Origin of the sequence: Candidatus Thiodiazotropha endolucinida (genome assembly GCF_001715975.1) — a bacterium.
Classification (GTDB): domain Bacteria; phylum Pseudomonadota; class Gammaproteobacteria; order Chromatiales; family Chromatiaceae; genus Thiodiazotropha; species Thiodiazotropha endolucinida.
In genome coordinates, this window is sequence record NZ_MARB01000026.1 from 1 (window position 1) to 57,671 (window position 57,671).

The 57,671-nt window shown below is 49.8% G+C and carries 43 protein-coding genes (1 of these 43 running past the window's edge); 19 read left to right on the forward strand and 24 right to left on the reverse strand.

The features are described from left to right. Positions 1-322 precede the first annotated feature (322 nt). Positions 323-823 carry a transcription elongation factor GreB gene (gene greB, locus CODIS_RS17365; RefSeq protein WP_069127407.1) on the forward strand — a complete coding sequence of 167 codons (501 nt, stop codon included), beginning with the start codon at positions 323-325 and terminating at the stop codon, positions 821-823. Positions 824-881: 58 nt separating this feature from the next. Here greB and CODIS_RS17370 read toward each other — a convergent pair whose 3' ends face one another. Next, a complete protein-coding gene (locus CODIS_RS17370; protein ID WP_069127410.1) occupies positions 882-1,874 on the reverse strand; it encodes a serine/threonine protein kinase in 993 nt (330 codons plus the stop codon). A gap of 203 nt (positions 1,875-2,077) precedes the next feature. Here CODIS_RS17370 and CODIS_RS17375 point away from each other — a divergent pair, with 203 nt between their 5' ends. After that, the gene (locus CODIS_RS17375; protein WP_069127413.1) at positions 2,078-2,755 is read left to right on the forward strand and encodes a thiopurine S-methyltransferase; all 678 of its coding nucleotides are present in this window, start codon (positions 2,078-2,080) and stop codon (positions 2,753-2,755) included. 7 nt (positions 2,756-2,762) lie between these two features. Here the strand turns inward: CODIS_RS17375 and CODIS_RS17380 are convergent, their stop codons facing one another. The 3 genes from CODIS_RS17380 to arfB all read right to left on the reverse strand — a co-directional run bounded on the left by CODIS_RS17380 (position 2,763) and on the right by arfB (position 5,270). Continuing rightward, a complete protein-coding gene (locus CODIS_RS17380) occupies positions 2,763-3,302 on the reverse strand; it encodes a YaeQ family protein (protein WP_069127415.1) in 540 nt (179 codons plus the stop codon). 40 nt (positions 3,303-3,342) lie between these two features. Beyond that, complete coding sequence (locus tag CODIS_RS17385) at positions 3,343-4,641, reverse strand: citrate synthase (protein ID WP_069127417.1); 1,299 nt, start codon at positions 4,639-4,641, stop codon at positions 3,343-3,345. Between the two features lie 212 nt (positions 4,642-4,853). Beyond that, a complete protein-coding gene (gene arfB / locus CODIS_RS17390; RefSeq protein WP_069127420.1) occupies positions 4,854-5,270 on the reverse strand; it encodes an alternative ribosome rescue aminoacyl-tRNA hydrolase ArfB in 417 nt (138 codons plus the stop codon). A gap of 262 nt (positions 5,271-5,532) precedes the next feature. Here arfB and CODIS_RS17395 point away from each other — a divergent pair, with 262 nt between their 5' ends. Together CODIS_RS17395 and CODIS_RS17400 are read left to right on the forward strand one after the other, a co-directional pair. Then, positions 5,533-6,663: a PQQ-dependent sugar dehydrogenase gene (locus tag CODIS_RS17395; RefSeq protein WP_069127529.1), complete on the forward strand. Its 1,131-nt coding sequence runs from the start codon at positions 5,533-5,535 to the stop codon at positions 6,661-6,663. A gap of 462 nt (positions 6,664-7,125) precedes the next feature. Then, the gene (locus tag CODIS_RS17400) at positions 7,126-8,994 is read left to right on the forward strand and encodes an ATP-binding protein (RefSeq protein WP_162420274.1); all 1,869 of its coding nucleotides are present in this window, start codon (positions 7,126-7,128) and stop codon (positions 8,992-8,994) included. A 219-nt stretch (positions 8,995-9,213) separates the two neighbouring features. On the opposite strand, the gene CODIS_RS17405 is transcribed toward CODIS_RS17400, so the two are convergent. The 3 genes from CODIS_RS17405 to CODIS_RS17415 all read right to left on the reverse strand — a co-directional run bounded on the left by CODIS_RS17405 (position 9,214) and on the right by CODIS_RS17415 (position 12,821). Then, positions 9,214-9,687 (reverse strand): GNAT family N-acetyltransferase, encoded by a 474-nt coding sequence (locus tag CODIS_RS17405; protein ID WP_069127426.1) that lies wholly within the window; start codon positions 9,685-9,687, stop codon positions 9,214-9,216. Between the two features lie 302 nt (positions 9,688-9,989). Continuing rightward, positions 9,990-10,622: a YdbL family probable chaperone protein gene (locus tag CODIS_RS17410; protein WP_069127429.1), complete on the reverse strand. Its 633-nt coding sequence runs from the start codon at positions 10,620-10,622 to the stop codon at positions 9,990-9,992. 111 nt (positions 10,623-10,733) lie between these two features. Next, a complete protein-coding gene (locus tag CODIS_RS17415; protein WP_069127432.1) occupies positions 10,734-12,821 on the reverse strand; it encodes a translocation/assembly module TamB domain-containing protein in 2,088 nt (695 codons plus the stop codon). A 60-nt stretch (positions 12,822-12,881) separates the two neighbouring features. On the opposite strand from CODIS_RS17415, the gene CODIS_RS17420 reads away from it, so the two are divergent. The 3 genes from CODIS_RS17420 (at position 12,882) to CODIS_RS17430 (ending at position 15,531) form a co-directional block, all read left to right on the forward strand. Beyond that, entirely contained in the window at positions 12,882-13,076 is a 195-nt protein-coding gene (locus CODIS_RS17420; RefSeq protein ID WP_069127435.1) for a hypothetical protein, read from the forward strand. A 260-nt stretch (positions 13,077-13,336) separates the two neighbouring features. Beyond that, the gene (locus CODIS_RS17425; RefSeq protein WP_069127438.1) at positions 13,337-14,878 is read left to right on the forward strand and encodes an SPOR domain-containing protein; all 1,542 of its coding nucleotides are present in this window, start codon (positions 13,337-13,339) and stop codon (positions 14,876-14,878) included. Between the two features lie 230 nt (positions 14,879-15,108). After that, positions 15,109-15,531: a hypothetical protein gene (locus CODIS_RS17430; protein ID WP_083220872.1), complete on the forward strand. Its 423-nt coding sequence runs from the start codon at positions 15,109-15,111 to the stop codon at positions 15,529-15,531. An 83-nt stretch (positions 15,532-15,614) separates the two neighbouring features. Here CODIS_RS17430 and CODIS_RS17435 read toward each other — a convergent pair whose 3' ends face one another. Next, entirely contained in the window at positions 15,615-16,052 is a 438-nt protein-coding gene (locus CODIS_RS17435; protein ID WP_069127440.1) for a group II truncated hemoglobin, read from the reverse strand. 210 nt (positions 16,053-16,262) lie between these two features. On the opposite strand from CODIS_RS17435, the gene CODIS_RS17440 reads away from it, so the two are divergent. After that, on the forward strand, positions 16,263-17,231 hold the full coding sequence (locus CODIS_RS17440; RefSeq protein ID WP_069127443.1) for a YbgA family protein: 969 nt from the start codon (positions 16,263-16,265) through the stop codon (positions 17,229-17,231). A gap of 145 nt (positions 17,232-17,376) precedes the next feature. Here the strand turns inward: CODIS_RS17440 and CODIS_RS17445 are convergent, their stop codons facing one another. Continuing rightward, positions 17,377-17,847 carry a Crp/Fnr family transcriptional regulator gene (locus CODIS_RS17445; RefSeq protein WP_069127446.1) on the reverse strand — a complete coding sequence of 157 codons (471 nt, stop codon included), beginning with the start codon at positions 17,845-17,847 and terminating at the stop codon, positions 17,377-17,379. Positions 17,848-18,116: 269 nt separating this feature from the next. Between CODIS_RS17445 and CODIS_RS17450 the strand changes: the two genes are divergently transcribed. Beyond that, a complete protein-coding gene (locus tag CODIS_RS17450) occupies positions 18,117-18,845 on the forward strand; it encodes a competence/damage-inducible protein A (RefSeq protein ID WP_069127449.1) in 729 nt (242 codons plus the stop codon). Between the two features lie 31 nt (positions 18,846-18,876). Here the strand turns inward: CODIS_RS17450 and CODIS_RS17455 are convergent, their stop codons facing one another. After that, on the reverse strand, positions 18,877-19,395 hold the full coding sequence (locus CODIS_RS17455) for a peroxiredoxin (RefSeq protein WP_069127452.1): 519 nt from the start codon (positions 19,393-19,395) through the stop codon (positions 18,877-18,879). Positions 19,396-19,898: 503 nt separating this feature from the next. On the opposite strand from CODIS_RS17455, the gene CODIS_RS17465 reads away from it, so the two are divergent. After that, positions 19,899-20,837 carry an NAD(P)H-binding protein gene (locus CODIS_RS17465; RefSeq protein WP_069127458.1) on the forward strand — a complete coding sequence of 313 codons (939 nt, stop codon included), beginning with the start codon at positions 19,899-19,901 and terminating at the stop codon, positions 20,835-20,837. A gap of 26 nt (positions 20,838-20,863) precedes the next feature. Here CODIS_RS17465 and nhaA read toward each other — a convergent pair whose 3' ends face one another. From nhaA to phaE, 3 genes are all read right to left on the reverse strand, one after another. Then, complete coding sequence (gene nhaA, locus CODIS_RS17470) at positions 20,864-22,081, reverse strand: Na+/H+ antiporter NhaA (RefSeq protein ID WP_069127461.1); 1,218 nt, start codon at positions 22,079-22,081, stop codon at positions 20,864-20,866. A 596-nt stretch (positions 22,082-22,677) separates the two neighbouring features. After that, on the reverse strand, positions 22,678-23,745 hold the full coding sequence (locus CODIS_RS17475) for a class III poly(R)-hydroxyalkanoic acid synthase subunit PhaC (protein WP_069127463.1): 1,068 nt from the start codon (positions 23,743-23,745) through the stop codon (positions 22,678-22,680). A 107-nt stretch (positions 23,746-23,852) separates the two neighbouring features. Next, positions 23,853-24,923: a class III poly(R)-hydroxyalkanoic acid synthase subunit PhaE gene (gene phaE / locus CODIS_RS17480; RefSeq protein WP_069127466.1), complete on the reverse strand. Its 1,071-nt coding sequence runs from the start codon at positions 24,921-24,923 to the stop codon at positions 23,853-23,855. A 299-nt stretch (positions 24,924-25,222) separates the two neighbouring features. Between phaE and CODIS_RS17485 the strand changes: the two genes are divergently transcribed. Continuing rightward, positions 25,223-26,407: an acetyl-CoA C-acetyltransferase gene (locus tag CODIS_RS17485; protein ID WP_069127469.1), complete on the forward strand. Its 1,185-nt coding sequence runs from the start codon at positions 25,223-25,225 to the stop codon at positions 26,405-26,407. A gap of 20 nt (positions 26,408-26,427) precedes the next feature. On the opposite strand, the gene CODIS_RS17490 is transcribed toward CODIS_RS17485, so the two are convergent. Next, positions 26,428-26,643: a hypothetical protein gene (locus CODIS_RS17490; protein WP_069127476.1), complete on the reverse strand. Its 216-nt coding sequence runs from the start codon at positions 26,641-26,643 to the stop codon at positions 26,428-26,430. On the opposite strand from CODIS_RS17490, the gene phaR reads away from it, so the two are divergent. The 4 genes from phaR (at position 26,642) to CODIS_RS17515 (ending at position 29,532) form a co-directional block, all read left to right on the forward strand. Beyond that, positions 26,642-27,097, forward strand: coding sequence for a polyhydroxyalkanoate synthesis repressor PhaR (gene phaR, locus CODIS_RS17495; protein WP_069127480.1), 456 nt, complete (start codon positions 26,642-26,644; stop codon positions 27,095-27,097). The two genes, CODIS_RS17490 and phaR, sit on opposite strands and share 2 nt — an antisense overlap. A gap of 194 nt (positions 27,098-27,291) precedes the next feature. Next, complete coding sequence (locus tag CODIS_RS17500; RefSeq protein WP_069127482.1) at positions 27,292-27,663, forward strand: phasin family protein; 372 nt, start codon at positions 27,292-27,294, stop codon at positions 27,661-27,663. Positions 27,664-27,911: 248 nt separating this feature from the next. Beyond that, the gene (gene phbB, locus CODIS_RS17510) at positions 27,912-28,661 is read left to right on the forward strand and encodes an acetoacetyl-CoA reductase (RefSeq protein ID WP_069127487.1); all 750 of its coding nucleotides are present in this window, start codon (positions 27,912-27,914) and stop codon (positions 28,659-28,661) included. A gap of 670 nt (positions 28,662-29,331) precedes the next feature. Further along, on the forward strand, positions 29,332-29,532 hold the full coding sequence (locus tag CODIS_RS17515) for a DUF2905 domain-containing protein (protein WP_069127490.1): 201 nt from the start codon (positions 29,332-29,334) through the stop codon (positions 29,530-29,532). A 42-nt stretch (positions 29,533-29,574) separates the two neighbouring features. On the opposite strand, the gene CODIS_RS17520 is transcribed toward CODIS_RS17515, so the two are convergent. The 7 genes from CODIS_RS17520 to CODIS_RS17550 form a co-directional block, all read right to left on the reverse strand. After that, positions 29,575-30,273, reverse strand: coding sequence for a hypothetical protein (locus CODIS_RS17520; RefSeq protein WP_235615271.1), 699 nt, complete (start codon positions 30,271-30,273; stop codon positions 29,575-29,577). A gap of 86 nt (positions 30,274-30,359) precedes the next feature. Then, positions 30,360-32,495: a dihydrolipoyl dehydrogenase gene (gene lpdA / locus CODIS_RS17525; RefSeq protein WP_069127495.1), complete on the reverse strand. Its 2,136-nt coding sequence runs from the start codon at positions 32,493-32,495 to the stop codon at positions 30,360-30,362. 393 nt (positions 32,496-32,888) lie between these two features. Then, positions 32,889-34,238: a TolC family outer membrane protein gene (locus CODIS_RS17530; protein WP_162420276.1), complete on the reverse strand. Its 1,350-nt coding sequence runs from the start codon at positions 34,236-34,238 to the stop codon at positions 32,889-32,891. Between the two features lie 465 nt (positions 34,239-34,703). Then, complete coding sequence (locus CODIS_RS17535; protein ID WP_069127500.1) at positions 34,704-42,530, reverse strand: retention module-containing protein; 7,827 nt, start codon at positions 42,528-42,530, stop codon at positions 34,704-34,706. A gap of 175 nt (positions 42,531-42,705) precedes the next feature. Continuing rightward, a complete protein-coding gene (locus CODIS_RS17540) occupies positions 42,706-43,464 on the reverse strand; it encodes a response regulator transcription factor (protein ID WP_154723190.1) in 759 nt (252 codons plus the stop codon). A gap of 4 nt (positions 43,465-43,468) precedes the next feature. After that, positions 43,469-44,761 (reverse strand): HlyD family type I secretion periplasmic adaptor subunit, encoded by a 1,293-nt coding sequence (locus tag CODIS_RS17545; protein WP_069127536.1) that lies wholly within the window; start codon positions 44,759-44,761, stop codon positions 43,469-43,471. 132 nt (positions 44,762-44,893) lie between these two features. Then, a complete protein-coding gene (locus CODIS_RS17550) occupies positions 44,894-47,104 on the reverse strand; it encodes a type I secretion system permease/ATPase (protein ID WP_083220873.1) in 2,211 nt (736 codons plus the stop codon). Positions 47,105-47,177: 73 nt separating this feature from the next. On the opposite strand from CODIS_RS17550, the gene CODIS_RS17555 reads away from it, so the two are divergent. Further along, positions 47,178-47,516 (forward strand): hypothetical protein, encoded by a 339-nt coding sequence (locus tag CODIS_RS17555; RefSeq protein WP_069127504.1) that lies wholly within the window; start codon positions 47,178-47,180, stop codon positions 47,514-47,516. Between the two features lie 79 nt (positions 47,517-47,595). Here the strand turns inward: CODIS_RS17555 and CODIS_RS17560 are convergent, their stop codons facing one another. From CODIS_RS17560 to ppdK, 3 genes are all read right to left on the reverse strand, one after another. Continuing rightward, the gene (locus tag CODIS_RS17560) at positions 47,596-49,554 is read right to left on the reverse strand and encodes an EAL domain-containing protein (protein ID WP_069127507.1); all 1,959 of its coding nucleotides are present in this window, start codon (positions 49,552-49,554) and stop codon (positions 47,596-47,598) included. A 104-nt stretch (positions 49,555-49,658) separates the two neighbouring features. After that, positions 49,659-50,435 (reverse strand): transglutaminase-like cysteine peptidase, encoded by a 777-nt coding sequence (locus CODIS_RS21445; protein WP_235615272.1) that lies wholly within the window; start codon positions 50,433-50,435, stop codon positions 49,659-49,661. Between the two features lie 212 nt (positions 50,436-50,647). After that, on the reverse strand, positions 50,648-53,413 hold the full coding sequence (gene ppdK / locus CODIS_RS17570; RefSeq protein ID WP_069127509.1) for a pyruvate, phosphate dikinase: 2,766 nt from the start codon (positions 53,411-53,413) through the stop codon (positions 50,648-50,650). 165 nt (positions 53,414-53,578) lie between these two features. On the opposite strand from ppdK, the gene CODIS_RS17575 reads away from it, so the two are divergent. From CODIS_RS17575 to CODIS_RS17585, 3 genes are all read left to right on the forward strand, one after another. After that, entirely contained in the window at positions 53,579-56,443 is a 2,865-nt protein-coding gene (locus CODIS_RS17575) for a valine--tRNA ligase (RefSeq protein WP_069127512.1), read from the forward strand. Between the two features lie 285 nt (positions 56,444-56,728). Beyond that, a complete protein-coding gene (locus CODIS_RS17580; RefSeq protein ID WP_069127515.1) occupies positions 56,729-57,127 on the forward strand; it encodes a tautomerase family protein in 399 nt (132 codons plus the stop codon). A 52-nt stretch (positions 57,128-57,179) separates the two neighbouring features. Beyond that, positions 57,180-57,671, forward strand: partial view of an acyl-CoA dehydrogenase family protein gene (locus CODIS_RS17585; RefSeq protein WP_069127543.1) — the start only. 1,161 nt of this gene lie beyond the right edge of the window; the window shows 492 of its 1,653 coding nt (coding positions 1-492); its start codon is at positions 57,180-57,182; its stop codon lies off the right edge, out of view.

Here is a 57,671-nt window from a genome sequence, read left to right on the forward strand (position 1 = left end):
CGAGGTGTAGTTATGCTACATGAGCGAATGATAACGCCGCTGGGCGCAAAAACAGCCCCAGCCCTTCGGGTTGCGCCCCGAAGGAAGTGCCCTTGGGGTGCGCCTTGATTGGCGCTTTTTCAGGCACAACAGGGCGTATTGGATTAGTGTTAACAGGCCCTAAGCACCCGCATGACTGCTATTGTTATGTCTGAGAAGAGATAATCGGGCTAGTGCCCGATCACTGGCACTAGTGTTAACCGACCCTGGTGGCTATGCTGATATAGGACTTTGACCTAACATCACACACAAGTTTCAAATCACACCCTGGCCGGGTTGAAAGATGGGACGATACAGACCACCTGCTCCAGCAAAATCCCCCTACATTACACAAACCGGGTATGACCTTCTTAAACAGGAAGAACAGGCCCTATGGATTCGTCGACGCAAAGTCACCCAGGCACTGGCGGCAGCGGCTGCGGAGGGGGACCGTTCCGAAAATGCGGAATATATCTACCGCAAAAAGGAGTTGCGAGAGATTGATTGGCGTATCCGATACTTGCAGAAAAGAGTGCCTGTTCTGAAAGTCGTCAATCAGCTGCCAGGCGATCAACGACAGGTCTTTTTTTCCGCCCGGGTGCGTTTGCAATGCAAAGACGGAAACGAACAGAGTTATCGGATTGTTGGGCCCGATGAGATCGGTATACAAGCCGATTACATCAGCCTGGACTCACCCCTTGCACAGGCCCTGATGGGACGAAGCCTGGACGACCAGGTCACAGTCGAAACACCGAACGGTACGAAACAGTACTGGATTGTCGAAATCCGCTACGATGAGAATTGAACTTCAAATGGCGAAAACACGGCGACAGGCACATACAAATTCACGCCGTTGGCCGGGCTCACCAGGCAATAGGTGGCTCATCCATTTTTGCCAGCTGCTCACGCAGCGTCAAAATATGCTCCTCCCAGAACGCCATGCTATCGAACCAGGGAAAGGCTTTGGGAAAAGCGGGATCGTACCAGCGCCTGGCCAGCCATCCTGCGTAGTGGACCAGCCTCATGGTGCGTAATGCCTCCATCAAATGGAGCTCTGCGGGATTGAAATCGTAAAACTGGCTGTACCCTTCCAGCAGATCAGCCGCCCGCTCGCTCATATAGGCGCGATCGCCGGACAGAAACATCCATAGATCCTGTATCGCGGGCCCCATTCTGGCATCATCGAAATCGACAATTTGCGGCCCCTCATCACGCCACAGGATATTACCGGGATGGCAATCGCCATGTAATCGTATGGTTTGGAAGGACCCGGCCCTGGCATAACAACCCTCTATCCGCTCGATCAGGTCGGCAAGCAGGGTTTCATAGGCGGTCACCAGATGGCCGGGGATAAAATCGTGTTCCAGCAGAAACGCACTCGGCCGGTGCATAAAGCTATCCAAATCGATATTCGGCCGATGTTCAAAGCCACGGGTTGAGCCCAGCAGATGTATCCTGGCTATAAACCGGCCCAGCTGCACCAGATGGTTGGGATCATCCAGTTCCGGTGCACGTCCACCTTTACAGGGATAGAGAGCAAAACGGTTACCCTGATGATGCAGGAGGGTGTTCCCGTCATTATCAATAATGGGTGCGATGACCGGAATCTCCTGCTCTGCCAGTTCAAGGGTAAACCGGTGCTCCTCCAGGATTGCCTGATCGCTCCAACGATTTGGACGATAAAACTTGGCCACCAACGACGACCCTTCTTCCAGGCCGACTTGATAAACCCTGTTCTCATAACTGTTGAGCGCAAGCATCTGACCGCTGCAACTGACGCCTGTCGATTCTACGGCATCGAGTAACACATCGGGTGTCAGTTTGGCAAACGCTTGCTCTTGTGAATCCACTTTCATTTTCTGATCGATACTCTTTTTGACTCTCCACCGTTATGATTGACAGCTGATCGACTGGTTTTGTCGCATTTCCTGTTGATATTTATCGATCTATCGACGCTTGCTCCCTGCAAAGCCAGGTTCATATGAACCATCGAGCGTAGTAATATCTTTGCCTACCGCCGATCGGATTAGTGTTAACAGGGCCTAAGACAGGCAGCATCATGAATTCAACTGACGACAGCTTCAAGACGCCAAACGACAACTGGCTGCAGCGCTGGCAGGATAATAACATCGGTTGGCATCATACCGAGTTTAATCAGCATTTGCTCAACCATTGGCATGCGCTCTATCTACCCCAAGGATCGCTGGTCCTGGCCCCTTTATGCGGCAAAAGCAGGGATATGGCCTGGTTGGCCAGCCAGGGATACCGGATACGCGGGATCGAGTTGAGCCCACTGGCGGTTGAGGCATTCTTCGAAGAGCAAGCGCTAGATCCCAGCATTGAAACCAGAGGCAGCTTTGAATGCTGGTGTGATGGACCCTACGAAATATATTGTGGTGACATTTTCGACCTGGAACAACTGGACAACAGCGATGTGGATGCTGTTTATGACCGAGCCTCCCTGGTCGCCCTGAATCCGCAGCAGCGTACCCGGTATGCCCGAATGTTGCTGCATATGCTGCCGATGCAGTCAAAGGTCTTGCTGATTACCATGGAGTACCCCCAGGGGGAGATGGAAGGCCCTCCGTTCAGTGTTTCCGATGATGAAGTAAGCACGTTATTTTCAGAGCGCTTCTCCATCCAGCATCTGCACAGCCTGAATATTCTGCAAGACACCGAACGTTACCTGGACCGGGGTGTCAGCCATATGTTGGAGCATGTCTATCTCCTGAAATAACCGGATCTCAGGGGAACCACTCCTGAACATCGATGGTTACAGTCCGCTGATCGTCTGACAGCCAAACCTGGTTGTCCTGTACCGTGGCATGCAGGGACATATTGCGTTGAGCAAGCGATTCCAACCGTGTATCACCGACAACGGCCAGCATGGCTATTCGTAAATTGGAGAATCGGCGCACCATATCCTGCTGCTGCGACCACCAAACATTGGCGCTTTTTTCTGCATACAGATAGACAATCACCTGCTTCGCCAAACCACATGCACGCCGCAGGCGCTTTTCATCCAACTGCCCCAGTTCAATCCAAGACTCAATCTCATCGCTCAGACTCTTGCGCCAGAGATCAGGTTCGTCATCGGTAGACAACCCTTTAGTGAAACAGAGTGCGGCATCGGCATTCAACGTAAATGCAAGCAAGCGAACCATCAACCGCTCATCCGTTTCCGATGGATGCCTTGCCAGCGTCAGGTTATAGGTCTGATAGTGTCCCCGCTCCATATCGGACACCTGAACCTCCACTTTAAACACAGTTGCCTTCAGTGCCAATATATACAGCCTTTGTTCTGCCTGTTCATTTTTCGGACTACTATGATCGCCTGTTGAGAGAAACGAAATCTCGACGGGGCGGCCCCGTATAGACCTGGCGAGGACGGCCTATTCTTTGCAATGGATCGCTCATCATCTCCATCCAGTGAGACACCCAACCAACCGTCCGTGCGATTGCGAACATCACAGTAAACATATTGTTGGGAATATTCAATGCACGATAGATAATCCCGGAATAGAAATCCACGTTGGGATAGAGCTTGCGTTTCACGAAGTATTCATCTTCCAGGGCAATCTCCTCCAGCTTAAGCGCCAATTCAAACAGGGGGTTGTTATTGTCTGCCAGTTCAGTGAGCACCTTTTTACACATTTCCCTCAGGATGTTGGCGCGTGGGTCGTAGTTTTTATAAACCCGATGGCCAAACCCCATCAAGCGAAACGGATCGTTTTTGTCTTTTGCCTTGGCAATATATTTGTCGATATTGGAGACATCACCTATTTCTGTCAGCATTTCCAGCACCGCTTCGTTGGCACCGCCGTGAGCAGGCCCCCATAGTGACGCGATGCCTGCAGCAATACAGGCAAATGGATTGGCCAGAGAACTACCGGCCAGGCGAACTGTTGAAGTACTGGCATTCTGTTCATGATCGGCATGCAGAATGAACAGAAGATTCATTGCCTCTACGGCAATTGGATTGGGATGGTAGGGTTCACAGGGTGTTGCAAACATCATATGCAGCAGATTACCGCAATATGAGAGTTCATTATCCGGGTAGACAATCGGCTCACCCACGTTGTGCTTATAGCTGGCGGCGGCAATTGTCGGTATCTTTGCAATCAGTCGATGAGCGGATATTTCACGATGTCGGGGGCTGTTGATATCCAGGGAGTCGTGGTAAAAAGCCGAAAGCGATCCTACAACTCCGACCATGATAGCCATGGGATGGGCATCATAGTGAAAACCGCCGAAAAATTCCTTCAGCCGTTCGTTCAGCATTGTATGGTGTGTGATGATATCATCGAACTCATGGAGCTGGGTCCGGTTCGGCAACTCGCCATACAGCAGAAGAAAGACCACTTCCAGGTAGTCGGCCTCTTTCGCCAACTGTTCGATGGGATAACCGCGATATTCCAGCACCCCGGCTTCTCCATCGATATAGGTGATACTGCTTTGGCAACTGGCCGTTGACATAAACCCCGGATCATAAGTCAACAGTCCCTGGTCCCGATAGAGCCTTGTCACATCGACGGCCGGCGGACCGACGACCGGTTGTATCACATCAAGGTCTATACCTTCTTGCTCCCTATCCTTTTGTATTAATTGATATTTAGCTGTCATTGTTATTCTCCCGATTTGTTACGGGCATTACCTTGCCTATCTCAGCAATGCACAACATATAGCATGGCAAAGGATCTCATTATTAGACAGGTGGGATTTGTTGATGTTCTGTGACAGGCAGGTACGAATGATTTCTACCCGGTTACCTTTTACTCCAGGCAATTGCATAAACAACTGTCTGAAGGTATGAGTGGATAGGTAGATGGGATAATCTAATCTTCCACCTTGCGTCGCAGTGCCTTCTGCCTGCCGCGCCTGGTTTTACTATCCAGTCTACGCCTGTTGGATGCCTTTGTCGGTTTTGTCGGAATGCGCTTTTTGGGTTTCGTCAAAACCCTTGCGATCAACCGTTGCAGTCGATCCAGGGCATCCTGGCGATTCCTCTCCTGATCCCGATACCGCTGTGCTTTGATGATGACAACCCCATCCTTATTGATACGCTTGTCACTGAGCTTCAACAACCTTTCACGATAACGCTCAGGTAAGGAGGAGGCAGTTATATCAAATCGCAAATGGATGGCGGATGCGACTTTATTGACATTTTGTCCACCTGAACCTTGTGAACGAACAGCGCTAATTTCAATCTCACTGTCAGGAATCGTAACGTTTCTGGATATTGCAAGTGTCATGGGATCAGTCGGATAAATGTATAACTTATTTACATATTATTATTGTCGCCTGATTACCGAGCCAGAATCTATTCGGGTTATCCTGCTAATATCGATAGGGTCTGACTATCAGGCCCCGCATGAAATTACACCTATGACATCCATGTTTTTTTCAATCTATACTCGTGTGATACTCACCTGAGTCAATTATCGGATATCGTTTACATCAGAAGACCAGGATCAATCTCTTTATCAAATGGCCTTGGGAAAACTGAGGATCTCAATGAAAGACTATCACAAATATATAATTTTACTGGCGGCACTGCTTGTACAATTATCGACTGCAGCACCGGCTGAAACCATCGCCACTGAGAAGCATCGCCTTGGTTACGAAACAGTCGTCGAGGGTCTTTCCAATCCTTGGTCGCTCGCTTTTCTACCTGACGGCAGCATGCTGATCAGCGAACGCAACGGAACCCTGCGCATCGTCAACACGCTAGGTAAACTTGAGACAAAGCCCATTGAGGGGCTCCCCGATATCAACCAACATGGACAGGGTGGCCTCCTTGATGTCGTGCTGCATCCAAAATTCAAGGACAACCGTTGGGTCTACTTCTCCTATGCCGAGCGGGATGGAAAATCCTACGGAACCACGGTAGCCCGTGGCAGACTGGAAGGCCGTCGCCTTCAACAACTAGAAACCATATTTCGTATGGCACGTAAAACCACTTCCCGCCACCATTTCGGATCGCGCCTGGTATTTGACCCGCAGGGTTATTTATATATCACCCTGGGTGACCGGGGAGATCGCGAACGGGCACAGGATCTGAACGATCATGCTGGCTCTGTCATACGACTCAATGACGACGGGAGCATTCCGCATCAGAATCCATTCATTGAAAACGACAGTGGCTTACCGGAAATCTACAGCTATGGTCATAGAAACATCCAGGGTGCGGCGTTGCACCCGATGAATGGCAGGCTGTGGACCCACGAACACGGGCCACAAGGCGGGGACGAGATAAACATACCCGATCCTGGAGCCAATCACGGCTGGCCTGTCATCACCTATGGGGTAAATTATGTCACTGGGACTAAGATCGGCGAAGGTACAGCAAAGGCCGGCATGGTTCAGCCGATCCACTACTGGGTTCCATCCATCGCCCCATCCGGAATGGCCTTTTACACCGGCGACATCTTCAAAAACTGGAAGGGAAACCTGTTCGTCGGCTCACTAAAATTTCAGCAACTGGTGAGACTTGAACTCGATGGCGAGAAGGTGATCCATGAGGAGCGTCTACTCACCGGAAATTTGGGTAGGATTCGCGATATACGACAGGGACCGGATGGGCTTATCTATCTGTTGACTGATTCACATGATGGAAAACTGATTCGATTATTTCCCACACCTTAGACCACACCAAGACTTACTGTTTTTACCTGGTTATTAACTATATATAGCTGTTCTCAAAGGTAAAACAGTGAATTTAACTGGTACATTTAATACCCAAGATGCCTGATCCTGCATTCATGTAACATCTCCTCTCAAGCTGGATAGAAGTGAGGAGATAGTGTATGTTCCTTTTTTACTATAGTCCTCCTGCCATCCCACTTCTTGCACTCACACTAGATCGTAATGCTCGGATCAAGTCACGATTCTGAATATAGCCCCAATACAAGGCAGGAACTCCATCAAGGCGTTGTCAGGCTGATCTTCATCACCCTTTTTACAACCTATATATTTATCCTGAAATCAACACTGGTTCCTGACAACGTTGGAAATCCCCAACTGTATGCATCAGCCGGTTACACCCTCTTTTCCATCGTCATCCTGCTCAGTTTTATTCCATGGCCATCTCCCTCAAGGCTGAGGCGGTTGTATACCCTGTTCGGCGACAATGCCATCGTCTTTTATGGTCTCTACACCATGGGTGAATACGGTACGCCTCTGTTCGCCATCATGTTGCTTATCACTGTAGGCTACGGTGTCAGATTTGGGCTGCCCTACCTGTATGCAGCTACAGCACTCTCTAACATCGGCTTTTTCATAGCCATTAGAACCGCCGAATTTTGGCTGAATCTGAAGTTCCTCAGTTACAGCCTGCTGGCAACCAATATCATTATCCCCGTATTCGTTGCCTATCTCTTGAGAAATCTCCTGGTCGCGAAAAAGCAGGCGCAGGCTGCCAATGAGGCTAAATCGCAATTTATCGCAAACATGAGCCATGAAATCCGCACCCCTTTGACAGGCATCATAGGAGTCAGCGAATTGATGCTCCGCCAGCCTCAGTCCAAGGGTACCAAGAAAAACATCTCGATTATTGAAAGTGCATCCAAACACCTTTTGTCGATCCTGAATGATATTTTGGATTTCTCGAAGATTGAAGCAGGTCATTTAAGGATTAACAATATACCGTTTGACCTGCATGCATTGATCATCTTCGTACGTAACAGTTATTTGGCAAGCGCTCATGGGAAATCATTGAAATTCAACATGGAAGTTTCAGCCGACATCCCGAGACATGTCATCGGAGACCAGACCAGATTGCGGCAAGTTCTGATGAATCTGATAAGCAATGCAATCAGGTTCACAAACACGGGGGAGATCACTCTTAAAATCAGTGAAATATCCGGACAGGACAATAATCACCTGATTCATTTCGAAGTCTCTGATACGGGAGTGGGTATCAGTCAAGATCAACTCAAAGTAATTTTTGACAGATTCACACAACTCGATAATTCGGATGCAAGGGCGACTGGCGGCACCGGGCTCGGAATGGCGATAGCCTATGACCTGGTTGATCTGATGGGCAGTAAATTGTCGGTCGAGAGCCAACCAGGTATAGGTAGCCGTTTTTTCTTTGATCTGGCTTTGCAGGAGGTTAATGAAGAAGAGTTCGAAGTAAAAGAAAAAGTTACTGCAACCATTATTACCAACAGCGTAGAATTTTCAGAAATTGCAGGTCAGCACCTCTCTGATAAGCAGATAGATTTCAGCTTGATGCATGAGCATTCTGAGATCGTTGAGTTTATCACCGATCACCAGAGCAAGACGCCATTGCCGGTAGTCATATTCGATGAGTCCTGTTTACTGCACGATACTACGGGGGATTTCTATCAGCTGCTTGTCAATCCTGTTATAAGTCATTCAACAATCCTTGTTCGTGACGATCGCAAATCCATGGGTGAGCTCTTCAAGATACACAACGCCGCCATTATTGTTGATGACATCAACCACTCCAGGCAATTGCATAACGCAATCAACTATGTAAATTGCCTGAAAGCGGATAGCGTCTCAAGTTTCGCATCGATTGGCAACGTGATGCCTGCCAACAGAAATTTACGGCTGCTGATAGCAGAAGACAGCTCCATCAACCGCTACCTCATTGATGAAACATTGAAACGTGCAGGCTATGACGTGTATATGCATGAAAGTGGTGAAAGTGCACTGGATCAGCTGTTAAAAGACCCCGTAGATATGGCCATCCTTGATATGCAAATGCCTGTTGTCACTGGCATTGATATCGTAAAACAAGTACGAAAAAGCAAAACTGTCAATCGAACCGTGCCAATCATCATACTAACCGCCAACAAGACTCGCGAGGCACGCAAAAAATCCATCGATGCGGGCGCGAATGCCTTCCTTACCAAACCGATAGATACAAGCCAGTTCATGCGGACCATTCAAGACCTGCTGCACGAGACCAGCAGACATGATGAAGTATCTTCTATTCAATCCAGCTGACGATCGAAATACTTACTGATCACCGCGAGACTCCTGGATCCGGCTGCTGAAGAAATCCGTGATGCTGAGGAGGCTCCGCCAATCCCTGAGGCTGATCGATTACTCACAGAGTTTTTGGGAAAGCAATGTCACTTGAGCAATCCGGGAATGTCAATGGCGCCACAGAAAAACTCAAAGAATTTCTGTTGTTTGAATCATCACTTCGTCATCAGGACATTGCTAAACAATCATCCTTTTCAAACCCCTTGCCATGACAACCCCAGTCTCGACACCGCTGTAATAACGTGTATCTGTTTCAATCACTGAGTAACCCAGCGCCTCATAGAACTGTATAGCACCTTTGTTTTGCTCTCTTACCTGAACAAACACATTAAACGCACCGGAGGTTAAAGCCACCTTCTCCAGCCAGCGCACAATATCGCTGCCGATTTTCATGCGCCGGTATTTACGCTTGACCGCAAGCAGATCCAGATTGGCCTGATGTTCGTAGTAGGTCATAATGCCAAAATCCACCAAGGTAGAGCCTGATCTGGCCACCACTACGTTTTTACTTCTGTGTCGAATGAGTTCGGTGATTTTTTTGGGTGTGTACCTCCAACCCAGGCCATACTCGATTTCGTTCTTGGACAATACACCGATTTCGACAGCATCGGATAGGCTGGCAAACGCTATTTCAGTTCTCTCTTCTAACACGGCTATTAGGAGCTTTTAGGGCCTGTTATCACCCGTATCAATGTATTAGGGCCTGTTAACACTAATCCAATACGCCCTGTTGTGCCTGAAAAAGCGCCAATCAAGGCGCACCCCAAGGGCACTTCCTTCGGGGCGCAACCCGAAGGGCTGGGGCTGTTTTTGCGCCCAGCGGCGTTATCATTCGCTCATGTAGCATAACTACACCTCGCTCATTCTGCCTTGCTGGGCACGAAAACAGCCCCAGCAGGGCGTATTGGATTAGTGTTAACAGGCCCTAATAGGCATTCAAACTGTCTTCTGTTCTATTTTTGCCGCCATTTTCCCTTCCCGTCCTGGTGCCAATATCCCTTAGGCGCCTCTTCCACCCACACCCTGGAAAACGTATCACGGATATTTTTTTCCCACTGCGGCTGCCCATTGGCTCGCGCGATCTCGGCGTACAGGGCCTTACGGTCGCCATTTTCATCCGCGACCATTTTCTTCACCTTATTGCGTTCACGCAGCGGTATCAGTTTCAGATCCCGTACGGCCACCAGTCCGTTATTGGTGAATCCCAGTGCGCCTGACCGGTAGTGGGCCGCCAATCCGCTCTGCCGGCTCGACATCGATGCGCGCAGCTTGCGAATTGCCGGGGAGTCTATATCGATATCAGGTGTGGCCGCCTGGGCGGTCGGCACCATGAAATCGAGGATCCCACCCAGGGTATTGGAGAATGTGGATTCGAGTATCTCCTGCAGCGACTGTTGATCATCCTTGTTCTTTTCCTCTTTGGGTGCGCTCTTCTGCTGCTCAGGTTTCGCCTCTTCACCCAGTACGTCGCGCACAATGGTGCGCGCGGCCTCTTCCGCGGCAGCCGCCGAAAAATAGATATTGATCGTGACACAGGCCACCAGGCCCAGGGCCATGAAGGGATAACCAATAAAGCGCTTCAACATTGTTACATTCCTTAATTCGTTAAATCGGCTGTTAATGTTTTCAAATCATGAGTATGACTATAATTGACACGGAGAAAAGCTCAACATCCATCCCACATAGCCCGATTGCCGCTACCTGACTTCCATTCCTTCGACACGGATACTCTTCAGGCGTTCCAACAGCGTCTTCCAGGCCACCTGGCGATTTCTCGCAATCACGTCGATTCTCGGCAGGCCGGACCCTTTGACGATGTAATAACCGCCATCCGGGTGCTTCATTCCGTCCAGCTCTGCCACGTTGCCGTTCAGTTTAGCCTGCAACTCTATACGGTCATATCGAAATTCCTTGAAAAATCCGAGAAATGTACTCGACAGGCCACTGCCTACACCATTGCCCAAAGCGGTCAGGTTATCCACCGCCCGCTGACTGATTCGATGAGGTGTCTGGTCTTTTTCAGGCGTGTTAAAGCGCGCATTAAAGGCGATGGGTTCCCAACTGGCAAGACGCAGATCCGCAATCTCACCCTCAAGGCCACCCTCTATATGTCCAAAGGAGAAGGTTTGTGTAATCCGGGCAAGATCCAGCCCCCGCAAATGCATATTCGCCGAAAGCTCCGGAACCCTTCCGAGAGGGTCCTCGATAAGCAGCTCATCCACGCTGATCTTGCCGCCAAACACATCAACGACCAGCTCCCCATCCATCTCCAGCCTTTTCTGATGATAGCGAACATTTGGAATCGTACCCTGCAGCATCCCCTCCATGGGTGGCCACTCAAAGGCCTCGGCGAGTGCCCCAAGTGAGATATCCCTGAATTGAGCACTGGTGGTCCACCTGGGACTATCGCCTAGCAGGTCCAGGAGATGAAGTTTATCGATATGGAGGAGGCCGAGCATCAATGGGATCTCCACAGGCGCTTCCAACGCCACCTCCCCCTGTTGCGCATGGGCGTGAATTTCCAATGCGCCAAAATCGATGCGATAGAGCTGACCGCCTTCTATCCTTAGGTGTGATTTAGCGGGATTTTTCTCTCTACCCCATGTCAGGCTGCCATTGATGTCATACAATGCGAACAGGCCTCGCCTGTCATCCAGGTTTACATCCTTGAGGTCGGCATGCAGTGTTTGCAGTTGTCCATTCTTGAGCCCGATCCGCGAGTGCAGCATTCCGCCTGCCTCTACGTCATCCGCCATGGTGCCGATCAGCATCGGCTGGAAAAAGACACGGTACAGGCTATCGACGTTATCACTTTGCAGATCTATATCCGCCTGCAATATCGCCATTTTCGACGTGTCGATATCAATCCTGGCCCGTGATTCCATTACCCGGGGTACCTTGACCATCGCCTCATCGACCTGCACGACTTGCGCTGCAGGTTTCCAACGCCCCTGCAGTTGGAGCGACAATGGCTCCTCGAGTACTTCCATATAGAATGGATCCGCATAAAACTGGCCGCCGGTGAGTATGAAACCGCTACTCCCCACCCAGTCACTCCCCTTTCGTTTGGCTTTGATATCCAGTCGGAACCGTCCGTCTTCAGCAACGTGAAGTCCTTCGGCATCTGCATATGAAAATTTGGATACCTGGATGTCCATATCAATGTGCTCAGGCCGGGACTGATTGCCTGCAACCTGTGCAGTGATTTGTGCGCGGCCTGACAGCTCGGAATCCGATGGCAGAGACCTGGCGGCAAACGCTTTGCGCAAGGCATCGAGTTTCAGATCTTTACCCTTGAACGCCAGCTCCCAACTGCCTTCCTTCAGCTCGAGTTCGACACTGATCCTGCCACTCGCCAGCTTGAAACCTTGAGCCTTGAGCTTTAGCCGCTCGCTGTCGATAAACTCCCCGCTCACACGAAGCTCCTGTGGCCCATAGGGGGAAGCACCGATGCTCAATCGACCGTCATGACAGTGATAGGTACGCTGAACAGTTTGAAGAGGACAGTCCAGACGAATACCTTCGATCTTTCCCGGCAGAGCATCATGTCTCAAAGAGGCGGCCGTCATATGAACGGTCAATTGTTGGCCGCTCTCAAGATTAAGGTCTAAATTCACATCTTCCATGACCCAGCCCGTCGCACTCAATCTCTGGACCGACAAACCCATATTCAAACCGGCCTCTGTGTGCAACGATGTGCTGCTCAACAAAACCAGCCCGACAAACCCTATTAAGATTGCGTGATATTGACCCATGGAAATCGCGATGTCTGGAGTAAACTCCATATTACACCTCATTCCATCACTTTATTTATTATTGAGTGGGAGTTGATTGGAGAATAATCAGTGTTCACCCCGAAGAATGTGGCAGTTGTTTTAATCCTCGTTTTCATCGTCAGTCTGGCATCCTGGTCAAAACTGCGTTTCGTTGACGAGAGTGATCATGAAGAACAGCGCTGGCGTATCGAGGATTACCCCGGATTCACGGAAAAGAAGTCTGCCGCAACAGGCTATAAGGACATTGAACACTCCAACCAATAGACTTTGTTAAATCCTGAGCGCCTATCTAGTTGAATAATCACCTCTTGATTAGTTTTTGTCGCTCCCTCTTCCTATCCAGTAAAGCCTAATTTATTTCTTTTAATTCATACAATTACACGGCTATCTATAGCTTTATTCAGATCCCCCTAAGAAATCAAATTATCCTAATATATTATAATATGCTAATTTAACGTTTCTTAAGGATTCTTGTTCGTATTGGACCATTGCGCGACCTGCGCAAAGAAAAAGGGGTAATTTTCATGGCCAAAAGATCTCAAGCAACCAAACAATCCGTCACCACCGACACAGCTAAAGATACCGAACAGAAAGAGAACCTGATTGATTTAGAGGAGAGAGCTCCCTCTGCAGCATTACCGAATGAGCTCAACAACAAGATTGGTAAAATCGACTCTGACCTGGATGACCTCAGAAGTCAATTGAGCAAGACCAATCGCAGTGTAAAGACCAGCCTCTCACACCTGAGCGACAAGGGTAGCGATCTGACGACCAAGGTCTCCGAGACCTATCAGCAACTTGGTTCACTCGACGATGCCTACAAATCCCTGTCTGAAAAGTCCGCCACCATCAGCAAGGATATCAAGACCGTCTCAAAGCAGATCAATCAGGTCAGTGAAAAGTCAGACAGCGATATTGGATTGTTAAGCGATGGCTACCAGTCCCTGCTGGCCCGCACCGATGAGCTGGCGAAAAAATCGAAACAGACCACTCAGACGCTGAATAAAAGCATCAAAGACAACGCCAAAATGCTGCAAGAGCTCGAAAGCGCACTGGTGGCTGAAATTGACAGCCTGGCCAAACACAGCAAAGAGCGGGATCAAGACCTGGCTGACAAGAGCGATGAAATCAGCAATGACCTGACTAAGGCACAGGATGAAATCAAATCCAACCAGGCCCGCCTGCTGAAATTGCAGGCAGTGGATCAGGCATTAGAGAAACGAGTGGCCGAGGTAGAGGGTACAGCAGGGGATCTGACCAAGAAGAGCAGAGAGCTCTCGAGATCAACAACTATATTGAATAAACGCAGCTCTGAGCTTTCTGATGCGATAGATGATCTTCGGACCCGTACGGAAGAGCATAGTGAGCAAATCACCGATCTTCAGGAGCGTGTTGAAAAAGGCGCCAGGGCATTGGTATCCCTGATAATGCTGGAAAAGCGCCATTTCCGCATCCTGGGCGGGATGATTGCACTGCTTGTTCTCGGCTTGCTCGTCTTCATGGGCACTGAATATGCCAATTGGCGCTCTGAGACACAAACCAACACAGCACTGCAATCGGACATCGTCACGACCAATACCCATCTTGCCGCGACCAATTCTCAACTGAGCCAGCTCAGTAATCAGACAGCCGAAGCGGATAGCGCCATACAGAGTGAAATATCCGATATTAACGACCGACTGATTACAATTGGCGACCAGGTGGACACCCTAGATGGGCGTGTCACCAATATGCGCCCGCATCAGACCTTCGGTAGTGACAATACCATTCATGGTTCCGCGTGGATCACCAAGCAGTCAGCCACTAACCATACTATTCATATTGCCACGCTGAGTGACAAGCAAGCGATCTACAAACTGGCGGAGCGTTATCACAGCCACCTGAAAAAAGACCTTGCTTACTTGCCTGTAAAGAGCAAAAACAGACAACTATATGCGATGATTTACGGCAACTTTTCCACTGCTGCCGATGCCGAGTCAGCGCTGAACAGACTGCCAAGGATGATTCAAAGACATCGCCCTTCAGTCCATTCGATGGGTCAGGTCCAGTCATTCATAGCGAAATAAACGGCTCAAGAACCTGGGGTGAGGCGGGTTCAAACCCAGCCCCCTCACCCATTTTTTCATACCTGAGCTCGACCCCTCTCACTGCTCAGTACCAGCGATATCTTTGATTATTAATCCGTCGCTTTAATAAAAGTCCGTATTGCAATCTGTAACAAGATCCAGCTACTGAGGATTGTCATTGCACCCTTGTAAACCCTGCCTGTACTCTCATACCGATTTGAGGACATGCAATGAGTTTGGATCGCGGCACAAAAATCTACGCAGCTGTTCTCACCAGCATCTGCTTCGGTATACTGCTGGCGTGGCTGCTGACATTGGACTTTCGCCTAGGTGTGATCGATGACATGTTGCAGCGGGACCCCCTGATATCGTCCTACCCCTACCCATTCAGGGCGATGCGGATCAGCGGCACGACTGCAATTATCTCCTCCCCCAGGTCGAACACTATGCCTGCCGTAAGGTTTATCGGTCTCATAAAGCCGAGCCTGAAAAACTTGAGCGATCAAGATCCCAAGCTTATCGCGGCACAGAAGCAGCTTGCGGCAGTCCAGTCCAAAGTGCACAAACTGGTACTTGACCGGGAAGATATCGATAGGGTCGAATGGCGCATTGACAAGGAGTGGTTTGCAGAGAAGGGAATCTGGTTGGATTAAGCTTTAGGATACGCGTGTAAGACGATTTATCAATATCTATGTTATACCTGACTTCAACCGCTTGCTATTGAGCGCTCGTCTTATCATTGATTCTTGCCGGAAGAGATAATCCTGAAGGGCGTATCCTGCACCTCTTCATCCCGGTTGCGCATGAAATCCGCCGTTCTGAAGAATGACTGGTTAAGCTCTTCCTGCAGCTTTGCATCCAGATCCATCACCGACAGAGCCTTACGCATACAGTAGATCCACTGATCTCGTTCCTCGATACCGATACTGAAAGGAAGATGCCTGGCACGCAGCCTGGGATGGCCATACTTCTGTACATAGAGATCGGGGCCACCCAGCCAGCCGGATAGAAATAGGAACAGCTTTTCACGTGATATTTTAAGGCTCTTGGCATGTAGATCACGTATCTTTTTTGCCTCCTGTTGCTGGTCCATCAGATTATAAAACCTGTCCACCAGTTCCCTGACTGCCGCCTCGCCGCCGATTCTCTCATAGGGCGTTTGATCTTGACTCATCGACACAAACCTTGAAAAACTGAATTTTTTAGTGGTGTATCCAATAAACAGATAGGATATAAATAGAGTCTAACCGGGCACGCTGAGAGAATTCAAGAATCTCCACGGACAGTAGCTACGCGACGATTGAACAGAGCAGACTAGGGAACGTCACTTAATAGCCTGTCTTGATGCCATCATGCGGATTAAAGCCAGAGAACAATATCTGAAATGAGTGAAACCAGCCTATATGCAGAGCGGCCGGCAATCGGTGTCAGCGCCTGCCTGCTTGGGCACAATGTTCGCTATGATGGAGGGCACAAACGGGATAGATACATCGTCGAAAAACTGGGAAAACATATGGAATTACTACCCATCTGCCCGGAAGCCGCAATCGGACTCGGCGTCCCTCGTCCCACCATACATCTGGTCGGTGATATTCAGCAGCCTCGACTTGTCGGAGTCTCCGATCCCAACTTGGATGTCACTGACAAGATGAAACAATTTGCCCTCAAACAGGTCCGAGAACTGAACCACATCAGTGGTTATATATTGAAAAAGAACTCTCCCAGCTGTGGTATGGAGAGGGTGAAGGTGTACACTGAAACCGGACAGCAATGCATAAGGAAAGGTACAGGTGTTTTTGCCAGAGTACTGATGCAACAACATCCTTTGCTTCCGATTGAGGAGGAGGGCCGTCTCAATGACAGCGTACTGAAAGAGAACTTCGTCAATCGTGTCTACGTCTGTCACCGCTGGAGAAAACTACAGTCCACACAGATGACGCCCGCAAGCCTGATCGCTTTCCACACTGAACATAAATATCTGGTCATGGCTCACTCACAGGCAGCTTATCAGCGTCTTGGCAAACTCGTTTCAAATCTGCCTAGAAAGCGACTGACTAAGATTACCGATGATTATATTCAAGAGTTGATGAATACGCTGAAGCGTCGTGTCACCAGAAAAAGACACGTCAATGTACTGCAACATATCATGGGTTATCTGAAACAGCATATCAGCCGCGATGACAAAGCAGAATTAACAGCCAGCATCGAGTCCTACCGGCGGGGCGAAACACCTCTCATCGTACCGATCACCTTGCTCAGGCACTACTTCAGGCATCATCCTGACAGTTACATGTCAAAACAGGTCTACCTTCAGCCACACCCGGATTCCTTGGGACTTAGAAATAGTATTTAAAACATCCCAGAGTTACTGAATGCAATCATGATGGTCCGATGCATTCGCAGAATATATTCCCGGCACATTTCTCTTTAAACGGACTGAATTACGATGAGAGTTTTTTTGCGAGACTCCTCTGATTCCAGGATTGACTGATGCCGTTTCAGCTTAGTTCACCAGACTCGACATCTTGCACAAACAGCCTTGAATCCGCCTCTCTCAGACGTCTGCACACTTCGCGACCCAGGTTCATATAGATCAATGTATACTGATCTGAATCCGTATTATAAAGTTCAGCCAATTGTGCTGCCGTCACCTGTATTGCGCTGCTGTCCACCAGCGCCACAACCTCCGCACTGCGCGGCTTGCAATCCATCAGCGCCATTTCGCCGAAGCAGTCCCCCTCATGCAGTTCTCTCAGCTTGTAACGGTTTCCATTCCAGTAACGATAGACGGCCACCTCTCCCTGTTCGATGATATATATGGAATTATCCAGATCACCTTCGCGGAAAAAATAACCACCTTTAATCACCTCAACACTCTTAGCCTTGTCGAGTATCGAATTGAGTGTTGCTTTATTTACACCACCAAATATCGGCATATCCTGCAGGATTCGCAATTTATCAGGCAACATTCTTTACCCTCCCGCATGCGTTGTTATCTCCTCGTAAGAAAGGATTAGCACACAATAGCCAACTGATCTACGTAATCTGAACATCGTTAGTGTGATCATAAAGCGTAGTCAAAATAGTGGTTGCCGGCTCAAAACAGCGACTAATGCACTAAAATCAATAAAAAAACGGGCTGTAACCACCGATTATTGTTTGACGCTTCCTGATTTGGTCCACTGCTTTTTTTGCAATTTAGTATTCAGCCAGACAGCCTCCAGCTAGAGAACGACACATGAATGACACATTTGGTCTTGTTATTATCGGAGATGAAATACTCATTGGTAACAGAGAGGACAGTCATCTCGCTCATTTCAAGAAACTGTTACACCATAAAGGTCTGCGATTAAGCCGATGCTGGTTGCTGCCGGACGAGGAAAGCAACCTGATCGATCATTTGAGTTTCTCCATGACCCAGGCTGATCCTGTATTCGTCTGTGGAGGTATTGGTGCCACACCGGATGATCTGACCCGTGCCTGTGCCGCCGCAGCTGCCGATGTCCCACTGGCACTTCACCCTGAGGCAGTCGCATTGATTGAGGAACGCTATGGAATGGCAGCCCGTCCAAATCGCATACAGATGGCGAATCTACCGCAGGGTGCAAAGCTCATCCCCAATCCTTACAACCAGATCCCGGGCTTTTCTCTCAATCGGCACTATTTTCTACCTGGGTTTCCGCAGATGGCCTGGCCAATGGCCGAGTGGATATTGGATGAATACTATCCCGCAAAAAATCTCACGCTGAATGAACGCTCACTGCAAGTCCTCGACACACCTGAGAGTGCGCTTGTTGATATTATGAAGCGTTTCAACGAACGTTTTCCCGGAATCAAACTCTTCAGCCTTCCAGTACTCGGTGAAAATGGATACGTTGAACTCGGTATTCGAGGCAGGGGCGATTTAGGGCAGGCCTTTATGGGCCTGCAAGAGAGCTTGCGGACCAAGCAGATCCCTTTTCGCTGATAGGGTGTAATGCAACTTCACTATCAAACGCTCATATCAACGAAGCTAAGGCTTGGGTTACCTCGTCACTATGAACGCTTGGATCGACCTTACGGAATATTTTGGCGATACAACCGGTTGGGTCAATAATAACCGTATGACGCTTGGCCAGTTTTACTGGTCCCAGTTTAAAGAGTGCGCCATAGCTGGCAGCAACTTCTCCTGTGCTGTCCGACAGCAGGGGAAAAGCGATATTGAATTTATCTGAAAACCGTAAATGGCTTGCCACGCCATCCGTGCTGATCCCCAGCAGATCGACACCCATTTGATTCAACCGGGCCAATTCATCCCGAAATGAACAGGCTTCCCTGCTGCAGCCGGGTGTATCATCTTTAGGGTAGAAATAGAGTACCAGCCAACGTCCGCGATAATCATCCAGGCCATGCAATTTTCCATTCTGATCAGGCAAACTGAAGCCCGGTGCGGGTTGATCTACCCTGGCCTGGCAGATTGCTTGACTGAGCGAGAACACCCCCACTGCAAATGGCAGCTGTGAATACCGAGTGAACATGATGGCAGCTCTCTAGGTTCAATCAGAGATCGAAATCAGATCAATTACCTTAATAAGTTTACGGCATATCAGACAGCATTTTTATGTAGTGGATCGCTACAAACTATATATACTGCACTATCTGTAAATAGGATCATACGTGATCCCTTTCACCGATTCGAGTCGCTTGCCTCGGGTGGTGTTTGTCTATTTCATAGTAGGGCCCGCTAACACTAACCCAATGGGCTCTGTTGCTCTTGAAAATGCGCCAATCAAGGCGTACCCCAAGGGTACTTCCTTCGGGGCGCACCCCAAGGGTACTTCCTTCGGGGCGCAATCTGTAGGGCTGAGGCTATTTTTCCGCCCAGCGGCGATATCATTCGCTCATGCTGCCTTGCTGGACAGAAAAATAGCCCCAGCAGAGCCCATTGGGTTAGTGTTAGCAGACCCTAAATTACGCGGCAAGAACAAATCTCTATTAAAATGAAAAGATCACACAGCCTAAAAAATCAGGGAGCGGTATCATGAAGGTTGCACTACTGGGCGGCACTGGTTTTGTCGGACACTACCTGACAGAGAAATTACTGCAGCATGGTCATATGCCCAGGTTGCTGGTCAGAGAGGGCTCGCCACATTTTTCCAAGCAAACTCAGCCTTTTGAGTGGGTACGGGGTGACATCGAGGACAATAAAACACTCCGTCGTCTGCTCACCGGGGTTGATGCCGTAATCTACAATATCGGGATTCTCAGAGAAAATCCCTCGAAGGGAATAACATTCGAAAAGCTCCAACATGAGTGGGTTGTCAAGACTGCCGAGCTGGCGAACGATCAGCAAGTGAAACGTTTTATACTGATGAGCGCCAATGGCGTCGATCTCGGCTTGACACCCTATCAGAAGACAAAATTGGCAGCGGAAAAGCATCTCCCCGGCAGCGGTCTTGATTGGACTGTTTTTCGTCCTTCTGTAATTTTCGGGAATCCTTACGGAAAATTGGAATTCGTCACCATGCTGAAGCGGGATATCATAGACTCTCCCCTGCCCGCGCCACTTTTTTATGAAGGCCTGCTACCGTCCAATCCCGGCGGTTTTCAGCTGTCTCCAGTGCATGTCGAGGATGTCGCCGAATGCTTTGTGTCATGCCTTGATAAGCCTGAGACTTACAGCGATATCTATACCCTGGGAGGTCCACAGAGGCTGACCTGGAAAGAGATACTGACCATCATTGCCAAAACCCTCGGAAGAAGGAAACTGATGCTGCCAGTGCCCGCTTTTGCACCCACTTTGGCGGCAACGGCACTCGACAGATTTCCCTGGTTTCCGATCAGTCGTGACCAGATTCGCATGCTATTGAAAGGGAATGTCTGCAGTGGTGAGAGAATCTTCAAACTCTGTGATATACAGCCTCATAGTTTTGACGAAGAGACACTGAACTATATCGCAGCCCAAACCGGGGAAGGCTAGATAGAGCCAAATCAGAGTTGATCGCTCTATAAAGAGGCTTCGCGGTTCGATGGATTGAATATCCTCAATATCAGATATCCGATGACCGCGGAGAGACCGGAACCGAGCAATATGCCGAGCCGGTCACCCATGATAATACTGCTTGTTCCACCCTGTTCAAATGCCAGCGAGGCGATAAAGAGGCTCATGGTGAAACCGATTCCGCACAAAATTGTGGTGGCGTAAAAACCCGACCAGCTGGCCCCGTTCGGCAGTTTGGCAAAGCCAAGCATGATGGCAACGCCGCAAAACAGCATGATGCCAATCTGCTTGCCAACAAAGAGTCCCGCCGCGATACCCAAGGGTATGGGTTCCAGCAGAGCATCAAAGGTTAAACCTGACAAAGAAACACCTGCATTGGAAAATGCGAACAGGGGTACAATCAACAGTGCCACCCATTGATGCAGCCCATGCTCCACCTCGCGGAGAGGTGAACGATCGCTGTTTTTAGGATCTTTGATAGGAATCATGAGTCCGATAATCACACCGGCCAGGGTGGCATGTACACCCGATTTCAATACAGCCACCCAGAGAATCACACCGACCATCACATAGGCTGAGACCCGGGAGACATGCAGCATATTCAGGACAAAGAGGACGACGATTGACACCAGGGCGATAATCAGACTGGCAAACGAGAGGTCTGCAGTGTAAAAAATAGCGATGATGATAATTGCACCCAGATCATCAAAAATCGCCAGCGCCATTAAAAAGACCCGAAGTGAAACAGGTACACGTTTCCCCAATAGAGATATGACTCCAAGTGCGAAGGCTATATCCGTGGCGGCGGGAATTGCCCAGCCATTCAATGCTACCGGATCACTTTGATTCAGCCAGTAGTAGATGGCAGCCGGGACCAGCATGCCGCCGATAGCACCCAATCCGGGTAGAATGATCTGATCGAGACGGGAAAGTTCACCTTCAAGAAACTCGCGCTTCACTTCGAGTCCGATCAACATGAAGAATACGGCCATTAAACCGTCGTTGATCCATAACAACAGCGGTTTTGCGAGTTGCAGCTCACCGATACGAATCTCAACCGGTGTATCCAGTAACGCATCATAGAACCAACTCAAAGGCGAGTTCTCGAGTATCATCGCCAAGATGGCGGCAAATATCAGAAGGATTCCGCTGGAGGAATCCTGACGCATGAAATCCTGCAGCCACTTCGATATTTCTGATGAGTACTCTCGCTCTTTTTCCATATACCGTCGCTTCCCCTAGGGCCTGTTAACACTATTCCAATTGGCCCTGTTGTGCCTGAAAAAGCGCCAATCAAGGCGCACCCCAAGGGCACTTCCTTCGGGGCGCAACCCGAAGGGCTGGGGCTATTTTTCCGCCCAGCGGCGTTATCATTCGCTCATGTAGCATAACTACACCTCGCTCATTCTGCCTTGCTGGGCAAAAAAATAGTCCCAGCAGGGCCGATTGGATTAGTGTTAACAGGCCCTAGGATGTAGATTCTTGCAAAATCCTGAATTCAGCTTGTGAAAAACAAGGTTATCAAATAAACAGACAATATATCTCTCACGATTAAATGCTCAGCCGCATGACGCCATACCATGTCAACATCCGCTGATTCATCCATTTATACTATCACTACTCCAGCATAAAATGATCTACAGCTCATAGGTGTTTATGTCGCATTAGTAGCGATATTTATTCAATAACAACGAATGGTGCCTACCGCTAAATCAAGTACACTTCAAAAAATCTCTATCGAGCAAAAAAAAGGGGTGCCTGGCGGCACCCCTAAAAAACCGGTAGAGACTACCGGCGGAGGATCATACTGTTGCGACGGTCAGGAACGCTCATCCAGCCACTTACCGATTGCCGGCGGCACCTGCTTTTGCGCCTTTCCGCTGACATAGATACCGATGTGTCCACCCGGGAAGGAGAGCTCGGTGTAGTCCTTGCTGCCGGTCAGGTTGCGCAGTGCACGAGAGGAATCGGGCGGCACCAGGTGGTCCTGTTCGGCATAGATATTAAGTACGGGACAGGTAACGTTCCTCAAATCTACCGGGCGATCACCTATCGTCACACCGCCCTCCAGAAAACCGTTTTTCTGATAAAAATCCTTCACGAATTGCCTGAAAGTCTCACCCGCCTGATCCGGGCTGTCGAAGATCCATTTTTCCATGCGCAGGAAGTTTTTCAGTTTATCCTCATCCTCCAACACATCCACCATACTCAGATATTTCTGGCCGGTGAGGCTGAAAGGCTTGAGTGAGAGAAAAGTCCAGTTCAGGAGTTCACCCGGCACATTGCCCAGGGTGTCGATCAACAGATCCACATCCATTTGCTGAACCCACGCGGAGAGCATATTGTCAGGGGTCTGAAAATCGACCGGCGTGACCATGGTAATCAGATTTTTGACTTTGTCGGGATGCAGTGAGGTGTAACAGAGGCTGAAAGCACCACCCTGACAGATCCCCAGAATATTGATCTTATCGAGTTTATGGCGCTTACGGATCACATCCACACAACGGTTCAGATAGCCGTTGATATAGTCATCCATGGTCATTGCACGATCCGCTTCATCGGGATATCCCCAATCTATCAGGTAGACATCCTGTCCCGCGGCAAGGAGATTACGCACGGTCGAACGATTCTCCTGAATATCCGTCATATAGGGGCGGTTTACCAATGCATAGACAATCAATGTCGGTACGGAGCTCTGTACTACATCGGCAGGTGACTCATAGCGATAGAGCCGTAATTTATCTTCCCGATAGACCTCTACTTTGGGTGTGACACCGGTATCGATCTTCTCGGCATTCAAAAGATTTTCGACCCCTTTACCCAGCTTGCGGCTGTAGTCATACATCTCTTCGGCCAACTGATCGGGGCGTATGTTAAATGGTTGCACGTCTATTCTCCTCAAGTCCTAGATCTGCTCGCTACAGCATTTCAGCAAACAGGCCATTTGTTCATTTCACACGGGTGAATCCACTAACGCATGTCACTGCAGTCAGCCTAGTTCTTCTTGGCAGCCGCCTTCTTTTTCGCAACAGCCTTTTTCTTCGGCGTGGAGCTCCGCTTGGTCGGTGCAGTTTGTTGCTTGTTGGTGGCAAGACTACGCAGTTCGATCATCTGCTCTTTCAACAGTTCGATCTCGGCATGCATTGCCTTACTTTCACGGCGTGATTCCTGGAGTCTGTCCTGCAGGGTTCGCAGCTCTCTGCGGGTTGGCATATTCATGCCACCCAGTGCCTCATCCACCAGCTGTCCAAGCTTATGCTTCAGCGCCATCAGGCTGTTGACCAGGCGACCGTGAATTTTGGCGTACTCAGGCGTCATCACCTGTTCACCATAGACCTCCTCACTGCTTCCAACCCAGAGATCATAGAGTCCACGCGCGCTATCCACCTGATTGCCTTCATCAATCAACGCATCGATCTTCTCTTTCAATCGATTCGCCGAAAGCATGCCCAGGTTGGAAAAGAATCCCATGTACTCACCCAGGCAACGCTGGTATTCAACCACTCGCTGCGTCAGTTGCTTATACTGTCTCTCCTCTTCACGGGTGTAGCCGAGACCGGGAGCGCTGAGAAAGCGGTCCAGATCACCCGTATGAGGCATATTGCGCAGTAGGTCACCAGGCATCAGCGACAGTGAGGAGATCATGCGCTGCCAGTTGTCCATCGGCATTTCCCAGAACGCCATCATCTTATGTAACGCGTCATCACCCGCAGACTCGGTATTCCCGAAAATGCCCTCCATGTTTCCGCTGAACAGCTTCTGCAGGTCGGCGACCGTACGATTGGCCGTATCCATCCAGTCATTACTATGACCGGCATTCTTGTAATAGCCCTCTGCCATTCGGAAATAACTTTGGGTCTGTTCCATCATCTTGTTCATGAAATCACGGGTCATATCATTGGCCCCGGGTGACAGGCCCTGCCACCAATGCTCCATGGCACTCTCCAGGGGCGATTTTACCGGCTGCTTCATGCCCATTGCCTGACGGCTCATATCGGTCCAGGTTTCCCAGTATTTCTGCTGGGTCTTCATCCAGTCCTCGTTCCAGAATGCAGATTCACTCATGGTCTAGTCCCGTGTTTGCGACGCAGTGTCGATTAATATCATTGATTGAATGTGTCGAAGTAAGGCCCGGTTGAGTCCAGATAGCCAAACGGCCATCCCAGACATAACAAAACCTAAACTCGACACTCATGCCTAAATAAGCTAGCAATAAAATTTGTGCGCTGCAACATTTTTTGCTACAACTTAGGCGGCATTCAGCATTCAGATACCCAGAAAGCTGATGTGAAACGCCATTCGGTGTCCGTTTTGAGCCTTATGACGGGCCATTCAATAAACATAAAACATGAGGATTACCCAACGTGAGTGAGAATATCGTCATCGTCGGCGCAGCCCGAAGCGCCATCGGTTCGTTTGGTGGCAGCCTGGCCGGTATACCTGGCCATCAGCTGGGAGCATCTATTATCAAGGGACTGCTTGAGCGTACCGGTGTCGGGCCGGAACAGGTGGATGAAGTGATTCTTGGCCAGGTCCTGACCGCAGGAACCGGACAGAATCCCGCCCGTCAGGCAGCTATCGCGGCCGGATTGCCCGTTGAAACATCAGCCCTGACCATCAACAAAGTCTGTGGCAGCGGCCTAAAAGCTGTACATTTAGCTATGCAGGCCGTGGCTTGCGGTGATGCCGACATCGTCATTGCCGGAGGTCAGGAAAACATGAGCATGGCGCCCCATCTACTCCCCAATTCACGCAATGGCAGTAAAATGGGCGATTGGAAAATGATCGACAGCATGATCGTCGATGGCCTTTGGGACGCATTCAACAACTATCACATGGGCACCACAGCCGAGAATATTGCAGGTAAATTCAATCTCAGCCGTGAAGATCAAGATGCCTTTGCCGCTGCATCGCAACAGAAGGCGGAGGCGGCACTGAATGAGCGTGTATTCGCTGATGAGATCATTCCTATCGAAATCCCACAACGCCGAGGAGATCCCATCGTCTTCGATCGTGATGAGTTTCCGCGTCCGGGCACTACGGCCGAGTCTCTCGGCAAACTGCGCCCTGCCTTTTCTAAGGAAGGCAGCGTCACTGCAGGTAACGCCTCCGGAATCAACGATGGGGCTGCTGCTGTCATGGTGATGAGCGAGACCAAGGCAAAAGCGCTGGGGCTCACACCAATGGTACGGGTCGTCGCCTTTGCATCGGCCGGTGTCGATCCCTCAATCATGGGCACCGGTCCCATTCCCGCCTCTACCAAGTGTCTGGACAAGGCGGGGTGGAAGGTCGATGACCTCGACAGGATCGAGGCAAACGAAGCCTTTGCGGCCCAGGCCATGTGTGTAAATCAGGAGATGGGCTGGGATAGCTCGAAAGTGAATGTCCACGGTGGCGCCATTGCCTTGGGACACCCGATTGGGGCATCCGGCTGCCGTGTGTTGGTCACCCTGTTGCATGAGATGAAGCGCAGCGACTCCCAAAAAGGCCTCGCAACCTTGTGTATCGGGGGTGGCCAAGGTGTCGCCATGGCGGTCGAAAAAGTCTGAATCAAGCCTGAAAATGCGGGTTATTGCTGAAAAAAGCGGTTTTTAATCTGCAAATGGGTTGGGTATGGCAGGAACCATATCCAACCCATATTCAGTTCCGGCACACCAGTCCCGAGAGCCTGAATAAGTGGTTTTACCGCTGATTTCCACACTTTCAGTGCCTCATTTAATATTCTCGGTGCCTTGTTTGAGGTAAACTGGTCGCCAACGATATCCAGGAACAGTTGCAGGGTCATGTCTGAGCGCATCATAAAGAAATATCCCAACCGTCGGTTGTACGATACTGAACAAAGCAAATACATCACATTGACGCAGCTCCGCCAACTGATCATCAGCGGTGAATCGATCAAAGTCGTGGATTCCACCTCCGAGGAGGACATAACACGCAATATCCTGCTACAGATAATCCTGGAGACGGAATCTGGCGGTCAGCCCCTATTCACCGCCAACATGCTTTCCCAGATCATCCGTTTCTATGGCGGCACCCTGCAAGGGATTTTCGGCAACTATTTGGAGCAGAGCCTTGGGCTCTTTACAGCGCAGCAGGAGCAGCTAAAAAATAATCTGGGCGAAGACCCGTTTACTGCGATGACAAATCTGGCCCAGAGCAATATGAAAATGTGGACCGATTTGCAGAAAGATTTTTTGACAGCCGCAGGTTTTCCCAACACAAAAAAAGAAGATTCCTAGTATCCCCCCCTTAAATTACACCATAACTTCTTGATATTAATAGTATTAGTCAAGATCCTCATAGGCATACCCAAGAAATCGCATGAAAAACAGAAAATTTGTGCGGTGCACAAATTTCTCTTGACAGCCGCTTTCCAGTGGACTATGCTGCACTGCAACAATGCTGCAATGCACAACCAACAGGAGCATATATCATGGCTAAAGCGAAAGAGAACATCGAGATGATGAGTGATTTAAACACAGCCGGTTACGAGAGTTTCCGTCAGCTGAGCGACATCAGCCTGAAGGCTTGGAATCAGGTTATGGAAGCTCAGATGAACACCCTGAATACCCTCATGAACACCAGCATGGAACAACTGAAGCTTGTTTCCGAAGCCAAAGACTACCAAGAGGTCGTCCGTGGTCAGATGGATCTTTCCCGTAAACTGGGTGAAGACCTGATGAGCAAGACCCGCGAGGCTGTCGAGCTGAGCCAGAAGACCGGCGAAGAGGTCCGCGGCTGGTATGAGAGCAACCTGGCAACCGCAAACGAAAAGATCAGCAAAGTCGCTGAGAAGGCCGCTTAATCGCGCCATTGCTTGATTGACCTATCGATAACCGGCGGCCCTGCCGCCGGTTTTTCATTAACCTGAATCTGTAGCTTGATCGGTGATGAAGCATGCAGGCACCTGATTCGACTACAGGGATAATGTTGCAGGAAGAACGGCTTAATCAGATTGAATTGGGATTTTTTTGCCAGAGCGGTCAATTAGTTGAATAACGCTAACTGGTCACTCTAGAGATTTAGGCTACCAGACATTGAGGAAGTATAAGAATGAGCTGTAAAGATAAACTCGCTGTAGTCACTGGTGGTATGGGCGGTATCGGTACCGCAATCTGTTTACGTCTCGCCCGGGAAGGGGCAAAAGTCGTCGCCACCTGCCATCCATCGGAAGTGGACCAGGTGGATAGCTGGGTAGAGAAACAGAAGGATCAGGGTGCGGAAGTTGATGTTATTGCTGGAGATGTTTCCACCTCTGAGGGTGGGTCCGCTTTGATGAGTGAGATTGTCGAAAAATACGGTTCGGTGGATATCCTGGTCAACTGTGCCGGTATCACCCGGGATTCGACCATGAAAAAGATGACCTCTGAGCAGTGGGATGCAGTCATCGATACCAATTTGAGCAGTGCCTTCTATGTTACCAGTCCAGTCTGGAACGGCATGATCGAACGTGGATTCGGCCGGGTCATCAATATCTCTTCTGTGAACGGTCAGAGGGGACAATTCGGTCAAGCCAACTACTCTGCAGCCAAGGCGGGTATGCATGGTTTTACCATGGCACTGGCCTACGAAGGTGCAGCAAAGGGTGTGACGATCAATACAATTTCACCCGGCTATATCGAAACCGCGATGACCGCAGCAATGCGGGATGACGTTCGCGACGCCATAATCAGTGGTATACCCATGCGGCGCATGGGGCAGCCAGAGGAGATCGCCCATGCCGTGGCCTTCCTCGCAGACGACTCGAGTACCTATATCACCGGCGCCAATCTGCCTGTCAATGGCGGCCTGTTTATCCATTAATCATATCACTTCTCCCTCAAGTGATCTTTCCTACCCGGCATCCCCTGCCGGGTTTTTTTTTTAAAAGCAGGTAACAATTCATCCGACAGTTTGAATCGGAAGCGGTAACCAGCCGGAATATTGAAGAAATCAGGTGGAAGGATTGGTCTCGTCTGAATCGTCAGCCGTTTTTGACGCTCAGCAGTAACGACCGGCACACCAAGTTACTCGCCATGCCATGAGGGAAGTCCGGTTTCAAGTGATCGGATGACATCAAGGTCGGCCAAAGCGTGCTCAAAACCTGATATCGTAGGGATCACTATCAAATGGATCAGGCCATGCAGGATCTTCAGGCCATGTATTCAGCTGTTCTCGTAGTTTCAACATGCCGCTGCTCCGCGATTAACCTCTTACTAAAATACATGCAATATAATTGCCAAAACAGTAATCCTTTGATTTATTGCCTGCTTATACGAGATTGCTGAAGATTTTCTAACTGCTTTGTAAAGAAAATCGACGGTGACGCCATTAAAAAAATCGCAGATTCGTTAATATTCAACAAAATTTCGCTATCTTATTGATTGAAATGCAATCCGATTTTGATCAGGTCTGTCAAACTAACCGACACCTTATGTGAACTACAAAATGTCGGATTTCTGGAATAAAACGAGTGAAGGATCGGTGAGTGACAATGCAAAAGTTCCTGTTTGGATTGGCGATAACCGCACTCTTGTTAGGTCTGCTTTGGCCATGGATCGATAAAATCCCTTTTGGACGATTACCGGGTGATATTGTGGTGGAGCGGGAAAACTTTCGTTTCTACCTCCCCTTAACCAGCATGCTGCTGGTAAGCGCACTGATCACTCTTATTTTATGGCTGATTCGCCGCTAGGGATTTTCACACCCTATTGCCTGTCAACACTAAAATCTCTGATTATTCACAGGCACTGAAGTAGTCAGAGTCATCGACCAGTGCATCACGACATTGCGCGCTTGCATAGGTGAATCCGCCTGGAACACTGTGCATGTCCTGCTGTTCCATTGAGATCAACTGGCTCGCTGCATTGCAAGCCTCTCTTGATGCGCATTGATTATCACTGCCACATACCTTGTCATGCAGTTTTTCACAGGGTGTCTCATGCCCGGATGAACGTCTATCGCAGGCCTGAAAAAAGGTCTCATTTCCCAATGCTTCAAGGCATTGTGTAGAGCTTTCAAGAATAACACCTGACCAACTGCTGCTCAGCTCAGTACGCTCCATCGCAAACAGTTGGCGTGCGGGATCGCATGCGGGACTGGAATCGCACTCATTGTGCATACCGCAAACTTTTTTCACCAACTGCATGCAGGCTGCATTCAGGCGATCTCGCTCCTGTTCCCGCTGAGCATCGATAATGACACGGTCTTTGACGACAACACCATCGCGTACAATGATTACTGCCCCGTTGTCGAGTTTGTGTACTCCATCCCATAGTGGGGTGGTCTCTCCCCCCGCGGTGCGGGACACCTTATTGGTATCCGAATCGATGGAAATATGGCTGCCATCCTGTAGTTGACCTTGCCACGATGAGGTATCGGCAATTACCGCAAGAGGCAATATACAAAAAACTGTGATGATGTGGCGCAACTGCATGCTACTCACCCTTCGCAATTCATCTATTTCAGCATCAGAATATCATAATTTTTCCCTTAAGCTGAGTGGTTCGAACAATCCCCCCATTACCCCCTTCGCCAGGCATGGTATTGCTCCACCCATGACAAAAGCTTTTCCGGCTTATGGGCACGTTTCCAGGCTCCGGCGGCATATTTGTTGGCCTCGAACAGCGTCGGGTAGATATGAATCGTGCCGAGTATCTTGTTCAAGCCAAAGCCGTGTTTCATGGCTGCTGTGAATTCTCCGATCAGTTCACCTGCATTCTCGCCCACGATAGTTGCCCCAAGCACCCGGTCCTTGCCGGGTGGCGTCAGTACCTTCACCATACCGCGGGTCTCACCTTCCGCAATCGCCCGATCCAATTCGGAAAGATCAAATTTCGTTACCTCGTACTCGATACCCTCCTGATTCGCCTCCTGCTCATTGAGCCCCACCCGTGCCACCTCCGGATCGGTAAAGGTCGCAAACGGGATCACCGAGTAGTCCACCTTAAAGCGACGAAATATCCCAAACAGGCTGTTCACTGCCGCGTACCAAGCCTGATGGCCGGCGGTATGGGTGAACTGGTATGGACCCGCCACATCACCACAGGCATAGATAGTTGGAATAGATGTCTGGAGGTACTCATCGGTCTCAATGGTACCGTTCGGGTTGAGTGCCACATTCAACTCCTCGAGGCCGAATCCGCCGGTATTGGGTTTCCGGCCGACGGCAACCAGCACCTGATCGAACGGCACTTTTTTCTGTGTGTCATTGTGTTCACAGATCAATAAGTTTTCACCCTCCTCTTTGACGAATTCCACCGCCTTGTGCCCAACCAGCAGGTTGATGCCCTCCTCCTTGAATTGTTGTGTCACCAGATCCGCCACATCTTCATCCTCTCGTATCATCAACCTGGGCATCATTTCGACAATGGTGACCCTGCTGCCGAACCGGGCAAAGGCCTGAGACAACTCGCATCCTATCGGACCGCCCCCCAATACCAGCAGTCTTTCGGGCAGTTCGCGCATTTTCCAAAGATTGTCCGAGGTAAGGTAATCGAATTGATCAATACCGCTTATCGGTGGCACGAAGGGGCCGGCACCAGTGGCAACGATGATATGAGGGGTTCGAATTTCTATACCGTTGACCTCCACGCTGTAGGGTGATGTGATACGCGCCTCACCCTCGATGACCTCCACACCGAGCCCCGTATAGCGTTCCACGGAGTCGTGAGGCTCAACCTCCTTGACGACTCTTTGCACCCGTTCCATGATGTTGCTGAAGTTGTACTTGACATCGATGGCATCAAAGCCCCACTCCTGAGCCCTGCGACTCTGACTCAGAATGCGCGCGCTACGGATCAGCGCCTTGGAAGGCACGCAACCTGTATTCAGGCAGTCACCCCCCATCTTGTGTTTTTCAATCAGCGTCACCCGCGATTTCACAGCCGCGGCTATATATGCCGAGACCAGTCCCGCGGAACCGCCTCCAATCACCACCAGGTTTTGATCGAATGCCTCCGGGCGTTCCCAATCCTTCAACGCCTTGCGCTGTTTTAACAATGTGACTAACTTTTTTGCCAGTAACGGAAAGAGTCCCAGCAACACAAAGGATCCGATCAAACCCGGTGAGAGAATTCCGGATGCCGAATCGAGAGTAGCGAGCTGTGTACCCGCATTTACATAGACCACTGTTCCAGCCAACATACCGACCTGGCTGACCCAATAGAAAGTCCAGGTGCGAATAGGCGTCAAACCCATCAACAGATTGATCACGAAAAATGGAAAAATCGGTACCAACCTCAGGGTAAAGAGATAGAAGGCGCCATCCTTCCGCATTCCCTCATTGATCGCCTTTAAACGGTCACCATAACGATCCTGCACCGTATCCTTAAGCAGAAAACGGGCAATCAGAAAGGCAAGCGTGGCACCGATAGTGGAGGCAAATGAAACCAGTACCAAGCCCCACAACAAGCCGAAAACCGCACCTATTGCCAAAGTCATGACAGCCGCACCGGGAAGTGACAGCGCAGTGACAGCCACATAAACGATAAAGAAAACCACTGTGGCCAGTAATGGGTTTGAATCCTTCCACGAGATGATTCCATCTCGTTGGGATTTCAGATAGTCGAGCGTCAGGACCTTGTCCAGATCAAACAGAAAAAAGGCGAACACCAGCAGTGCCACTAAGAGCAGGACGATCAGTTTACGGGGATCCATGGGCTTGTACCTTACTAAACAATATGCATTTTTTTTGATCTACGCTCTATCCTAGCAGATGGATTCAAAAGGGTTTGTATAGGATTTCAACAAATCTACAGCGAGTGACTACGAAAAATCGCGTATCCCAAAGTGGAGGGCAGACCAGCCTCAAATGCGGTGGGAAAGTGATTTGGTCGAAATCCGAAACTTACAATGCCGGGAAATGGATAGATGGATCAAGGAAGTTCTGAGCAAATCTGATCGAGTCAGAATGTGAACGGATATTCCTTGATCAAGGCGTCAATTGCATATCAAAGTCGGCCAATTACCAAGACTGATAAAAATAGAGGTGGCTTTTATTCAGCTGCAAGGCAACCGTCCATGGCTTATTCAGAGCTTCTTTGATTATTATTATTGTAGTGAAACCGGTTGTTCCAGGACCGACTTCAATGGAGCCACTTCATCCGAAACAGTGCTTTTATTGGCCACATCGCTATAGGCCTGGTGTAGCTTTTCACCATCTTCTACGGTCTCAGGTAGAGTTATGTCGAGATGTGCCTTCAACTTATTGATAGCTACAATCAGGCGATATTGGGAGAATATGTGATCGTACCAGGTCTTGGCTTTTTCTCTCTTTGCCTCATACAACTCATTCTCAGAGTCCAGTAAATCGAGCAATGAGCGCTTACCGAGGTTAAACTGCCTGGCATAGGCATCACGGGTCTTTTCACTGGCAAGTACATGTTCCTGTTGAAACACCAGTTGCTTTTGAGTGACATCATAGGCCGACCACGACAACCTGACGCTTTCCACAACCTGGCGATAGGTGTTGTTGCGAATCTCTTTGGCTTCGTTGACCAAATGGGCATTTTGCCTGTTACGTGCCCGATCCTTACCACCGGCAAACAAATTGTAACGCATCCGAGGCATTGCCGTGAGATCGTCATCACGCCCTTCCACGCCATCCAGATCATCACCGTATCTTGCCCCGAGTTCAAGATCCAGGCGCGGATAGTGAGCACTTTTGGATGCCTTGTATTGAGCCACAGCAGCAGTAACATCAGCGTTCGCTGATTTCAATGTCGGATGATTTTCAAGTGCAAGCTGTATGGCAGCATCCTGAGTTTGCGGCAGAATCTCATTCACCGCATCTATGGGTTCGAGCGCTTTCGGCAACAACCCTACCACACGTAGAAAGTTTGTTTCTGCGTCTTTGAGATTCACTTCGTCAGATAGCATATTTGCCGAGGCAGAAGCACGTCGACCCGTAATCTGTGCCAGGTCTGAAGTTCTGCCAACACCGGAATTGCTTCTCAGTTCCACCTGATCGTAGATTCTTGCATGGGCCTGTAGATTTTCCGATGAAAGCGCCATCAGATCCCGATGCAGAAGGACTTGTATATAGGTATCCACAGCTTTAAGTCCAAGTTTTTCACTGGCGCTCTCAAGCACTCTTCGCTGTGCTTCAACCCTGGCATTCTGACGATCCACCTCACTTTGAGTGGCAAATCCGTCAAACAACATTTGATTCAGCGTCAAACTGGCTTCTTTACGAGTCAGAGAGCGATAGTCATCACCGCTGGCCCGGGTCGTATTATTGTCAGTCCGCTCATACCCCGCTGCTGCATTCAAGTCGATAGACGGCATATAGCCAGATTTTGCCTGATCCAACTCTTCTAGACGGGATAGATGCTGGTTGGATTCCACCAGCACCTCAGGATTGGTTATGATTGCATGCTCCACCGCTGTACGCAGATCCAAAGCATATGCAGGACTAAAAAGAATAAAAAACAGGGCTGTGATACCAGACTTCACGAACAAGTTACCAACCATATGTACGTCAATATTTAAAATCATTTTTCAATTTTTGTGAACCAGTTAGCATTCAATATCGGCATATTAGCAGCTAACTTAAACGCTAGATTAAAGGTATTTCCATTGCGTGAAGCATAGTGGCGGCTGCGCTATCTTCCATCTTCAACAATCAATCCCTTTCGACTGTCAAATACCAAACCTTGTTTGCGCAAATCAGCATAACATGAAACATTTTTTATTTAAATACAATTAGTTACAATAATTTTGCAATCTACATACACGAATACCAATGATCAAGCTGTATGCTGTAAAACTATGTGAATTTTTATTTACACACCCTGCTACCCTCACAGCAAAAAAAGGGCCCGCATGGGGCCCTTAACTGTATAAATTCGATTCAGCTGTGACGGGTTAAAGAATCGTCACATTCACCTGGTCTTCTATCAACAGGGTCACGCTATCATCCGTATTGAGATATTCGATAAAGGTATGACCATTTTGGGTGACTGAATTACCCGATTCATGCCAATCGTTCGTCAGTTCCACACTGTCAGAGGTGTCACCCAGAACCTCCAGCAAATTATCATTGTCAGTCATAGTCAACACATCAGTGACACTCAGATTCAAGATGTCGTGATTGCCTACTGTGAGATCTATCCTCTCAATGTTTCTGATATTGGATATGCTACTGAAGTCAAGGTCATCGTTATCAGGTGCAATGAGTGTGTCGAAACCGGCATTCCCGGTGATTAGACTATCAGCAGAATCGAAGATCAGCGTATCATTTCCGCCGCCGCCGCGTAATTGGTCACTCCCTGACCCACCATCAAGAACATCATCGCCGCCACGACCTCGCAAGGTATCATTCCCTTCATATCCAGATAGATACTCATCTGCAGCAGTACCTCTCAAGATATCAGCAAGAGCCGATCCATCGATACTCTGGTAACCGCCGATTGTTATGGTCAGTGTCGCACTGGAAATATCACCATCCTCATCCGTAATCGAATAGCTGAAAGTATCAGTAATCGTATCCCCGGGGGCCAAATCATCTTTGGTATCACGGTTCAATTGGAAGGAGTAGGCGCCGCTGGAATCAACTGTCAGATTGCCATATGGGCTTGTTGTATCACCCCAGATCACATTGGATACGGATCCATCACCACCTGTTATGTTTGACACGCTCCCCGTAACCACGGGAAGAGTATCAGTGGAAACGATACTCCCCATGATCTCAAACGGATTCACCGCCTGTTCGTCTGTTCGAATGGTGGATACGATCTGACCATTGGCATCCATGAATCCATCCACTCTGACCTCATACTCCTGACCGCCAATGGAAAACGTCACCGCTTGAGCGGGCAACGTTATGATATCTCTTGGATCAGCACCGTTATTTGGTGTCTCATTATGATCCATCAAGACATCGAACTGTACTGTGGTTGGGATATCATTGACCACCACATCCATTTCAATGGTAAGAGTGACCTGATCCAGTGTGGATGAGTTGCTATATATAGGCCAGTTATTGTGCGAAAAATCCGCTAGCTTGAACGATTCCCCAATCAGCACACTTTCGCCACCCCCAGTAAATACTGGGTTGTCTACCAAACTATATCCTGATTGAGATCCACCACTTGGGACACTGCCCCATAACAGATTATCAATAAATCCGTCTGTATCCGTATCTTGCTGGGTCACATCTCCCGTGCCATTGATGAACACAGGATTGGTCCAACCAGCGGCGAGATTTTGTATTCCCAGTGAGTCAACTCCGATATATATATTGGCGGAAATATTACCTGCTTTTGGAGCATCATCTTCAAGCTGAATAGTAAGCGGTGCAGACACACTATCCGTACCATCATCTACAGTAACATCCACATCGAAAGAAATAACATCTTCCTGGCCGACAACCGGGTGATCCACCCTATCCGATAATGTAACAGTATAATTTCCAGCCTGATCTATGGATATGCGTAGAACTTCTGAACCTCCCGCAGAACCTATGAGCAAATCAGTCCCATCACCCGTCCAGGTTATGGGCTGACCATAAGATGTCATAGCGACTCCAGGCTCTGTCAATGACACGGTCAAGGTATCTCCTTCAGGATCACTTACAGACATACTACCGCTGTCAGTTACACTATCAGTTGTATCAGTTGGTGTGCCTGTGTTATCAGGCATTCCGTTAACCAAACCCTCTTCAGAAACCGCAGCTGTTGTAGGAGTTATTTCAGGTAGATCATTAACCTCTTTAACAGTGACCGTCACCGTGGCAGTATCAGTGCCACCGTTACCATCGTCGATGGTATAGGTGAAGGTGTCGGTGCCGTTGAAGTCTGGGTCCGGCGTGTATACTGGGTTACCTGATACCGGGTCGATTGCAACCGAGCCATTGGCACCTTGAGTGACCGCTGTCACGGTCAGCGTATCGCCATCCGGATCGCTGTCGTTCGGTAAAACATCGACAGTGACAGAAACATCCTCATCCGTATCAATAGCGTCATCCACAGCCACAGGGGCATCATTGACTGCACCCACGGTCACAGTGACGGTCGCGGTATCGGTGCCACCATTGCCATCGTCGATGGTGTAGGTGAAGGTATCGGTCCCATTGAAGTCTGGGTCAGGTGTGTAAACAGGGTTACCTGAAACAGGATCGATGGCAACCGAGCCATTGGTACCTTGAGTGACCGCAGTCACGGTCAGTGTATCGCCATCTGGATCACTGTCGTTCGGCAACACGTCAACGGTGACCGGGGTATCTTCGTTAGTGCCTACCGCATCATCAGTGGCGATCGGTGCATCATTCACCGCACCCACAGTGACTGTCACGGTCGCGGTATCGGTACCGCCATTACCGTCATCGATGGTATAGGTGAAGGTGTCGGTACCATTGAAATCTGCATCCGGCGTATAGATCGGATTACCACTGACTGGATCAATCATCACCATGCCATTGGTTCCCTGAGTCACAGCGGTGACTGTCAGCACATCACCGTCTGGATCACTGTCGTTCGGCAACACATCCACTGTAACAGGCGTATCTTCGTTAGTGCCGACTGCATCGTCGGTGGCAATCGGTGCATCGTTCACCGCACCCACAGTGACCGTCACCGTGGCGGTATCGGTCCCACCATTCCCGTCGTCGATGGTATAGGTGAAGGTATCGGTGCCATTGAAATCCGCATTCGGAGTATAGACTGGGTTGCCTGAAACAGGATCGATGGATACTGATCCATTTGTACCCTGAGTCACAGCAGTGATCGTCAGAGCATCACCATCCGGGTCGCTGTCATTGGGCAGTACATTGACTGTGACTGGAACATCCTCATCCGTTCCGATGCTGTCATCCACAGCCACAGGGGCGTCATTCACCGCACCCACAGTGACCGTCACGGTCGCAGTATCGGTACCGCCATTGCCATCATCGATGGTATAGGTGAAGGTATCCGTGCCATTAAAGTCTGGGTCAGGTGTGTAAACAGGATTACCTGATACCGGATCGATAGCAACCGACCCATTGGTACCTTGAGTGACCGCAGTCACGGTCAGTGTATCGCCATCTGGATCACTGTCGTTCGGCAACACGTCAACGGTGACCGGGGTATCTTCGTTAGTGCCTACCGCATCATCAGTGGCGATCGGTGCATCATTCACCGCACCCACAGTGACTGTCACGGTCGCGGTATCCGTCCCACCATTGCCGCCGTCGATGGTGTAGGTGAAGGTATCCGTGCCATTGAAATCCGCATTCGGTGTATAGATTGGGTTGCCTGAAACAGGATCGATGGATACCGATCCGTTTGTACCCTGAGTCACAGCGGTGACGGTCAGGGTGTCACCGTCTGGATCACTGTCATTGGGCAGTACGTCAACGGTGACTGGCGTATCTTCGTTGGTACCAACCGTGTCGACGGTAGCAATCGGTGCGTCATTCACGGCACCTACGGTCACAGTAACGGTCGCGGTATCGGTGCCACCATTGCCATCGTCGATGGTATAGGTGAAGGTATCGGTGCCATTGAAATCCGCATTTGGCGTATAGACCGGATTGCCTGAAACAGGATCGATAGCAACCGACCCATTGGTACCTTGAGTGACCGCTGTCACGGTCAGAGCATCACCATCCGGATCACTGTCATTGGGGAGTACGTCAACGGTGACCGGTGTATCTTCGTTCGTACCCACCGCATCATCAGTGGCAATCGGTGCGTCATTCACCGCACCCACGGTCACAGTAACGGTCGCGGTATCGGTCCCACCATTGCCGTCGTCGATGGTATAGGTGAAGGTATCGGTGCCATTGAAATCCGCATTCGGGGTATAGACTGGGTTGCCTGAAACAGGATCGATGGATACCGATCCGTTTGTACCCTGAGTCACAGCGGTGACCGTCAGCAAATCGCCATCCGGATCGCTGTCGTTCGGCAACACATCCACCGTTACAGGCGTGTCTTCGTTCGTACCCACCGCATCATCAGTGGCGATCGGTGCATCATTCACCGCACCCACAGTGACCGTCACCGTGGCTGTATCGGTCCCACCATTGCCATCGTCGATGGTATAGGTGAAGGTGTCGGTACCATTGAAATCTGCATCCGGTGTATAGATCGGATTGCCACTGACTGGGTCAATCGTCACAGTACCATTAGTTCCCTGGGTCACGGCTGTGACGGTCAGGGTGTCACCGTCCGGATCACTGTCATTGGGGAGTACGTCAACGGTGACCGGTGTATCTTCGTTCGTACCAACCGTATCATCGGTAGCAACCGGTGCATCATTGACTGCACCCACGGTCACAGTAACGGTCGCGGTATCGGTGCCACCATTGCCATCGTCGATGGTGTAGGTGAAGGTATCGGTCCCATTAAAGTCTGGGTCAGGTGTGTAAACCGGATTACCTGATACCGGATCGATAGCAACCGACCCATTGGTACCTTGGGTCACAGCAGTCACGGTCAGTGTATCACCATCCGGATCACTGTCATTGGGGAGTACGTCAACGGTGACCGGGGTATCTTCGTTCGTACCAACCGTGTCGTCGGTGGCGATCGGTACATCATTCACCGCACCTACTGTTACGGTCACCGTGGCTGTATCAGTCCCGCCGTTGCCATCATCGATGGTGTAGGTAAAGGTGTCCGTGCCGATATAATTCGTGTTTGGTGTATAAACCGGGTTGCCACTGATTGGATCTATGGTAACTGAGCCATTTGAGCCCTGGGTTATGGCGATAACTGTCAGCGCGTCACCGTCTGGATCACTGTCATTTGGCAGTACATTGACTGTGACTGGAAGATCCTCATCTGTTCCGATGCTGTCATCAACTGCCACTGGTGCATCATTGACTGCACCCACGGTCACAGTGACGGTCGCGGTATCCGTACCACCATTGCCATCATCGATGGTGTAGGTAAAGGTGTCCGTGCCGATGAAATTCGTGTTTGGTGTATAAACCGGGTTGCCACTGATTGGATCTATGGTAACCGAACCATTTGAGCCCTGGGTTATGGCGATAACTGTCAGCGCGTCACCATCTGGATCACTGTCATTTGGCAGTACATTGACAGTGACTGGAACATCCTCATCTGTTCCAATGCTGTCATCCACAGCCACAGGGGCATCATTGACTGCACCCACGGTCACAGTGACGGTCGCGGTATCCGTCCCACCATTACCGTCGTCGATGGTGTAGGTGAAGGTATCCGTACCGTTGAAGTCCGCATTCGGGGTATAGACCGGATTGCCACTGACCGGATCAATGGCAACACTACCGTTGGTACCCTGAGTCACGGTGGTGACAGTGAGGGTATCACCGTCTGGGTCACTGTCATTAGGCAGTACGTCAACGGTGACCGGGGTATCCTCGTTAGTCCCCACGGTGTCGTCGATTGCAACAGGCGCATCGTTTACACCACCTACAGTCACAGTCACCGTTGCTGTATCCGTACCACCATTGCCATCTGTAATTGTATAGGTAAAAGTATCGATTCCTGTAAAAGTCGGTGCTGGAGTATAAATAGGATTACCGGTAACCGGATCAATAGTGACTGATCCGTTAGTCCCTTGGGTGACCGAGGTGATGCTCAGCACATCTCCTTCCGGATCTGAATCATTTGTGAGTACATCAATAGTGATTGGAGTATTCTCATTTGTACTCGCGCTGTCGCCAATGGCAACAGGCCCATCATTTACACCTGCCACCGCAATCATTACTGTGGCTGTATCAAACCCCCCATTTCCGTCACTGACTGTATATGTAAAAGAGTCTGTCCCAGTAAAACCGGCATTGGGTGTATATTGATATGAGCCATTAGAATTTTGGACCAGCGTACCATTGGATGGCTGCGTGTTGCCTGTAACTAAGAGCCGATCTCCCTCTGGATCTGAGTCATTTCCGAGCACAAAAATACCTACCGGGGTATTCTCCTGAGTTGCGACTATGTCATTTTCTGCATCGGGTGGGTCATTAACAGGAATAACGTGGATTATGGAAACTGCGGTATCGCTATTGCCATCACCGTCATTAACTGTAATGTTGATAATACGATCAACTGTTTGTGGATAATCACTGGTATTAACAAAATGAATTGCTTGAAGGGCTTGTTCGTAATCCGCAAGACTTGCTGTGCCCGTTAATGTTACAGAGATATCATCAACTGTTGCTGTAATACCAATCGGCAGACCGCGCACGATCAACTGATCAAATGACTGATGATTGGTTAATATAATGGTTGCACTCTCGATATTTGTATCATCGACATCAGTAATAACGACATCTTCGTCTACAATCGATACTGCCGATCCATCCTCAATAAAGGTTGTTTCATAACCGTTTCCGGGCGCACTGCTGTCATCACTATCCAAATCGATTACCGCAACATCATTAACACCTACGACTTCTATGCGGGCAACTGCAATGTCGCTATCGAGTTCCCCATCATTCACCGTAACTTGTATGAGACGAGTCTCAGGAGATGGATTTTGGCTTGTATTCTCAAAAGTAATAGCTTGTATGGCGCTCTGATAGTCTGCCAAAGAAGCTTCACCACTGATTGTGATGGTATGGCCATCGACCACTGCTGACAGGCCTGCCGGCATATTGCCAAATGCCAGTACATCGCCCGATTGAGGGTTAGTCAATGTTACTGTTGCACTCTGTAATGTCTCATCATCAACATCCGATACTGCAGCATCAAAATCGGCAATTGAGATTGCAGACTCACCTTCGGTGAAGATTGTCAGGTAATCATAACCACTGTCAGTCGAATCATTACTGTCGAGGTCTATAACTGGGGGATCATTGACCGCTTGAACTGTGATAGTTGTGACAGCCGTATTACTGTCAAACTCACCATCATTAACTGTCACTTCTATTATACGAGGTGTTTCATCAGGATTATCTGTAGTATTGATAAACCCGATATCGCGTATCGCCTGGGCATACACCTGCGGTGTAGCAGTGCCACTCAACAAAACAGTGATGACACCGGGCACACTACTGTCCACCTCAACATTCAAACCGGTAATCGCTGATACATCCAACTGATCGCCAAACTGAGCATTCGTCAGTACGATTCTTGCACTTTCCAGTACCGTGCCATCCGGATTGGAGACCTGGATATCCGCATCGGCGATGGGCAAAGGATCGCCATTCTCCGTAAAGTGGCTGAGATAGCCGACACCCACCTGTGAATTGTCGTCACCATCCAGATCAATGGTGGGCAGAAGGTCAATAATCGTTGACGACTCATCGGATTGGGCAAAACTGATTGTCAATCCTGCAGTTTCAAATCCGCTCTCGGGTGTTGTCTGAGCGCCTGTCCGTTCAACAGTGACAAAACTTGAACCTTCGTTGCCTGTTGGAGAATCACCAGGACCGGCAGCCGGCGCCTCTTGAATGGCTGTTGGGTCTTCACCCAACAAGATTGCCTGTTGAATTGCATCGATTGACGCTGCATATTCAGATCCATCCTCGGGAGTGGTTGTCTGGTAGACGTCGGCATCGAGCAGGCCCTGTGAATTACGGCCCAAGGTCAGGTTGCCACCGTCATTGAATACAATCTCGATGCTCCCGAGCTCGCCTGTCGCGATCTGTTCATCGGCAAAGACAAGGTCGCCAACCTGGAGAATTCTGGTAACGCCATCACTGCCGGTTGCCTTCACTTCACCAATTACCTGGCGAACGAAACCAATAACCTGTCCGGTTGTCTGGGTTGCTTGAATAGCCATCTTTGCCTCTACGATTCAGATCAATTTAGTTTGCTACGAGTATCAGGCAGATACACCTGGTCACCCTATCAGGGATAATTTTCGTAAAAAATCATCAGCTCGCCTATTGTACCTTGGTACAATATGTATCTTTTTGAATTAATTGAATATTTTTTGTAATTTATGGAAGCCGCGATCAACTATTGATCAACAGGCCAAGCTGGAGGCGATCTTTAGTCGATGTTTTCCTAAAAATAGAGCTGAGATGGGCTTTGACAGTTCTTTCAGTGATGTCGAGTTTTTTGGCAATCACCTTGTTACTATCTCCGGAACCTACTAGTTGCGCTATCTCACGCTCACGATCAGTTAGCTTTGACAGTGTTGATTCTCTATCCGATTCCCTTGCCTGATCTTCATCCTTGGGCGGACTTACCGAGCTCAACCTGCTCATCAGCTTGAATAACAGGCTTCGCCCCACCCATACTTCTCCCATCCGCACCAATTCAACAGCCTTGACCAGAAGCGCCTTGGAGATATAGCGATTGCAGTACCCTTTAACACCATGTGAGATCAGGTAGAGCCCTTCCTCATCATTTGGTATAGTTGAAAGAATAATAAAGGCGACATCTTTAAATCGCTGGCAGAGCAACTGTGGAATTTCCCGGTAGTCCTTGTTGAACAGTTCCAGATCAACGAGTACCACATCGGTCTGATAAGTTTTCAGGTTGCTGATCAGCATTTCGCGGGATGATACGACTGTTAGTTCCCCTACCTCACTCAGTGATTCATGCCAGCGTTTCGCAATGCCTTCATCCGGGCTGCAAAGCAGGATCTTATTGGTGATGGGAATGACCTTTTGTTGTGAATCGCCGCTCACATCAGCATTGCGATTTTCATTCCCATCTGAACCAATACCTGAAATCTCGTCAGTATTAGGATTGATCGATAACTGCATCACCTTATCGTTCTCTCAGTGCCCTGCCTTTCGCGCGCAATAATGGTTTGAAAAGATATTCGAGAACACTCTTTTTCCCGGTAAGAATATCGACCTCTGCCTGCATTCCGGGGATGATCGGCAATGCCTTCTCCTGGGTACCCAGGTCTGTTTTATCGGTTCTTACCCGTACAAGATAATAACTCTCCTGTTCGTGCTCCTCCTTGATAGTATCGGCACTGATATGCTCAACTTTACCCGTAAGCGCTCCATAGATGGCAAAATCATAGGCTGTCAGTTTTACAGTCGCTTTCTGGCCTGGATGTAAAAATGCAATGTCTTTTGGACCGACCTTGGCCTCAACAAGCAAAGAGTCGTCCAATGGCACAATTTCCATCAATTCCATACCAGGCTGTATGACACCACCCAGAGTGTTGATCATGACCTGTTTGACCGTACCCTTCACAGGTGAACGGACCGCGGTACGGGTTACCCTGTCTTCCAACGCTACGCTGGTCTCCTTAAGCTTGGAGAGTTCCGCAAGTACATCATTCAGTTCAGCATGTGCTTCATTTTTGAAACGAATTAAAATCTCAGAGACCTTCTGTTCTGCCTCTTCCAGGCGGGATTTCATACGAGGAATAGTCAATTTAGCTGTCTCGAGTTCCCCTTCCAGTTCGCTGACCTCCCTTTCAAGCCGCAGGATTTCAACTTCCGAAATGGCACCTGCATCCAGAAGCGGTTTTGACAGGTCCAACTCTCTGGTCACTAATGACAGATTCCGTTTCAATCTTACACTTTTTACCTCAAGTCCTCTTATCTCCTGTTTAATCTGCTCAACCTGCTTGGACAGAATTGAACGATTGGTCTTCAACTCTTTCTGTCGTGAATTGAACAAGCCCTGCTCCTGATCTACCAAAGCTGGATACTTTTCAGCCATACCCGACGGCGCCTCAAATGCCTTACTGTCGGTCTCCGCCTGTAGCCTGGCGGCTTTGGCTTTCAACGCCCAGAACTGTAACTGTGTTTCCCTCAAGGAAGAGGAGAATCGTGTGTCATCTATCTGTAGCAGAACCTGCCCCTGCTCAACAGTATCTCCATCCTGTACGTATAATGCAGAAAGTATTCCCCCCTCTAGATTCTGAATAACCTGTATCTGACTGGAGGGAATTACCTTGCCGGCTCCCCTTGTCACCTCGTCCAACTCGGCCCAGCTGGCCCAAGCGATGGCCAAAATGACTATCAAAAACACCACCCACAAAATAGTCCGCCCACCCCGAGGGGCCTGCACCAGCAGTGCGGCAGTCTTATCATCCATGAAATCGTTGTCGCCATTACCTGGTTTTTCAGACCTAAACGACAAAGGATCTGCCTGTCTTTCGACTTCTATTGTTTGAGACTCAGTATCCATCATTCAATTCAAGTGTCTCGGCATCTGAAATTACGCCATTCATTTAGAAACCTCTGCCGGCTTGGCGGAATTGCCACCCCGGCTCTGTTTCAAGGCCTCAAGCACTTGCGCTTTAGGGCCGTCGGCAATCACCCTGCCCCCATCGATAACGATCAGTCGATCCACCAGTTCGAGCAATGATGAACGATGGGTCACCAGAATCAAGGTCTTATCCTCTGCATATTTGGAAAGTTGACGTTTCAGGATCGCCTCGGTGCTGTTATCCATCGAATTGCTGGGCTCATCCAACATCAGTACAGGAGGATCGAGTAAAAGAGCTCGTGCTATGGCTATGGCCTGACGCTGTCCTCCTGATAGATGTTCGCCCCGCTCTCCCACTTGCATATCAAAACCATGTGGGTGCTGATTGACAAAATCCATCACACCGGCAATTTGTGCCACTTGTAGAATATCGTTGTCATCCGCGTAGGGTGCACCTAGAACAATATTGTCCCTGACACTGCCATAAAAGAGCATGATGTCCTGAGGCACGTAACCGATACTGCGCCGGAGATCTGCAGGATCTACCTGTCTTAGATCAGCCCCATCAATACGCACTGCGCCGGAATCAGGATCGTAAAGCCCCTGCATAAGCTTTTCGATTGTGGTCTTCCCGGAACCCACCTTACCGATAATGGCGACCTTCTCACCGGACGAAATCGACATGGAGACATTTCTCAATGTCGCCTTTTCCTCACCAGGATAGGTGAATGTGACATCATCCAGTTCAATATCACCCTGGAATTGCTCACGGCTGAGAAATGATTTTCCTTCCGGTCGTTCAACAGGCAATTCCATCACACTGTTGAGACTTCCGAGCGCGGTCTTCGCCTGGTAGTAACGCACAGCAAGATTAGCCACCTGTGCCATTGGAGCCATGGCTCGTCCCACCAAAATCACTCCGGCTATCAAGGCCCCCATGCTGAGCTCTCCTTCAGCAATCAGATAGACCCCGAGGACCACTATTCCCACCTGTGACATCTGTTGAAAGAAAGTTGCCACATTGGAAACCGAAGCAGACAGCAAACGTGAACGAACCCCCCACTGTGCGATGTGACCAGTCAGCTGTTCCCACTTTCGCTGCACTTCACTCTCGGCACCAAGATGCTTAATGGTTTCGACTGCGGTCAAGGATTCGATCAATGTCGCTCCCTTTTGTGCCGATGCACGATACGTGGCTTCAACCGATCGCCTGAGTGGAGACTGGATCAGTATCCCATAGAGAATCACGATTGGAATACAGACTACAGGCACATATACCAATGGCCCGCCAATAAACCAAATAACCAGGATAAACAATAAAACAAAGGGCAGATCGACCAGGGTCACAACAGTAGCCGAGGTAATGAAATCCCGGATACTTTCAAATTCACGCAGATTATTGGCGAATGCACCAACAGAAGGTGGACGTGCCGCCATTTTAATACCGAGAACACGTTCGAACAGCATGGAAGAAAGCAAAATATCCGACTTTTTCCCGGCAACGTCAATAAAGTAACCACGGAGACTCCGCATAACTATATCAAAGGAATAGACGATAAAAATACCAATCGCCAACACCCATAGCGTCTCAATTGCATTGTTCGGCACCACTCGGTCATAGACGTTCATGATAAATAGGGGACTTGCCAAGGCGAACAAATTGATAAGTAGTGACGAGACAAGCACGTCTCTGTAGATTCGCCATGATTTTACCAGTGTTCCCCAAAACCAATGGCGGGTGTTTAGTCTCAAAACCTCTGGAGTCCGGTCATCAAAGCGATGTTCCAAGCGGATAAAGATTGCATATCCCGAGTACTGCTGCTCAAGGTCATCGATGGCTATCTGATGTGTACCCTCCCCACTCTCAGGTTGCATTATGGTCAATTGATTGCCATCTGCACTACGCTCCATCAAGACACAACTCTGCCTGTTCTTGAGCAACAATACGGCGGGGAGCACCAGGGAATTGATTTTTTGTATGGAACGCCGAACAATCCTTGCACTGAGTTGAGCACGTTCAGCCGCACGCAGGAAAAGTTCAGGTGTCAGGCGATGATTCTCCAGCGGCAATCCGGCACGCAAGGCATCATGTGAGTGAACACGCCCATAATAGCGGGTTAGAAAAACCAGACAATCCAGTAGCGGATCATCAAATGCAGATCCATCTGTTGGGTGTTTCCACTCCTCTATCACATCCTGTTGCTGTTGTTGTGCTTTAATATCTGACATGGATTGTATCGTGACACTTGCTTTTAAATAGATGACTGCCAGGATCTAAAAAATTAATTGTCGAGGAATCTCTATGTTGTATGCGAAACGTGATAATGATGGCAATATCATCAATCTCTCGGACACCCCTTCTGCTGGCGCCGATGAGGAGGTAAGTGCCACAGATGACGAGGTTATCGGATTTATATTCAACAACAGTTCCACCACTCTTTCGAAAAAGTTACTCTCTGAGACCGATACAGGGATGATCCGCATCGTCGAGGATCTGATCGAGCTGCTTATTCAGAAAAACCTGATTATGTTCACCGATCTGCCTAACGCCGCCCAGCAAAAAATCTTGATGCGAAACCAGATTCGATCAGTATTTCAGCCCGGTGATCCACTTCTCGTCGACGATGACGAACTCCTTTAATTCCTTAGCGTCACATGAAGTAAATTCTTTAAGTTTCTTGGTGTTGCAGAACAGATAGAGGATTACCTGGCATTGACGATTACACCGGCTTGCCTAAAAAGTAGCCCTGCCCACCCACCAGATTGAGTTGCTGCAGAATTTCCCAAGTCTGTTCCGTTTCCACGTTCTCTCCTACCACTTTTATCTCCAGTCCGTGCGCAATATAGACCAATGCCTCAATAAAAAACTGGTTCTCTGCACTTGCCTGAAGTTCCCTGAGATAGCTGCCATCGATCTTCAGAAAATCAACTTTTATTGTCTTTAAATAGCCGAATGCACTATGGCTACGGCCAAAATGGTCAAGGGAAAAGGCCGCTCCATAGCGTTTGATCAATTGAATAAACCGGTTTACGTCATCCAGCTGCGACACAGCGCCATACTCCGGCATCTCAAAGATCAATCGCTGTGAAATCTCCGAATTATCATCCAGCTGCCGTTCAAGCCAGGCAAAAAATGCATTGTTTTTCAAACATATGGGAGAGATATTAATGGCATAATGGGTATTGTCGTCAATCTCTTTCCGTAATCGTTCAAGAATTTTTACGATCACCATCTTGTCGATCTCAGGCGTCAAACCGAGTCTATCTGCATGGGGGATAAACAAACCTGCGGACAAAAGTTGAGCTTCACACCGCTCATTCTCCTCCTTGATTCGCACATAGACCTCATGGTGAAGGATCGTATTATCCCGACAGGCAAACACCGGCTGGAACTGCAGGACAAATTTATCGGATGCCAATGCGCTTTTTATAGTCGTGTGCCAATCGGTCGCCCCCTTGACACTGGAATTATCCAATTCACCGGGCATGTAGAGATGCCATGAATTTGGGCCTTCGCTTTGTGCGGTACGGAGTGACATATCCGCTTGCGAGAACAATTCGGAAAGATTCTGAGAGCCGTTGTATGCGGCCAATCCAATATGCCCCACATCCTGGCTGAGCGCATGGCTGGTATCGGCAAGTCCGGACAGCGCGCTAGACAAAGCCGGGCCCAGTTTGGCTGCCTCGACCACGCCCATATCTTCGAGAAACAGTGCAAAATCTCCGCCGCTCAAGTGTGCCAGATAACTTTTGTTTAGCGACTTGCTTACCGACCGCAGTACCTCCGCGGTCTGTTTCAGCAGTTCATCACCGGCCTGATAACCGTGATTCTCATTTATTTCCTTGAGATTTTTGAGTTCTATCAGTGCCAGTAAACCACTGGAGCACTCCTCTGGCGATGCCAGCAGATTTTTAATGGTGTTGTTGAAAAAACGTTTATTGGTAAGATTGGTAACCGGATTGCGGGATGCCTGGCGGTGCAGGCCCTCGGTCAACCGTTCCAGCCTTTCGATCATCCCCTTGACCTTTGTGGACATCCGATTCATTGCCAGGACGATGCGGCGTAGGTCCAAGGTCCTGGGTAGTGTCTCAATTATTGGAAATTCCCGATTGACGATGGCATTCGCCTGTTGCTCCACCTGCCTCAAAGGCTTGAGCACCAATTGTAAGGAGAGTAAACCCAAAAGCAGGACCACCAAGGCACTGACCAGAAACCACCTGAAGATTTCGACACTAGTCTGCCACAATTGTCGATGGGCAAAACCGGGATGACTCTGCACGACAACTTTTCCGGCCTGTACCCATCCCGACATTACGATAGCCTCACCTATCGGCGTGCTGAGAGGAAATTGTTCAATAAACCACGGAGGCACGCCTTCTAGTGTGACTGCCAGTTTGCGCTCAACCAGTGGCGCCCCTTGCATATCCTGTACTACAACAAGACGGTAATATCCCCGATCGAAGATCGCATCGGTCATGGATGTGACCGTGGCAAGATCCTTTTCAGCCATATGCTTTGAAATCGACAAACCCAGAGATGTTGCCGTGTCCTGTGCGTGGGACTCCAATTGTGATTCAAGATAGGCACGTGTGTTTTGTACACTGATATAGAAGGTACCGACGAAGACCAGTACCAGCAGTACAGTGATCAAAATTATCAATTGTCGCGACAACGTCATGATCTTTTCACCCTATACCCATCGATGATGACAGCATCGATGGTCTATTGGAACCATTAATTCGTAATCAGCCGTGTATGTTGTGTATGTTGCGTATTTTCTTATCAACGCTTCGCCTCCTGCTGCATTCTTTGTTTTAGCTCCTGCCACAGGCTAAGCCGGGTTGAAGAACCAACCTTTTTTCCCCTACCCAGGCTTTTCGCCAGCCATAATCCGTCGGCATTGAAGCTATATACCGGTGTGAGATCGAGGCGGTTGCTGGCTGACAGCAACTGAGGATTGAGATTATCCAACACCTTGGGTATGGAGGAAGGTTGAGGATAGTAGGTCAACACCATGTGGGATTGATTCAACTTGACCGATTTCACATACATAATGCGCAACTTCTCTTCCGCCACACCCATCTCCTTCAAGGTGAAATACTTGGCGATAGAGTAATCCTCACAGTCTCCCCCCTTTCGCACCAGCAGTTCCAATGGGGTTGCCCAATAATCTTCCTTGCCCCACAGATCGGCATCGGACTGGTAGGGGATTTGATTAAAGAAGTCGTTGACACGCTGTAACTTCTCGATTTCATCAAAATGACTGCTTTCCAGCATCAATCGGCGCCAGGATTCGACCCGATCCCCCGCCTGATCACCAAAATTCTGCTTCGCCCAGGAAACGACCTCATCCGTCAGATCGATGCTTTCAGCAAAGGCAATCGCTACTCCCAGCCAGAGTATCGTAGAGATCAGAAAGGCTGGAATCGACCGTTGTCTATGTTCCTTAAAACGTAAATAACCCGTCACCAATACACCTGAATTCCAGCGGTTGGCGGTAGGGTGGCTGTATTCAATCCACTTGACGGCCACCTCATCCCGATAGATCGCGAGATGCAAGACCTGTTAACAGGTCCCGGGGAAGACTAGTGAATGACCGGAATCTATCTGGAAGGCTTGGAGAGGTTCTCTCTGAGCCACGACAGGAATAGCCAAGAGTCTCCTTCGGGTACACTCCAGTACTTCTTTATCTTCCTTAGGATTATGTCGACTGTTTGGCCGATATCTTGACCAGATGGGCCGGAGATTACCCCGGCCCTTAGAATACAAATCTACTGCTGTTGGAGACTGGCATGGGCAGCCGCCAATCTGGCGACCGGCACCCTGGGAGCCGAGCAGGAGACATAATTGAGCCCGGCACGATGGCAGAACGCGATCGAGCTGGGATGACCGCCATGTTCGCCACAAATACCGACGCTTAATTTCGAGTTTTTCTGGCGTCCCCAGTCCACAGCCAGCTGCATGAGTTTGCCGACACCTTTCTCATCCAGCACCTCGAAGGGATTGTCCTTGAGAATGTCGTTCTGGTTATACATCGGCAGAAACTTGTTCTCGGCATCCTCACGGGAGAAAGAGAAGGTTGCCTGAGTCAGATCATTGGTGCCGAAGGAGAAGAACTCCGCCTCCTCCACCAGTGAATCGGCTCGCATGCAGGCCCGCACCACTTCAATCATGGTGCCGAAACGGAAGTTGATCTTCTGCCCATATTTCGCCTCAACATCGACGCGAATCTCATCCACCATCGCCTTGACACGCTTCAACTCCTCGGCGGTACAGACCTGGGGTACCATCATCTGGGGATGCACCTCAAGATCTTTGGCGGCACACTCCGCTGCCGCTTCAAGGATGGCACGGATCTGCATGCTATAGATCTCGGGGAATGTGATGCCGAGACGGACACCGCGATGCCCCAGCATGGGATTGGTCTCAGTCAGTGTCCGCACCTTGCGCAGCATCGTCTCTTTTTTCTCGATCGCCTGCTCCACCAGGCTCTCATCCACCATATGACGCAGTGAATCGGCCTCTTGTCTGGCAAGTTCCGGGTCCTGTAGCAACATCATGCTGCCGGCGAGCACATTCATGCCGCGCACCGAATTACGCAGATGGTGCAATTCGTTCAGATCGCTCAACAGCTGTTGCTCAGTGGGCAAGAACTCATGGATGGGGGGATCGAGAAGCCGGATGGTCACCGGTTTGGGCGACATCACTTCGAGAATCTCCTTGAAGTCGCTGCGTTGCATCGGCAGTAGTTTATCCAGGGCGGCCTGGCGTTGAGCAGGTGTCTCAGCAACGATCATCTCGATCACCACCGGCAGGCGGTCGACCGCATTGAACATCCGTTCTGTTCGACACAGACCGATCCCCATGGCGCCATACTTCAGTGCCCGGCCGGCATCTGTCGCCGTATCCGCATTCGCCATCACACGCAGATAAGCGGCCTCATCGGCCCATCTCAACAGCCGGTTCAGCTCTTCGGTGAAATCGGGCTCGACCATGGGAATCTGTCCCAGAAAGACGTTACCGCTGCTACCGTCGATGGTGATCATGTCGCCCTCGCGGATTACAGTGCCCTTGGCCACGGCCTCACGGCGCTGCACATCGACACTTATTCCCTCTGCACCGGCCACGCAGGGCTTACCCATGCCCCGTGCCACCACTGCCGCATGGGAGGTCTTACCGCCACGACTGGTGAGTATCCCTTCCGAGGCGAAGAAACCGTGTATATCCTCAGGCTTGGTCTCTTCTCGCAGCAGAATCACTTTCTGTCCCTGCTCTTTGCCCATCAACTCCGCCCGGTCAGCGTCGAACACCGCCAATCCGCTGGCTGCACCGGGCGATGCAGGCAGACCCTGAGCCACTGGTTCAGCCTTGTTTTCATTGTTCAACCGGGGATAGAGCATCTGTTCAAGATAGATGGGGTCGATCCGCAGTAACGCCTGCTCCTTGCTGATCAAATCCTCCTCGACCATCTCCACGGAGGTGCGCACCATGGCGGTGGCGTTCATCTTGCCGTTCCTCGTCTGCAGGCAGTACAGGGTGCCGCGTTCGATCGTGAACTCGAAATCCTGCACCTCTTTGTAGTGACTCTCCAGTTTCTGACGCAGCTCCTCGAGCTGTTCCGCCATTTCCGGCATCTCTTCCGCCAGACGGGCAATCGGCTTGGGGGTACGGATACCGGCTACTACATCCTCTCCCTGGGCATTCACCAGATACTCGCCGAATAGCTTGTTCTCACCGGTACCCGGGTTGCGGGTGAAGGCTACCCCGGTGGCTGAATCATTCCCCCTATTGCCAAACACCATGGTACAGACATTTACTGCCGTGCCGTTGGCCATGTCCGGGGTGATATTGAATTGACGCCGGTAATCGACGGCACGCTTGCCCATCCAAGAGCCGAATACTGCCTTGATAGCGATCTCCAGCTGATCATAGGGGTCTTCCGGAAACGGCCGGCCGGTATGCTTTTCGAAGACCTTGAGAAAGCGATCACAGATCTCCTTCAGGTCATCCGCAGAGAGTCCTACGTCCTCGGTGACATGGGCATTTTGTTTAACCGCCTCAAACTCTTCATCAAAGGCCTCATCCGGCACACTCAGTGCAACCTTGCCGAACAGCTGGATGAATCGGCGATAGGCATCATATCCGAAACGTTGATCCCCGGTCTGTTCGATCACACCCTCGAGGGTATTACTGTTGAGCCCCAGATTGAGAATGGTGTCCATCATACCGGGCATGGACATTGCCGAACCGGAACGTACAGAAACCAACAGGGGATTTGCGGCATCACCGAAACCCTTGCCTGTGGCTGCTTCGACCTGCTCCATATGAGTGCGCACACCATTCATCAGATTATCGGGCAGGGTCTTGGATTCATTGGCCAGGTAATCGAGACACGCCTCTGTACTGATTACAAATCCGGGTGGAACATTCAACCCAAACTGTGTCATTTCACAAAGGTTTGCCCCTTTTCCCCCCAACAATTTCTTGTTCTTGCCATCTCCCTCGTGAAATGCATAGACATGTCGTTTTTGACTCATTTTCTTAGATATCCTCTATTTATTATCTGAACTGACCCATACCGAATTCATTCTGAAAAACCCGACTACCTTGTCTGCCGCATGATTAAAGCACCCGATAACTACCCACATTCGCACCAAGCAGTATAATACTCCCTTTTTGTTGCCGAACCATTAACGAGATCCATGGAAAAAACCTACGACCCCCACGCCATTGAGCAACGCTGGTACCAAATCTGGGAAGAACGCGGCTATTTCGCCCCAGGCCAGACCGGCAGTGACAGCTACTGCATCATGATTCCACCACCCAATGTCACCGGCAGCCTGCACATGGGACATGGATTCAACAACACAATCATGGATACGCTGATCCGCTACCACCGTATGAAGGGCGACAAAACCCTGTGGCAGGCGGGCTCCGACCATGCCGGAATCGCCACCCAGATGGTGGTCGAACGCCAGCTGGAGGCGGAGAACAAGAAACGTCACGATCTGGGAAGGGAAAAATTCATCGAACGGATCTGGGAGTGGAAGGGAGAGTCCGGCGGCAATATTTCCCGCCAACTGCGCAGGCTAGGCTCATCGCTGGATTGGCAGCACGAACGCTTTACCATGGATGAGGGACTCTCCGATGCAGTCAGGGAGGTATTTATCCGGCTCTATGAGGAGGGCTTGATCTATCGCGGAAAACGTCTGGTCAACTGGGACCCCAAGTTACACACCGCAGTCTCCGACCTGGAGGTCCTGTCGGAAGAAGAGTATGGCCATATGTGGCATATGCGCTATCCGCTGACCAACGGTCAGGGCAATCTGATCGTCGCTACAACCCGTCCCGAGACCATGCTCGGCGACTGTGCAGTGGCGGTAAACCCCAGTGACGAACGCTATAAACACCTGATCGGTGAACTGCTCGAACTGCCCCTTACCGGACGCCGTATCCCAATCATCGCCGACGAAGAACATGTGGATCCGGAGTTCGGTACGGGCTGCGTCAAAATCACCCCCGCCCACGACTTCAATGACTACGCGGTCTGGCAGCGCCACCGGGATGAGATCACTATCAGTGAACAGATCCACGGCGGTCTGATCAATATCTTCACCGTGGATGCCTCGATACGCGAAAATGGCGAGACTGAAGGCAGTCTGATGCCGGAAAAGTATATCGGCATGGATCGCTATGATGCACGTAAGCAGATCGTTGCCGATCTTGAGGAACAGGGGTTACTGGAGAAGATCGATGATCACAAACTGGTGGTGCCCAGAGGAGACCGCTCCGGAGCAGTCATCGAACCCTTCCTGACGGATCAGTGGTACGTCAAGATCGCCCCCCTGGCCAAGCCCGCCATCGAAGCGGTGGAGAGCGGCAAGATCCGCTTCGTCCCCGATAACTGGAAAAACACCTATTACGAATGGATGCGCAACATCCAGGACTGGTGTATCAGCCGCCAGATCTGGTGGGGGCATCGCATTCCTGCCTGGTATGACGATCAGGGCAATGTTTATGTCGGTCGTTCCGAGGCGGAGGTCCGCGCTCGTCACAATCTTGATGACGACTATCCACTACAACAGGACGAGGATGTCCTAGACACCTGGTTCAGCTCCGCACTCTGGCCCTTCTCCACGCTGGGATGGCCGCAACAGACCGAACGACTCAAAGATTTCTACCCTACCAGCGTCCTGGTCACGGCCTTTGACATCATCTTCTTCTGGGTCGCACGCATGATCATGATGGGCATTAAATTCATGGGAGAGGTCCCCTTCCATGAGGTCTATATCCATGGTCTGATCCGCGATGGTCACGGGGACAAGATGTCAAAATCCAAAGGCAATGTACTCGATCCCATCGATCTTATCGACGGCATCGAACTGGAAAAGCTGGTGGAGAAGCGCACCAGCGGCATGATGCAGCCACAACTTGCTAAAAAGATTGAAAAGCAGACCCGCAAGGAGTTTCCCGACGGCATACCCAGCTTCGGCACAGACGCCCTGCGTTTCACCTTTGCCGCCCTGGCCGCCACAGGTCGCGACATCAAGTTCGACCTGGGACGTATCGAGGGTTACCGCAACTTCTGCAACAAACTGTGGAACGCCACCCGCTATGTGATGATGAATGTGGAAGGGCAGGATTGCGGCGTGCAGGGGATAACAACCGGTCACTCCGAGCCATCCGCCAAACTGGAACGATCGGTTGCCGACCGCTGGATCATGTCGCGCCTGCAAAAAACCAAGCAGACAGTAACGGAAGCCATTGAGGGTTACCGCTTCGACCATGCCGCCCAGGCAATCTACGAGTTCACCTGGAATGAGTATTGCGATTGGTACCTGGAACTGAGTAAACCGGTACTCAATGACGAGAATGCATCTGACGAAGCGAAGCGCGGAACACGACGCACCCTGGTCAGGGTACTGGAGAATCTGTTGCGCCTGACTCATCCGATCATGCCATTCATCACTGAAGAGATCTGGCAGCGTGTTGCCCCCATCGCCGGTGTCATCGGAGAAGAACAGGAGGGGGCCACGATCATGCAACAACCCTTTCCCACACAACGTAAATCCTTGATCGATGATGAAGCGGAGATTGAAATGGCCTGGGTGATGCAGTTCATCCTGGGCATTCGAAAGATCAAAGGTGAACAGAACATCTCGCCGGGAAAACCGGTACCGGTACTCCTGGCCGATGCCAGTGAGCATGACAGTGCCCTGGCAGAGCAACATCGACATTATCTCGACTTCCTTGCCAAAACCGAATCTATCGAAGTACTGGCTGATGACGAACAAGGACCTGAATCGGCCACCGCTTTGGTGGGTGAGATGAAGGTATTGATTCCGCTTGCGGGCTTGATCGACAAGGAAGCTGAAATCAAGCGTCTGGAAAAGGAGACCGGACGACTGCAATCCGATGTGGACCGCATCGAAAAGAAACTGGCCAATGCCAGCTTTGTCGATAAAGCGCCAGAAGCCGTGGTAGAGAAGGAGCGCGAAAAACTGGGGGAGGCCAAAGGTGCCCTCGAAACCCTGTGCGTACAGCTGGAAAAAATCAGAAACCTGTAGCAACTCCCCCCATCCTACTTATGGGGGGTATTGTGAAAGCAAGCCGCAAATGCTCGCGAATATTTTTTCCGCAAATGAACGCAGATTTAATTATTTACTCTGCAGCACTGTACAATTTGGGCCTTACCCTATTGCATTGACTATACCCTCTAATGAAGGAAGGTAGGCAATCAAACCCTCCTAGGTCTTGTTGCCACATTGCCACTTTCCACTTCTCTTCCTATATTCAAAATATTCGCCAAAACCGGATGTTAGCATTTAAGACTACTGAGATGAGGTGGGTTAATGCCGCATTTACAATTTGAAGTAAACAAAATGATTACAGACATAGAGAAGCAGGCAATCGCTTCCCAGGTGTGCTCGCTTTTTGCCGAGGTTATGGATACAGGCACAGATCATATTGCAGTTTCGATTCGTAAGCTCGGTACCCACAATCTTTCAATTGGACGCGTTAAAGAACCGGAAAAAGGCGTTGCTGTCATCAATGCAGATATCAGAGACGGTCGCAATATTGAGCAACGAAGAACCCTGGCGCTAGGCTTTATGGAGATATTGAATAAAACTCTTGATATTCCGAAACAACATACTTACGTCACCTTTACCGAGCATAAAGGAGAGGATTTCCATCTTTTCGAAAAATATCTGGCCAGTTGGCGGCAGGGAGAAGATCCCTTGGCGGAATAGACATATTATCATCTGGATTCATGCCCATCCTCCCATGGCAGAGGATCAAATTATGCAACAACGTAAAGTGACGTTCGATACACACAAGGTCTTGAACCAGCCACCCCCCCTGGAGAAATATAACGCTTACCGATCAGACGCCATATTGCAGCACTATATAAAAACATTTGGTGGGGAATGGGGAGAGGAGAGACTAGAGGCATACGGTCAACTTGTCGGATACGAGCTGCAAGAGGCGGGTTTTGACGCCAATGCCTATAAACCCGAGTTTCATAGTCATGATCGCTTTGGTCATCGCGTCGATTTTATAAAATACCATCCCGCCTATCACCGTTTAATGGCAGCGGCAATCGATGCGGGACACCATAACCTGCCATGGGTTGTGCTAAAAACCGGTGCGCATGTGGTCAGGGCCGGGATCGAATATCTACACACACAAGCGGACCCGGGCAGCGGATGCCCACTCACCATGACCTTCTCCTCCATACTCACCATCAGACATCAACCCGATATCGCACAAGCGTGGATACCGAAAATCACAGCA

Excerpts from the sequence above, each read along its gene's own strand:
- phaE (WP_069127466.1), bottom strand. The coding sequence starts at position 24,923 with ATGAGTGAATCTGCATTCTGGAACGAGGACTGGATGAAGACCCAGCAG.
- CODIS_RS17560 (WP_069127507.1), bottom strand. The coding sequence starts at position 49,554 with ATGACGTTGTCGCGACAATTGATAATTTTGATCACTGTACTGCTGGTA.
- CODIS_RS17430 (WP_083220872.1), top strand. The coding sequence starts at position 15,109 with ATGAGTTTGGATCGCGGCACAAAAATCTACGCAGCTGTTCTCACCAGC.
- CODIS_RS17375 (WP_069127413.1), top strand. The coding sequence starts at position 2,078 with ATGAATTCAACTGACGACAGCTTCAAGACGCCAAACGACAACTGGCTG.
- CODIS_RS17545 (WP_069127536.1), bottom strand. The coding sequence starts at position 44,761 with ATGGATGATAAGACTGCCGCACTGCTGGTGCAGGCCCCTCGGGGTGGG.
- CODIS_RS17555 (WP_069127504.1), top strand. The coding sequence starts at position 47,178 with ATGTTGTATGCGAAACGTGATAATGATGGCAATATCATCAATCTCTCG.
- CODIS_RS17385 (WP_069127417.1), bottom strand. The coding sequence starts at position 4,641 with ATGACAGCTAAATATCAATTAATACAAAAGGATAGGGAGCAAGAAGGT.
- CODIS_RS17515 (WP_069127490.1), top strand. The coding sequence starts at position 29,332 with ATGCAAAAGTTCCTGTTTGGATTGGCGATAACCGCACTCTTGTTAGGT.
- CODIS_RS17500 (WP_069127482.1), top strand. The coding sequence starts at position 27,292 with ATGGCTAAAGCGAAAGAGAACATCGAGATGATGAGTGATTTAAACACA.
- phbB (WP_069127487.1), top strand. The coding sequence starts at position 27,912 with ATGAGCTGTAAAGATAAACTCGCTGTAGTCACTGGTGGTATGGGCGGT.
- CODIS_RS17535 (WP_069127500.1), bottom strand. The coding sequence starts at position 42,530 with ATGGCTATTCAAGCAACCCAGACAACCGGACAGGTTATTGGTTTCGTT.
- ppdK (WP_069127509.1), bottom strand. The coding sequence starts at position 53,413 with ATGAGTCAAAAACGACATGTCTATGCATTTCACGAGGGAGATGGCAAG.
- CODIS_RS17465 (WP_069127458.1), top strand. The coding sequence starts at position 19,899 with ATGAAGGTTGCACTACTGGGCGGCACTGGTTTTGTCGGACACTACCTG.
- CODIS_RS17575 (WP_069127512.1), top strand. The coding sequence starts at position 53,579 with ATGGAAAAAACCTACGACCCCCACGCCATTGAGCAACGCTGGTACCAA.
- lpdA (WP_069127495.1), bottom strand. The coding sequence starts at position 32,495 with ATGGATCCCCGTAAACTGATCGTCCTGCTCTTAGTGGCACTGCTGGTG.
- CODIS_RS17435 (WP_069127440.1), bottom strand. The coding sequence starts at position 16,052 with ATGAGTCAAGATCAAACGCCCTATGAGAGAATCGGCGGCGAGGCGGCA.
- CODIS_RS17415 (WP_069127432.1), bottom strand. The coding sequence starts at position 12,821 with ATGGAGTTTACTCCAGACATCGCGATTTCCATGGGTCAATATCACGCA.
- CODIS_RS17520 (WP_235615271.1), bottom strand. The coding sequence starts at position 30,273 with ATGCAGTTGCGCCACATCATCACAGTTTTTTGTATATTGCCTCTTGCG.
- CODIS_RS17540 (WP_154723190.1), bottom strand. The coding sequence starts at position 43,464 with ATGCAGTTATCGATCAATCCTAATACTGACGAGATTTCAGGTATTGGT.
- nhaA (WP_069127461.1), bottom strand. The coding sequence starts at position 22,081 with ATGGAAAAAGAGCGAGAGTACTCATCAGAAATATCGAAGTGGCTGCAG.
- CODIS_RS17490 (WP_069127476.1), bottom strand. The coding sequence starts at position 26,643 with ATGACCCTGCAACTGTTCCTGGATATCGTTGGCGACCAGTTTACCTCA.
- phaR (WP_069127480.1), top strand. The coding sequence starts at position 26,642 with ATGTCTGAGCGCATCATAAAGAAATATCCCAACCGTCGGTTGTACGAT.
- arfB (WP_069127420.1), bottom strand. The coding sequence starts at position 5,270 with ATGACACTTGCAATATCCAGAAACGTTACGATTCCTGACAGTGAGATT.
- greB (WP_069127407.1), top strand. The coding sequence starts at position 323 with ATGGGACGATACAGACCACCTGCTCCAGCAAAATCCCCCTACATTACA.
- CODIS_RS17580 (WP_069127515.1), top strand. The coding sequence starts at position 56,729 with ATGCCGCATTTACAATTTGAAGTAAACAAAATGATTACAGACATAGAG.
- CODIS_RS17425 (WP_069127438.1), top strand. The coding sequence starts at position 13,337 with ATGGCCAAAAGATCTCAAGCAACCAAACAATCCGTCACCACCGACACA.
- CODIS_RS17550 (WP_083220873.1), bottom strand. The coding sequence starts at position 47,104 with ATGTCAGATATTAAAGCACAACAACAGCAACAGGATGTGATAGAGGAG.
- CODIS_RS17370 (WP_069127410.1), bottom strand. The coding sequence starts at position 1,874 with ATGAAAGTGGATTCACAAGAGCAAGCGTTTGCCAAACTGACACCCGAT.
- CODIS_RS17455 (WP_069127452.1), bottom strand. The coding sequence starts at position 19,395 with ATGTTCACTCGGTATTCACAGCTGCCATTTGCAGTGGGGGTGTTCTCG.
- CODIS_RS17410 (WP_069127429.1), bottom strand. The coding sequence starts at position 10,622 with ATGTTGAAGCGCTTTATTGGTTATCCCTTCATGGCCCTGGGCCTGGTG.
- CODIS_RS17395 (WP_069127529.1), top strand. The coding sequence starts at position 5,533 with ATGAAAGACTATCACAAATATATAATTTTACTGGCGGCACTGCTTGTA.
- CODIS_RS17445 (WP_069127446.1), bottom strand. The coding sequence starts at position 17,847 with ATGTTGCCTGATAAATTGCGAATCCTGCAGGATATGCCGATATTTGGT.
- CODIS_RS17450 (WP_069127449.1), top strand. The coding sequence starts at position 18,117 with ATGAATGACACATTTGGTCTTGTTATTATCGGAGATGAAATACTCATT.
- CODIS_RS17440 (WP_069127443.1), top strand. The coding sequence starts at position 16,263 with ATGAGTGAAACCAGCCTATATGCAGAGCGGCCGGCAATCGGTGTCAGC.